This is a genomic window from Aeribacillus sp. FSL k6-2211 (assembly GCF_037966125.1).
Taxonomy (GTDB): domain Bacteria; phylum Bacillota; class Bacilli; order Bacillales; family Aeribacillaceae; genus Aeribacillus; species Aeribacillus composti.
Map to the genome: position 1 here is coordinate 3,245,001 of NZ_CP150190.1, position 57,671 is coordinate 3,302,671.

At 38.8% G+C, this 57,671-nt stretch carries 57 protein-coding genes, 3 pseudogenes and 1 other annotated feature (1 of these 61 only partly in view); of the genes and pseudogenes, 23 read left to right on the top strand and 37 right to left on the bottom strand.

Annotated features, from left to right (window positions below; all coding sequences use genetic code 11):
• The first annotated feature begins 302 nt into the window (after nucleotides 1-302).
• The gene (locus NSU19_RS15695; protein WP_339197272.1) at nucleotides 303-1,553 is read left to right on the top strand and encodes an IS4 family transposase; all 1,251 of its coding nucleotides are present in this window, start codon (nucleotides 303-305) and stop codon (nucleotides 1,551-1,553) included.
• Between the two features lie 468 nt (nucleotides 1,554-2,021).
• Nucleotides 2,022-2,384, top strand: coding sequence for a YgzB family protein (locus NSU19_RS15700; RefSeq protein WP_063386249.1), 363 nt, complete (start codon nucleotides 2,022-2,024; stop codon nucleotides 2,382-2,384).
• 24 nt (nucleotides 2,385-2,408) lie between these two features.
• Here the strand turns inward: NSU19_RS15700 and perR are convergent, their stop codons facing one another.
• The 6 genes from perR to NSU19_RS15730 all read right to left on the bottom strand — a co-directional run bounded on the left by perR (nucleotide 2,409) and on the right by NSU19_RS15730 (nucleotide 6,783).
• The gene (gene perR, locus NSU19_RS15705; RefSeq protein WP_186439264.1) at nucleotides 2,409-2,852 is read right to left on the bottom strand and encodes a peroxide-responsive transcriptional repressor PerR; all 444 of its coding nucleotides are present in this window, start codon (nucleotides 2,850-2,852) and stop codon (nucleotides 2,409-2,411) included.
• A gap of 245 nt (nucleotides 2,853-3,097) precedes the next feature.
• Nucleotides 3,098-3,568, bottom strand: a complete 471-nt coding sequence (gene bcp / locus NSU19_RS15710) for a thioredoxin-dependent thiol peroxidase (protein ID WP_339197275.1) — start codon at nucleotides 3,566-3,568, stop codon at nucleotides 3,098-3,100.
• 61 nt (nucleotides 3,569-3,629) lie between these two features.
• Nucleotides 3,630-4,034, bottom strand: coding sequence for an ion channel (locus tag NSU19_RS15715; protein ID WP_063386252.1), 405 nt, complete (start codon nucleotides 4,032-4,034; stop codon nucleotides 3,630-3,632).
• 140 nt (nucleotides 4,035-4,174) lie between these two features.
• On the bottom strand, nucleotides 4,175-4,960 hold the full coding sequence (locus tag NSU19_RS15720; RefSeq protein WP_063386253.1) for an ABC-2 family transporter protein: 786 nt from the start codon (nucleotides 4,958-4,960) through the stop codon (nucleotides 4,175-4,177).
• A gap of 4 nt (nucleotides 4,961-4,964) precedes the next feature.
• Entirely contained in the window at nucleotides 4,965-5,756 is a 792-nt protein-coding gene (locus NSU19_RS15725) for a daunorubicin ABC transporter permease (RefSeq protein WP_339197278.1), read from the bottom strand.
• The gene (locus tag NSU19_RS15730) at nucleotides 5,749-6,783 is read right to left on the bottom strand and encodes an ATP-binding cassette domain-containing protein (RefSeq protein ID WP_063386255.1); all 1,035 of its coding nucleotides are present in this window, start codon (nucleotides 6,781-6,783) and stop codon (nucleotides 5,749-5,751) included. The genes NSU19_RS15725 and NSU19_RS15730 overlap by 8 nt, the downstream gene beginning before the upstream one ends.
• A 162-nt stretch (nucleotides 6,784-6,945) precedes the next feature.
• Between NSU19_RS15730 and NSU19_RS15735 the strand changes: the two genes are divergently transcribed.
• Both NSU19_RS15735 and NSU19_RS15740 read left to right on the top strand, forming a co-directional pair.
• Nucleotides 6,946-8,247: a glutamate-1-semialdehyde 2,1-aminomutase gene (locus NSU19_RS15735; protein WP_130158649.1), complete on the top strand. Its 1,302-nt coding sequence runs from the start codon at nucleotides 6,946-6,948 to the stop codon at nucleotides 8,245-8,247.
• Between the two features lie 339 nt (nucleotides 8,248-8,586).
• Nucleotides 8,587-9,660 carry an aromatic acid exporter family protein gene (locus NSU19_RS15740; protein ID WP_066247279.1) on the top strand — a complete coding sequence of 358 codons (1,074 nt, stop codon included), beginning with the start codon at nucleotides 8,587-8,589 and terminating at the stop codon, nucleotides 9,658-9,660.
• 691 nt (nucleotides 9,661-10,351) lie between these two features.
• Here NSU19_RS15740 and NSU19_RS15745 read toward each other — a convergent pair.
• The 5 genes from NSU19_RS15745 to NSU19_RS15765 all read right to left on the bottom strand — a co-directional run bounded on the left by NSU19_RS15745 (nucleotide 10,352) and on the right by NSU19_RS15765 (nucleotide 18,448).
• Nucleotides 10,352-13,072, bottom strand: a complete 2,721-nt coding sequence (locus NSU19_RS15745; protein WP_339197281.1) for a GTP-binding protein — start codon at nucleotides 13,070-13,072, stop codon at nucleotides 10,352-10,354.
• 178 nt (nucleotides 13,073-13,250) lie between these two features.
• Nucleotides 13,251-14,999 (bottom strand): ABC transporter ATP-binding protein, encoded by a 1,749-nt coding sequence (locus NSU19_RS15750; protein WP_339197284.1) that lies wholly within the window; start codon nucleotides 14,997-14,999, stop codon nucleotides 13,251-13,253.
• A 705-nt stretch (nucleotides 15,000-15,704) separates the two neighbouring features.
• Nucleotides 15,705-16,232 carry a DUF402 domain-containing protein gene (locus NSU19_RS15755; RefSeq protein WP_063386259.1) on the bottom strand — a complete coding sequence of 176 codons (528 nt, stop codon included), beginning with the start codon at nucleotides 16,230-16,232 and terminating at the stop codon, nucleotides 15,705-15,707.
• A 104-nt stretch (nucleotides 16,233-16,336) separates the two neighbouring features.
• Nucleotides 16,337-16,609 carry a YgaB family protein gene (locus tag NSU19_RS15760; RefSeq protein WP_232515610.1) on the bottom strand — a complete coding sequence of 91 codons (273 nt, stop codon included), beginning with the start codon at nucleotides 16,607-16,609 and terminating at the stop codon, nucleotides 16,337-16,339.
• Between the two features lie 171 nt (nucleotides 16,610-16,780).
• Nucleotides 16,781-18,448 carry an IS1634 family transposase gene (locus tag NSU19_RS15765; protein WP_044899596.1) on the bottom strand — a complete coding sequence of 556 codons (1,668 nt, stop codon included), beginning with the start codon at nucleotides 18,446-18,448 and terminating at the stop codon, nucleotides 16,781-16,783.
• A gap of 308 nt (nucleotides 18,449-18,756) precedes the next feature.
• Between NSU19_RS15765 and NSU19_RS15770 the strand changes: the two genes are divergently transcribed.
• The gene (locus tag NSU19_RS15770) at nucleotides 18,757-19,572 is read left to right on the top strand and encodes an undecaprenyl-diphosphate phosphatase (protein ID WP_130157647.1); all 816 of its coding nucleotides are present in this window, start codon (nucleotides 18,757-18,759) and stop codon (nucleotides 19,570-19,572) included.
• A 75-nt stretch (nucleotides 19,573-19,647) separates the two neighbouring features.
• On the opposite strand, the pseudogene NSU19_RS15775 reads toward NSU19_RS15770, so the two are convergent.
• A pseudogene (locus NSU19_RS15775) lies at nucleotides 19,648-19,791 on the bottom strand (gamma-type small acid-soluble spore protein); the annotation flags it as partial.
• Nucleotides 19,792-19,875: 84 nt separating this feature from the next.
• Nucleotides 19,876-20,625 (bottom strand): enoyl-[acyl-carrier-protein] reductase FabL, encoded by a 750-nt coding sequence (gene fabL, locus NSU19_RS15780; protein WP_063386261.1) that lies wholly within the window; start codon nucleotides 20,623-20,625, stop codon nucleotides 19,876-19,878.
• Nucleotides 20,626-20,728: 103 nt separating this feature from the next.
• On the opposite strand from fabL, the gene NSU19_RS15785 reads away from it, so the two are divergent.
• Entirely contained in the window at nucleotides 20,729-20,896 is a 168-nt protein-coding gene (locus tag NSU19_RS15785) for a cytosolic protein (RefSeq protein ID WP_339195822.1), read from the top strand.
• Nucleotides 20,897-20,971: 75 nt separating this feature from the next.
• On the opposite strand, the gene mutY is transcribed toward NSU19_RS15785, so the two are convergent.
• Nucleotides 20,972-22,078 (bottom strand): A/G-specific adenine glycosylase, encoded by a 1,107-nt coding sequence (mutY, locus tag NSU19_RS15790; RefSeq protein ID WP_339197288.1) that lies wholly within the window; start codon nucleotides 22,076-22,078, stop codon nucleotides 20,972-20,974.
• Between the two features lie 179 nt (nucleotides 22,079-22,257).
• Between mutY and NSU19_RS15795 the strand changes: the two genes are divergently transcribed.
• From NSU19_RS15795 to NSU19_RS15805, 3 genes are all read left to right on the top strand, one after another.
• The gene (locus NSU19_RS15795; protein WP_327848068.1) at nucleotides 22,258-23,238 is read left to right on the top strand and encodes a metal-dependent hydrolase; all 981 of its coding nucleotides are present in this window, start codon (nucleotides 22,258-22,260) and stop codon (nucleotides 23,236-23,238) included.
• Between the two features lie 102 nt (nucleotides 23,239-23,340).
• Nucleotides 23,341-23,499: a small, acid-soluble spore protein K gene (locus NSU19_RS15800; RefSeq protein ID WP_063386264.1), complete on the top strand. Its 159-nt coding sequence runs from the start codon at nucleotides 23,341-23,343 to the stop codon at nucleotides 23,497-23,499.
• A gap of 28 nt (nucleotides 23,500-23,527) precedes the next feature.
• On the top strand, nucleotides 23,528-23,683 hold the full coding sequence (locus NSU19_RS15805; protein ID WP_082829369.1) for a YpzG family protein: 156 nt from the start codon (nucleotides 23,528-23,530) through the stop codon (nucleotides 23,681-23,683).
• A gap of 415 nt (nucleotides 23,684-24,098) precedes the next feature.
• Here NSU19_RS15805 and NSU19_RS15810 read toward each other — a convergent pair whose 3' ends face one another.
• Together NSU19_RS15810 and recX are read right to left on the bottom strand one after the other, a co-directional pair.
• Nucleotides 24,099-24,416: a YfhH family protein gene (locus NSU19_RS15810; RefSeq protein WP_327848069.1), complete on the bottom strand. Its 318-nt coding sequence runs from the start codon at nucleotides 24,414-24,416 to the stop codon at nucleotides 24,099-24,101.
• 3 nt (nucleotides 24,417-24,419) lie between these two features.
• Nucleotides 24,420-25,235 carry a recombination regulator RecX gene (gene recX, locus NSU19_RS15815; protein ID WP_339197290.1) on the bottom strand — a complete coding sequence of 272 codons (816 nt, stop codon included), beginning with the start codon at nucleotides 25,233-25,235 and terminating at the stop codon, nucleotides 24,420-24,422.
• Nucleotides 25,236-25,829: 594 nt separating this feature from the next.
• Here recX and NSU19_RS15820 point away from each other — a divergent pair.
• Complete coding sequence (locus tag NSU19_RS15820) at nucleotides 25,830-26,381, top strand: GNAT family N-acetyltransferase (protein WP_063386267.1); 552 nt, start codon at nucleotides 25,830-25,832, stop codon at nucleotides 26,379-26,381.
• A gap of 60 nt (nucleotides 26,382-26,441) precedes the next feature.
• Here the strand turns inward: NSU19_RS15820 and NSU19_RS15825 are convergent, their stop codons facing one another.
• From NSU19_RS15825 to NSU19_RS15845, 5 genes are all read right to left on the bottom strand, one after another.
• Nucleotides 26,442-27,689, bottom strand: coding sequence for a glutamate-5-semialdehyde dehydrogenase (locus NSU19_RS15825; RefSeq protein WP_063386268.1), 1,248 nt, complete (start codon nucleotides 27,687-27,689; stop codon nucleotides 26,442-26,444).
• On the bottom strand, nucleotides 27,686-28,813 hold the full coding sequence (gene proB, locus NSU19_RS15830) for a glutamate 5-kinase (protein WP_063386269.1): 1,128 nt from the start codon (nucleotides 28,811-28,813) through the stop codon (nucleotides 27,686-27,688). The genes NSU19_RS15825 and proB overlap by 4 nt, the downstream gene beginning before the upstream one ends.
• Before the next feature lie 57 nt (nucleotides 28,814-28,870).
• Nucleotides 28,871-29,086, bottom strand: a binding site (T-box leader).
• 58 nt (nucleotides 29,087-29,144) lie between these two features.
• Nucleotides 29,145-29,636 (bottom strand): DoxX family membrane protein, encoded by a 492-nt coding sequence (locus NSU19_RS15835; protein WP_066247308.1) that lies wholly within the window; start codon nucleotides 29,634-29,636, stop codon nucleotides 29,145-29,147.
• A 498-nt stretch (nucleotides 29,637-30,134) separates the two neighbouring features.
• Complete coding sequence (locus tag NSU19_RS15840) at nucleotides 30,135-30,848, bottom strand: TerC family protein (protein WP_235600384.1); 714 nt, start codon at nucleotides 30,846-30,848, stop codon at nucleotides 30,135-30,137.
• Nucleotides 30,849-30,951: 103 nt separating this feature from the next.
• Entirely contained in the window at nucleotides 30,952-31,818 is an 867-nt protein-coding gene (locus NSU19_RS15845) for a LysR family transcriptional regulator (RefSeq protein ID WP_063386271.1), read from the bottom strand.
• Nucleotides 31,819-31,964: 146 nt separating this feature from the next.
• Here NSU19_RS15845 and NSU19_RS15850 point away from each other — a divergent pair, with 146 nt between their 5' ends.
• Together NSU19_RS15850 and NSU19_RS15855 are read left to right on the top strand one after the other, a co-directional pair.
• Nucleotides 31,965-33,728, top strand: a complete 1,764-nt coding sequence (locus NSU19_RS15850) for a thiamine pyrophosphate-requiring protein (protein ID WP_063386272.1) — start codon at nucleotides 31,965-31,967, stop codon at nucleotides 33,726-33,728.
• A gap of 285 nt (nucleotides 33,729-34,013) precedes the next feature.
• Nucleotides 34,014-35,486, top strand: a complete 1,473-nt coding sequence (locus tag NSU19_RS15855) for an MFS transporter (RefSeq protein WP_339197296.1) — start codon at nucleotides 34,014-34,016, stop codon at nucleotides 35,484-35,486.
• Between the two features lie 188 nt (nucleotides 35,487-35,674).
• On the opposite strand, the gene NSU19_RS15860 is transcribed toward NSU19_RS15855, so the two are convergent.
• From NSU19_RS15860 to NSU19_RS15875, 4 genes are all read right to left on the bottom strand, one after another.
• Nucleotides 35,675-36,916 carry a trypsin-like peptidase domain-containing protein gene (locus tag NSU19_RS15860; RefSeq protein ID WP_082829371.1) on the bottom strand — a complete coding sequence of 414 codons (1,242 nt, stop codon included), beginning with the start codon at nucleotides 36,914-36,916 and terminating at the stop codon, nucleotides 35,675-35,677.
• Between the two features lie 357 nt (nucleotides 36,917-37,273).
• Nucleotides 37,274-37,678, bottom strand: a complete 405-nt coding sequence (locus tag NSU19_RS15865; protein ID WP_066247319.1) for a cytosolic protein — start codon at nucleotides 37,676-37,678, stop codon at nucleotides 37,274-37,276.
• A 21-nt stretch (nucleotides 37,679-37,699) separates the two neighbouring features.
• A complete protein-coding gene (gene glsA / locus NSU19_RS15870) occupies nucleotides 37,700-38,623 on the bottom strand; it encodes a glutaminase A (RefSeq protein WP_311066460.1) in 924 nt (307 codons plus the stop codon).
• Between the two features lie 105 nt (nucleotides 38,624-38,728).
• A complete protein-coding gene (locus NSU19_RS15875; protein ID WP_339197300.1) occupies nucleotides 38,729-39,901 on the bottom strand; it encodes an MFS transporter in 1,173 nt (390 codons plus the stop codon).
• A 142-nt stretch (nucleotides 39,902-40,043) separates the two neighbouring features.
• Between NSU19_RS15875 and NSU19_RS15880 the strand changes: the two genes are divergently transcribed.
• On the top strand, nucleotides 40,044-40,952 hold the full coding sequence (locus NSU19_RS15880; protein WP_144598212.1) for a LysR family transcriptional regulator: 909 nt from the start codon (nucleotides 40,044-40,046) through the stop codon (nucleotides 40,950-40,952).
• Nucleotides 40,953-41,251: 299 nt separating this feature from the next.
• Here NSU19_RS15880 and NSU19_RS15885 read toward each other — a convergent pair whose 3' ends face one another.
• The 6 genes and pseudogenes from NSU19_RS15885 to NSU19_RS15910 form a co-directional block, all read right to left on the bottom strand.
• Nucleotides 41,252-42,331 carry a Gfo/Idh/MocA family oxidoreductase gene (locus NSU19_RS15885; RefSeq protein ID WP_094244544.1) on the bottom strand — a complete coding sequence of 360 codons (1,080 nt, stop codon included), beginning with the start codon at nucleotides 42,329-42,331 and terminating at the stop codon, nucleotides 41,252-41,254.
• Between the two features lie 20 nt (nucleotides 42,332-42,351).
• Nucleotides 42,352-42,849 carry a GNAT family N-acetyltransferase gene (locus tag NSU19_RS15890; protein ID WP_094244543.1) on the bottom strand — a complete coding sequence of 166 codons (498 nt, stop codon included), beginning with the start codon at nucleotides 42,847-42,849 and terminating at the stop codon, nucleotides 42,352-42,354.
• A 98-nt stretch (nucleotides 42,850-42,947) separates the two neighbouring features.
• Nucleotides 42,948-44,177 carry a 5-aminolevulinate synthase gene (hemA, locus tag NSU19_RS15895; RefSeq protein ID WP_144598213.1) on the bottom strand — a complete coding sequence of 410 codons (1,230 nt, stop codon included), beginning with the start codon at nucleotides 44,175-44,177 and terminating at the stop codon, nucleotides 42,948-42,950.
• Nucleotides 44,178-44,280: 103 nt separating this feature from the next.
• A pseudogene (gene serA, locus NSU19_RS15900) lies at nucleotides 44,281-45,234 on the bottom strand (phosphoglycerate dehydrogenase); the annotation flags it as partial.
• A gap of 340 nt (nucleotides 45,235-45,574) precedes the next feature.
• The gene (locus NSU19_RS15905) at nucleotides 45,575-46,549 is read right to left on the bottom strand and encodes a bile acid:sodium symporter family protein (protein ID WP_311066461.1); all 975 of its coding nucleotides are present in this window, start codon (nucleotides 46,547-46,549) and stop codon (nucleotides 45,575-45,577) included.
• A gap of 215 nt (nucleotides 46,550-46,764) precedes the next feature.
• Nucleotides 46,765-47,088, bottom strand: coding sequence for an antibiotic biosynthesis monooxygenase (locus NSU19_RS15910; RefSeq protein ID WP_063386279.1), 324 nt, complete (start codon nucleotides 47,086-47,088; stop codon nucleotides 46,765-46,767).
• 147 nt (nucleotides 47,089-47,235) lie between these two features.
• Here NSU19_RS15910 and NSU19_RS15915 point away from each other — a divergent pair, with 147 nt between their 5' ends.
• The 7 genes and pseudogenes from NSU19_RS15915 to NSU19_RS15945 form a co-directional block, all read left to right on the top strand.
• On the top strand, nucleotides 47,236-48,441 hold the full coding sequence (locus NSU19_RS15915) for an aminotransferase class I/II-fold pyridoxal phosphate-dependent enzyme (protein ID WP_063386280.1): 1,206 nt from the start codon (nucleotides 47,236-47,238) through the stop codon (nucleotides 48,439-48,441).
• Nucleotides 48,442-49,157: 716 nt separating this feature from the next.
• Complete coding sequence (locus NSU19_RS15920) at nucleotides 49,158-49,373, top strand: hypothetical protein (protein WP_063386281.1); 216 nt, start codon at nucleotides 49,158-49,160, stop codon at nucleotides 49,371-49,373.
• Between the two features lie 5 nt (nucleotides 49,374-49,378).
• The gene (locus tag NSU19_RS15925; protein WP_063386282.1) at nucleotides 49,379-49,582 is read left to right on the top strand and encodes a hypothetical protein; all 204 of its coding nucleotides are present in this window, start codon (nucleotides 49,379-49,381) and stop codon (nucleotides 49,580-49,582) included.
• Between the two features lie 399 nt (nucleotides 49,583-49,981).
• Entirely contained in the window at nucleotides 49,982-50,617 is a 636-nt protein-coding gene (locus tag NSU19_RS15930; protein ID WP_311066462.1) for an FMN-dependent NADH-azoreductase, read from the top strand.
• Nucleotides 50,618-50,763: 146 nt separating this feature from the next.
• Nucleotides 50,764-50,958, top strand: coding sequence for a helix-turn-helix domain-containing protein (locus NSU19_RS15935; protein WP_339197304.1), 195 nt, complete (start codon nucleotides 50,764-50,766; stop codon nucleotides 50,956-50,958).
• Nucleotides 50,959-51,060: 102 nt separating this feature from the next.
• The gene (locus NSU19_RS15940; RefSeq protein ID WP_339197307.1) at nucleotides 51,061-51,381 is read left to right on the top strand and encodes a helix-turn-helix domain-containing protein; all 321 of its coding nucleotides are present in this window, start codon (nucleotides 51,061-51,063) and stop codon (nucleotides 51,379-51,381) included.
• A 532-nt stretch (nucleotides 51,382-51,913) separates the two neighbouring features.
• Nucleotides 51,914-52,072, top strand: a pseudogene (locus NSU19_RS15945) (IS3 family transposase); the annotation flags it as partial.
• 51 nt (nucleotides 52,073-52,123) lie between these two features.
• Here NSU19_RS15945 and NSU19_RS15950 read toward each other — a convergent pair.
• Nucleotides 52,124-52,882, bottom strand: coding sequence for a MerR family transcriptional regulator (locus NSU19_RS15950; RefSeq protein WP_339197310.1), 759 nt, complete (start codon nucleotides 52,880-52,882; stop codon nucleotides 52,124-52,126).
• A gap of 254 nt (nucleotides 52,883-53,136) precedes the next feature.
• Between NSU19_RS15950 and NSU19_RS15955 the strand changes: the two genes are divergently transcribed.
• The 3 genes from NSU19_RS15955 to NSU19_RS15965 all read left to right on the top strand — a co-directional run bounded on the left by NSU19_RS15955 (nucleotide 53,137) and on the right by NSU19_RS15965 (nucleotide 54,340).
• The gene (locus NSU19_RS15955; RefSeq protein ID WP_339197313.1) at nucleotides 53,137-53,574 is read left to right on the top strand and encodes a hypothetical protein; all 438 of its coding nucleotides are present in this window, start codon (nucleotides 53,137-53,139) and stop codon (nucleotides 53,572-53,574) included.
• A 40-nt stretch (nucleotides 53,575-53,614) separates the two neighbouring features.
• A complete protein-coding gene (locus NSU19_RS15960; protein ID WP_339197316.1) occupies nucleotides 53,615-53,764 on the top strand; it encodes a hypothetical protein in 150 nt (49 codons plus the stop codon).
• 87 nt (nucleotides 53,765-53,851) lie between these two features.
• Nucleotides 53,852-54,340, top strand: a complete 489-nt coding sequence (locus tag NSU19_RS15965; protein ID WP_339197319.1) for a DUF1648 domain-containing protein — start codon at nucleotides 53,852-53,854, stop codon at nucleotides 54,338-54,340.
• Nucleotides 54,341-54,371: 31 nt separating this feature from the next.
• Here the strand turns inward: NSU19_RS15965 and NSU19_RS15970 are convergent, their stop codons facing one another.
• The 5 genes from NSU19_RS15970 to NSU19_RS15990 form a co-directional block, all read right to left on the bottom strand.
• Nucleotides 54,372-54,464, bottom strand: coding sequence for a DinB family protein (locus NSU19_RS15970; protein ID WP_339195824.1), 93 nt, complete (start codon nucleotides 54,462-54,464; stop codon nucleotides 54,372-54,374).
• 12 nt (nucleotides 54,465-54,476) lie between these two features.
• Nucleotides 54,477-54,662 carry a hypothetical protein gene (locus tag NSU19_RS15975; protein WP_339193296.1) on the bottom strand — a complete coding sequence of 62 codons (186 nt, stop codon included), beginning with the start codon at nucleotides 54,660-54,662 and terminating at the stop codon, nucleotides 54,477-54,479.
• A gap of 38 nt (nucleotides 54,663-54,700) precedes the next feature.
• Nucleotides 54,701-55,156, bottom strand: a complete 456-nt coding sequence (locus NSU19_RS15980) for a DUF3237 domain-containing protein (protein ID WP_339193297.1) — start codon at nucleotides 55,154-55,156, stop codon at nucleotides 54,701-54,703.
• Between the two features lie 108 nt (nucleotides 55,157-55,264).
• Nucleotides 55,265-56,620 carry an aromatic acid/H+ symport family MFS transporter gene (locus NSU19_RS15985; protein WP_066247353.1) on the bottom strand — a complete coding sequence of 452 codons (1,356 nt, stop codon included), beginning with the start codon at nucleotides 56,618-56,620 and terminating at the stop codon, nucleotides 55,265-55,267.
• Between the two features lie 460 nt (nucleotides 56,621-57,080).
• Nucleotides 57,081-57,671, bottom strand: the final stretch of a protein-coding gene (locus NSU19_RS15990) for a M56 family metallopeptidase (RefSeq protein WP_339197322.1). The gene runs 1,125 nt beyond the window's last position; the window shows 591 of its 1,716 coding nt (coding positions 1,126-1,716); its start codon lies off the right edge, out of view; the stop codon is at nucleotides 57,081-57,083.

Sequence of the window (57,671 nt, forward strand, 5' to 3'; positions counted from 1 at the left end):
ATGGTAATGTATTTTAACGCTCGATTCAGATCGGAAAGATACTCGTTCCAGTCAAACAATATTTTTCCATTATTTAAACATCAGTCGATAATTCTCCGGCTACTGCCTAAAAAATTTGTTGCTATATTGAGTGCTGCCTTTTCATTAAGTAATCCATAATATTTTCAGTAGCATTGCATTAAGTTAATTTTAATTTGTCAAGCCCAATTTTATGTTAAATTTCATCTTTTTGGATATAAAAAAACTCCTTATAATTAGGATTGGCAGTCCTATCCAAATCCTAAGAATAAGGAGAAACCATTATGGATAAGAATACCACAGAATCCACAATAAATGAACTATTTAAAGAGATCGATCCAATAACTTTTTCAAAACTAATTAATGTGATTGACGTTGACAAATACATTAAAAAATTAACAGCGTATAAGTTTTTACAACTTTGTATCATCGCTCAGATAAATGAATTGGAAAGCTTAACAAAATTGGCCAAACATTTGAAAGACAAGGAAGAGTTGCAGACATATCTGGAATTTGATGCAATTAGTACTTCGCAACTTTCTCGCAAATTAGGCCAATTATCCCCTCAACTGTTTGAAAAAGTATTTAAATATCTGGTCTTAAAGATCCAAGGGCAAATGAAAAATGCCCCGATCATCCGAAACATTGGTCGTCTTCTGGTCATTGATTCTACCACGATGAGCATGAGTTTGAGCCAATATCCATGGGCAACTTTTCGTAAGACAAAGGCTGGTGTTCGACTCCATTTAAAGGTTGTTGTAACGAAGGATATCACTGTTCCGGATCAAGGGATTATCTTACCCGCGAAACATGCCGATCGCACACAGATGGACGAACTCATTGAAATCGATCCAAATGCGATTTACTTGTTTGATCGAGGGTATGTCGATTACAAACAGTTCGACCGCTTATGCCGAGAAGGGGTGCGATTCATTACCCGGCTTAAAAAGAACGCAGAGATTGAAGTTTTATCGGAACGGATTCCCAATCCAGAACGTTTGATTTATAGGGATCAGATTGTCATTTTAGGAAATGACCGTAATCATACCAAAATGACTCATCCTCTCCGATTGATCGAAACGGTCGACAGCGAAGGGAATCCCGTGATCATCATAACCAATTGCTTTGATCTTTCTGCGGAAGAGATTGCAGATTTATACCGATATCGCTGGAAGATAGAGACCTTCTTTAAATGGATGAAACAGCACCTTAAGATAAAAAGATTTTATGGAAAAAGTCAAAATGCCGTTTACAATCAAATTTGGATCGCCCTAATCACCTATTGCTTACAGGCCATGCTCCAATTAAAAGTGAATCACGATGGTCCTTTATTAGAGATCAAGCGAACTTTACAGAATCTGCTTTTTAAAGGTTTTGACTGTTTTGTTCGCTCCCTTTTTAAAAAGCCAATTCGAACGTCCAACGGTCGGAAAAAATACCATTGGGAAAAAGATTTTGAAACCATCGTGTACCAATTTGAAGAAGGGGAGGTGGAACACCTAGACGATTTAGTTTATGATCCAATGTTTCTGTAATATATTACCAAATTGTGGAAATGGACTGCCGATTAAGACGTCATTGTCCTTTTAAGCTTGCTTAGAAAGATTGTATGTCTGAATATTCAGTTACATGAAATAACTGGAATTTTTATTGAGCTTGACAAACATTAAATTTTTTTATGCAACGCTACTGTAATATTTTATAATCAAAGGTTTATCGGAGGTTTGTATAAACAACAGCAGCAAAGCAAAGGCCAAATAATCGGATTGCAGAGAAGCAGCATTCTTTTTCTATTAAATAATACAGCTAATGTATCTGGATGGCGAGTCCTTTCTTTAAGTGTATATAGATTCGCTGCAAATCATTTATTCATCCGCTGTCTGAATAAAACACATTAAACAAAAGCTTCTATAAATAAAAAAAGAAATACTGTTAGCAATTGGCCGTTCTGTGACGAAAAAAAAGTGAAAATATGCTATAGTAGTGTTCAGGAGGTTTGTACAATGGCTAAAAAATATACAAGCAAAATAAATAAAATCCGCACTTTTGCCTTAAGTTTAGTATTTGTTGGTTTTATCATTATGTACATAGGCATCTTTTTCAGAGAACATGTATGGGTCATGACCATTTTCATGCTGCTTGGTTTATTATCCATCATCGGAAGTACTGTCGTCTATTTCTGGATCGGGATGCTATCGACGAGAGCTGTTCAAGTTGTATGTCCTTCATGCGGGAAAGTGACAAAAATGCTCGGTCGTGTGGATATGTGCATGTATTGCAGAGAGCCTTTGACTCTTGATAAAGAGCTTGAAGGCAAAGAATTCGACGAAAAGTACAATCGTAAATCAAGGAAAAGAGAAAGCTGATAGTTTGTTTTCCTACCAGCTTTCTCAGTGCATATTTTTTTCTTTTTGCTGACATGCAGGGCATTTCCCGTATATTTCCATTCGGTGGTGGCTAACTTTAAAGTTCGTTACATGCTCTGCAAGATCCTCCACCTCGTCTAAACCTGGATAATGGAAATCAACGATTTTTCCGCATTCCTCGCAAATGACATGATAATGCTCCGTTGTCACAAAATCGAATCGACTAGATGCATCGCCATACGTTAATTCTTTTACCAGTCCAACTTCACGAAATACCCGAAGGTTGTTATAAACAGTTGCAACACTCATGTTTGGAAACTTACCTTCTAACGCTTTATATATATCATCAGCAGTTGGATGATTCATTGAATTAACTAAATACTCCAAAATCGCATGACGCTGCGGAGTGATGCGGACTCCCGTTTGTTTTAAAATTTCAAGAGCTTCCTTTAACGTATTGTCTGACATCGCCATGCACCTCATTTCTTGAAAACATTCTTATTTTGTATCATTATTACTTTATAATATTTATAATTAGTGTACATTGATTATAAGACTTTTGTCAATGGGAGCGTTTAATTTAGTAGAACATTTTATCTATCCATTGAAAAAATGCACCAATTTAAGAAAAAGATTTTCGCTTTTGCACGGGAAAAAGCGGGCACAAATGCCCGCCTTGACAACATAGGGTGAACAGAGCAAATCATTTGCTGTCATTCTTCTCTATTTTGAATAAATGTGAGGGCTTCTTCAACATGTCCTTTCACTTTTACTTTTCGCCATTCTTTCACTAATATTCCTTGTTTGTCTATAATAAAAGTAGATCGTTCGATTCCCATGTATTCTTTTCCAAAGTTTTTCTTTAATTTCCATACTCCGTATTGTTCCGCAACTTTATGATCTTCATCAACGAGAAGCAAAAAAGGGAGCCCGTGCTTCTCTTTAAATTTTTGATGTCGTTCCTGCGGATCAGGGCTTACTCCTAAAATGACGGCATCAAGCTCTTGAAAGCTTTCATATTTATTGCGAAAATCGCACGCTTCCGTTGTGCATCCCGGAGTCATATCTTTCGGGTAAAAATACAGCACTACATATTTTCCTTTAAAATCAGAAAGTTTTACTTTTTCTCCAGTGTCAGCAGTCAGCTCAAAATCTGGTGCAGGCTTTCCCACTTCAGCTGCCATATCTAATCCCTCCAGTTGTTCATTTTATCTTCAGCGTACCGAATTTCGCTTCATGTTACAACTATTGTTTCTTCTCAATATCAATCATTGTTTTGGCAACAACAACCGTAGGCAATATGTAGCCAATCATCGCCTGTACAATTGCAATCCACCTTCCAATGCCGAAAGGAGTGATATCCCCATAGCCTACAGAAAACAGCGTAACTGCACTAAAGTATAAGCAGGTGGTTAAATTTTCTAAATACGTCCCATAAAGAGGCCGCCCAGATTCAGCTAAAATCGGAAAGCCGTATTGAGTTAAAATTAAATAAATCACACCAAATCCTAACAAAAAAGAGGCATATACTAAAGCAATTAAATATACAGTTTCAAACGTAAGGAACGTACCTCTTTTCACAGCAGAAAACATCGTTCGAATGCTCATAACCAAACAGAACATTATCCCTGTTCCTACGACAATCGCCATAATTTCCCCCGAAAATTATTGTTTGTACATGTTATTCAGCCTTATTGAATTTTATCACTAGCTAAAGGAAACTTGTTCGTCAACCAAACTGATGTCAACAGCCTCTTTGAATTTTATCGCTTAACGAAAGGAAACTATGATCAGCTTCCTGCCCCTCGATATCGCTTCACTCCAATATTCCAAATAATAACCGACAAAATAAAAAACAGAAGGCCTATCACAGGAGTTAAAAAAGCGTAAATATACCAATCCGTTTTTCGTAAAAAATAGGAAGCCGGATAAACTCCCACAAAGGCAAACGGCAAAATCCACGTTAAAATAAAACGTATCACATCGTTGTAAATATTTACTGGATAGCGGCCGTAGTTTCCAATGTTATACATCATTGGCATAATCGATGTTTTTGCATCCGACCAAAACCCAATCGATGCAAGCGCAACAAAAATACTGCCGCAGACAAGGGTGCCGCCAAATACAAATAGAATAAAAATAAAAATGTCATACCAATGAAAAGTAAGATTCAGCCGGGCTGCTGCATACCCCATGACAACAAGCCCTGTAATAACGCCAAAAAGCGATTCAAGCTCCATTCTCTCCAATATCACCTGAAACAAACTGTGGATCGGTCTCGTTAAAATGCGATCCATTTCACCGTTTACAATATATCGTTCATTAAAATCCCAAATGTTAAAAAAGGTGCTGAATAAAGCATAAGGAACTAAGAAAAAGCCATAAATGAAAATAATTTCATCTCTTTGCCAGCCGCCAAGCGATTCTGTATGTCCAAATACGACGAGAATGAAAACTAAATTTACTGCCTGAAACAATAGATCAGACAATATCTCTACAATCATATCCGCTCTGTATTCCATCCTTGTTTTTAAATATTGAGCGATATATTGAAAAAACATTGACACATAAAACATTTTTTCACCCCCCTTGAATAATCATTTTTCTTTTCGCAACCGCCCACATAGTACAAATTGGAATGATCAATAAAATGGACCAAAACAATTGAAAAAGAATAGCGTCTGTAATTTCAGCCTCTTGGAATCCTTTTGTAAAGATCATGCTTGGAATGTAACTGATTGCTTGAAAAGGCAAATATTCCATTATTTCTTGAGCCCAAACTGGGTAGAAGCTAATGGGGAGCAGCAGTCCGGAAAACAAGTCAATGATGACGCGTTTTGCTCTCATTAGTCCATCGTTGTTAAATAAGAAAAAAGCTGAGATTCCTGTCAATAAATTAATTTCTGTATTAATAACAAAACTAAAAAATATGGAAATGGCAAAAAAACACCACGCCTGCAAATCAAGCGGCAATTCGAGCGGAAAAATAAAGCTTACAATCACCATTCCAGGCATGGAAAAAAAGAAAAGGCGAAAAACGCCTTCTCCAAACGCCTGCATCGTTTTCATGCCAAGATAATTGTAGGGACGAATCAGCTCCACTGCCACTTTTCCTTCTCTAATTTCCATTGCGATTTCCCTGTCGATGTTGTTAAAATAAAATGCCCTTGCCATCCATGAAATTGCCACGTATGTCACCATTTGCGCTGCATCTAAACCTTGAATGCTTTCTTTTCCCCCATAAATGGCTGTCCATAAAAAGTAGTAAGCACCGATATTAATGCTGTATATGAGAATTCCAGAATAATAGTTTGTCCTGTAAGCGAGCATCATTAAAAAACGGATGCGGATCATTTCCAAATATTTAGACATTCATGATCACCTTTTCTAAGTTACTGTTCGCATCACCTTTTTCATAAATGTTGCGTATAATCTCCTCCGTTGATATTTCTTTAATGCTTAGATCCACGATAGTTTGAGCCTTCATGACGCGGCTAATGATTTCCGGCATTTCCTCATGATTCGCAATTTGCGCGATCCAAACATTGCTTTTATCTCCCTTCATCCATTGCACGTGAAAACCACTCGTTAATTGCAATAAAAGGGATTCATCAACAGAAGAGGCAAATTGAAATTCAATTTGCTTCCCTTTTCCCCAATTCCCGCGCAAATGGTCCAAAGAGCCGTCATATATAATTTTTCCTTCATCAAGCATTATGACGCGTTCACACAATGCTTCTATATCCGCAATATCATGTGTCGTCAGCAAAATCGTTGTTTTGTATTTTGCATTTATCTCTTTCAAAAATTCACGAATTTTCAGCTTGACTAAAACGTCCAAGCCGATCGTCGGCTCATCCAAAAATAAAAGAGGAGGATTATGAATTAATGCTGCGGCAAGCTCGCATCTCATCCGCTGCCCTAATGACAGCTTTCGCACCGGCTTATCTAACAAAGGGCCGATATCCAGCGTTTTAATGACATGATCCATATGTTCGTTATAATCTTGATCGGACACTTTATATACCTTTTTTAAAAGCCTGAATGACTCTTGAACAGCAATATCCCACCAAAGCTGTGAACGCTGTCCGAATACAACACCGATTGTCCGGACAAACTTTTCCCGTTCCTTATGAGGATTCATATTGTTCACCAGGACCTTCCCTGATGTCGGTGTTAAAATCCCTGTTAGCATTTTGATCGTTGTCGATTTTCCTGCGCCGTTTTCACCTATATAACCCACCATTTCTCCCTGTTTCACTGTAAAGGAAATATCATTAACAGCTCTGTTGATTTTATAGTTTCTAGTGAATAAATCGCGAAAAGCCCCCTTTAATCCAGAGCGGCTTGAATAGCTCTTAAATTCTTTGCGCAAATTCTCTACTTCAATGACATTCATAGCTGTAACCTCCATCGATCAATCACAAACATTAGTTTACTCGAATTATTTGAAATTAACAATTTGCATGCACCTTTTTTCTTTTTTATGAAAAGTGCTAGAATAAACGAGGATGCTTGAATATTTTTGGCTGTACAGTTAAGTAAAAAAGAAGGTGAAACAATGAATTTTACAAAATCAGAACAGCTGCATAAAGAAGCGCTCGAACATATTGTAGGAGGGGTAAATAGCCCGTCCCGTTCTTATAAAGCTGTCGGCGGAGGAGCACCTGTTGTAATGGAGCGGGCGCAGGGTGCCTATTTTTGGGATGTTGATGGCAACAAATATATCGATTACTTAGCAGCATATGGCCCGATCATCACCGGCCATGCACACCCTCATATTACAAAAGCAATCAAGCACGCTGCCGAGACAGGCGTCCTATATGGAACACCGACGCCTCATGAAATCAAATTTGCAAAAATGTTAAAAGAAGCTATCCCTTCTCTAGAAAAGGTCCGCTTCGTCAATTCTGGAACAGAAGCAGTAATGACAACAATTCGAGTTGCCCGTGCATACACAGGAAGGGATAAAATCATTAAATTTGCCGGGTGCTACCATGGACATTCCGATTTGGTGCTTGTCGCAGCAGGATCAGGTCCATCGACCCTTGGAACGCCTGATTCCGCAGGGGTACCAAAAAGCATTGCTCAAGAAGTTATCACTGTACCTTTTAATGATGTGGAGGCGTTTGAACAAGCTATTCATAGATGGGGAAATGAAGTTGCAGCCGTTTTAGTTGAACCAATTGTCGGAAACTTTGGTATTGTGGAACCTAAGGAAGGATTTTTAGAAACAGTCAAACAGCTTACTCACAAAGCAGGCGCGCTGCTTATTTTTGACGAAGTTATTACAGCGTTTCGATTTATGTACGGCGGTGCCCAAAATCTGCTTCATGTAGAGCCTGATTTAACCGCACTTGGAAAAATTATCGGCGGAGGCCTTCCGATCGGAGCTTACGGCGGCCGTAAAGAAATTATGGAGCAGGTGGCGCCATTAGGACCGGCTTATCAGGCAGGGACGATGGCAGGAAACCCTGCATCGATCTTAGCAGGAATTGCTTGTTTGGAAGTGCTGAGCGAAGAAGGAGTTTATGACTATCTTGATAAGCTCGGCAGGATGCTTGAAGAAGGCATTTTAAACGCTGGAAGATCATATAATATACCGATCACCATCAACCGTTTAAAAGGTGCATTAACAGTATATTTTACACGCGAAAAGGTGACGAATTATGAGCAAGCCGAAAAAACAGACGGAGAAATGTTTGCTAAATTTTTTAAACTGATGCTTCATCAAGGCATTAATTTGGCGCCGTCTAAATATGAGGCCTGGTTTATTACAATCGCTCATACAGAAGAGGACATTAAAAAAACCATTTCGGCAGTCGAACAATCGTTTAAACAGCTTTCACATGACAAAAAATGAGTCTTACTAAAGCGCCTACTGCACAAGCAGGCAAAATGAAAAAGTAAATCTTTAAGCAGCCTGAGCCCGATATTTATGGACTCAGGTTGTTTATTTCTTTTGGAAACGATGGAGGTGATGTAAAACTGCCGCCTCTTCAGTTGTACGAAAAAAGTGCAAAAGTTCGCTCGATCACAACGTAACTATTTGGTCTGTCTATATTAAAGGATCATATCATATTACAAGAGTGTTAATTTTTTCCTTTCTCTTAAAATAACCTTGAATATTCGTGTTAAACAATGTATAGTCTGAATAGCTTACAACCTTTTTGATGAAAGGAAGGAAAAATTTTTATTCAACATGAAACTTGGAGCCCGTATCTTAAAAACAGGTATTGCAATTACACTGGCATTAATGCTGGCAGAGATGCTTCATTTTCCATCTCCAGCATTTGCAGGGATTGCAGCTATCTTTGCGATACAGCCGTCAATATATAGATCATATTTAACCGTCATTGAACAAGTTCAGGCAAATATAATCGGCGCTGTTGTCGCAGTTTTATTCGGGATTTCTTTCGGAACAAACCCGTTTATTATTGGTCTTACAGCAGTGATTACCATTGCTATTTGTTTAAAATTAAAGATTGAAAACACAATCGCAATTGCTTTAGTAACGGTTATTGCGATACTTGAAACAACAGGTGACGATTTTGTACAGTTTGCTACCATACGGTTTTTAACGATTTTACTTGGGGTTTTATCAGCTTTTTTTGTTAATTTGATATTTATGCCGCCAAAATACGAAACAAAGCTTTACCATAAAATCACCGAAATTTCCCATGAGATTATGAAATGGATTCGGATCAATATTCGAAATAAATCTGAGTTTGCCCCTCTTAAAGAGGAAATAGACAAAATCAAAGATCAGCTGATAAAACTTGATCATTTATTTTTGCTTTACAAAGAAGAGCGAACTTATTCTAAAGCGAAGGTATTGCCAAAATCAAGAAAACTTGTCCTGTATAGACAGATGATTATCACAACGAACAGGGCATTTTACACATTGCGCCAAATTCATTGCTTGGAAAACGAACTTCGGCAAATACCTAGAAAGCTCCATGAAATGCTTATATCAGAGCTTGACTTTTTATTAATTTTGCATGAGCAGGCGCTGTTAAAAATAACGAAAAAAATTAAAAACAATCACGATGAAGACCTGCTTCCTTATGACAAATTTAACCGAAAAGAATTCATTCAAGCGTTTTTGAAATTTGAAAAAGAAGCGGAAGATTCCGATTCGTTTTACCAAATACTATCTTTAGTCTCCGCCATCGTTGATTATCACGATCAATTGGAGCATTTAGATACATTGATTAACAGCTTTCAACATTTCCATAAAAAAGAAAATAAAATTCATGTGGAGGATGAAGAGTAAACAAGTTCATCTCCGTATATTACAGCCTTCAGAAGGCGATGAAAAAAGCAAAAAATTGTAAAAGACTACAGAATTTCATTCATGAATTCAGTAGTCTTTCATCTTTTTTAAGACAATCATTTCATTTATTTGAGAAGCTGAATGACCTCTCTTCTCTCAGAAAAGTATCGGGAGCTTTTCTGCCTTGAAAATAAATCTTATTTCATTTTTATCCGCTGCAAATAATGACAGGAATTTCATGGACGCAGCTTTGCGGATAAAGGCTGCGTTTTAATTTGTCTTCAAGATCATCCAACTGCTCCCCGCCGAAATGCTGTTTCCAAACCGCTTCATCTTGTTAAATTGAAATCGTCTTATATCATCCAAGCGCAGGCAAGTTTTATATCATTTGGAACAGCTGTATTTTCTCAGCTTTCCAACTCAAAGCTTTGTTGGATGTTATCACAAGGAGGCTCCTTTAGAATCACGGTCAGCTTTTTGAGCTCAAAGCTCTCAGACAGTCTCGACCTGCGTTTCACTTCTACTAATAAAATAAATAGGAGCTGTCTAATAAGTCGTTTTTTCGGCTTATTGACGCCCCCTTTAATGTTTTAGAAACGTTGATATATCGATGTTTATGATTTTTTTTGTTTTTCAATGGGGATTTGACTTTATGGACAGCCCCTAATCTAAAAATGTGCTAAGCATTGCTTTAATCTCCGCTAGAAAACTTATTTATATTCGTTTCGACCGCTTTATTGTTTAAGGAATGGTATTCATTCAATATTTCACATTGTCTTAAGTTTAATTCAAAAACTGTCAGCGGATCATAATAAATCTCTGGGTTTGTTTTCAAGCTGTCCAATTGTTGTTGATCTGTCCGAATTTGCTGCTCTCCTTCTTGCACAATTTGTTCAAGATTGTGAACAGGTTCACGGAAAAACATTTTCACATCTCGTTCAATTCCTTTTTCAAATAAGTCGAATTGAGCAAAAAATTTTCGGATCATCGATTGAATCGCATCATCGAATGTTTCAGTTTCAATGTATTTTTTGTATTGCTGTGCGATAAACAGCTTGTTTTTCCCAATGGACGAAAACAGCTTTCCTGCTCCTTTTAATATAACTTGTGCAGGCTTAAAGCGGTTCATAATATTTTCTTCTTCGATGTTCACCACTGTTGTCAGACGATCAATATCCCGCCGCCAATCATCCACTACTTTGAAATCAGACATAAGCTTCACGCGGTCATGACCGTACAATGAATTAAACGATTCACACATTTCATCTAAATAAACTTGGCATTGTTTTAGCTCGCTTTCCGCAAATGAAACCCATTCTCCCATTTTTTGCGACATTTTTGGAAGCAGCGTTTCAGCAAAATGCGCCTTCACCTGATCGTTCATTTTTTTGTTCAATTCTATGTGTAAATGGCTGAAATCGCTGTTTTCCGTTATGAATTTCGATGCAGATCGCAAAATAGTCCTTAACTCATCATGAAGATCCTTTTTTATTTCTTCCAATGTGGAACGGAGTGACTGCCTCAATTCCTTAGCTTTTTCATTTTCCATATCGCCAAGGCTGTGTATTAATCCTTTTAATCGAGACACGATTTCTTTATTTTTATCGATGTTTTCTTCTAAATGCTGCTCTAATTCCATCCGTTTGCTATAAGCATATTTAATAGCTTTTTTCAAGAAAAACAACAGCTTCTCCGTTTTGTTATCTTGATGAAACGGAAAACGTGAATGAATAAATTCAGCGAAGGACTGTTTCCGCTTCTCTCCTTCATTTCTTGAAGGGAATGGGAAAAATTCAGCTTCCGGGAAAAAGTCAAGTATTTGTTCTTTAAAATGATTATGAAGCATGCCGCTATCTTCAAGCAAAAAGTAAATTGGAAGCTCCTTTTTTAAAGCAATCGATGCCAGGCTTTCTACCATTTTCTCAACTGAAGCAGGTTGATGCTCTGGATGGACATATACCAACCCATCAGCCAGTTGTATATATTCCTTTAGCTCCTCTTGATCAACATGCTCTATGTCAGGTACTTCTATTAAACTTAGCTTATGATCGTTTAACAAATCATTAGGCGCACATACCGCAACAATTGTTCCATCTTCACGAACTGCCGCATCTTCTTCAGCGAATACATCTGTTATGCTTTCATTATTTATTTGCTTTATGTCTGTCCGGTCTTCATGGCAGTAAATAGTAATTTTTGATGAAGGAATGCTTGGAAGAGAATGGCCAAGCAGCGATCGGGCAAAACCGCTTTCTCCAACAATGAGCAAATAATGTTCGTTCTGTTCAAAAATCTTTTTTAATATCCAATGATATTTCTGCCCAAGATTTACTTGATTTATTTCCGCCCAATCGGCCAGCTTCGCAAATAGCCGTTTTTTGGCTTCATGACCATCAGCACGATCATGACTACCTGATGCCAAAACGTGCTCCGCTTCTTCAATCACTTTCTCATCTAAGCTTGAACGGTAAATTTCACTCCATGCAACGACAGCTGCTGCAGCGGTCGATAGTTGTTTTCCTGTCGATAGTTTCAGCCAATTGGCTAAAATGTCCGGCATAATATCTTGAAGCTCTTTTAGTAAATATGATCCGCCAAGAAGCTTATTATAGGATTCTTCATAAAAGCGCGATATTTCATCCCAATGCTGAAATTCGTCCACTTTCACATTGAAAATTAGATTGTTTATCGTTTTTAACCATGGAATAAAATATTTTTGATCGTGTTTATAGCATCGCCACAGCGAAACAGCAAGCTTCTCGAATTGCTCTACGTCGGTTCTGTATAAAACCGTTAATGCTTTAAAGAAATAATCCGGCTCTTTTTCTTTGACAAAACCTTGTTCAACATAATTGATCAAACGCTGAAACCATTCCGCTTTTTCAGTCCGAATTAATTCTTCAACCGTAAGATGGACAGCTTTGTCCCAATCTTCCTGTTCTTCATAAAATTGAATAGCGATGGTGGATGCTTGACCATGGTCAGGGTTGATCGATACCGCATCACGAATCGCCTCATACGCCTTTTCTTTTTCTCCTTGAAGGCGGTAAAGCGAAAACAGCTTTAGCGATGCTTCTGCTTTAAGAACTTTTGAATCCGTTTCAATGGAACGGTACATTTCTTCCGCAGATGAAAATAATCCTAATTCAAAATATGCATCTCCGATATTTTTTCTCGCCCATGGCGCCAGCTCATTCTCTATATTTTCCCATTTAAAAATTGCCGCTTCATAATCTTTGTGGTGGAAATACACTTCTCCTTGAGCATAGCGTACATAAGACAGATCATATGCGACCTTTTTTTGTTCTTCTTGAAAAAGCTCCCCAAGCAGTTGGATCGGATGTTTCGTTTCATTTTCTTTTAATAATGTTTGATAAAAGTTTTTTTCAATTAACTGCTTTTCCGCCGCCATGACAACCTCCGTTCTTATACGAATTTAGTCTTTTCTTTTATTCTACCAAAATCGTTTTTTCAAAAGGGATTGAATCAAAAATTTATGAAAAACTTGACTGGCAAAAGTCTTGCTAAAATTAAAGTATATTATGGATTTCAAAGCAAATGACTAATTACCCATTTTGCCGCGGTATTTTTTACCATTCACCCAATTGCTGAATTTGAAATAGTTTATAGTAATGTCCGCGCTTTTTCATTAGTTCTTCATGAGTTCCGGTTTCAACAATTTTCCCGTTTTCAATTAGTACAATTTTATCTGCATGAGTAATTGTAGACAGACGATGGGCAACAATTAAGGTCGTACGGTTTTTTGCCAGTTTATCAAGGGCTTCTTGGATAAATTGTTCACTTTCTAGATCCAAAGCAGACGTAGCTTCATCCAAAATGAAAATCGGCGGATTTTTTAAAAATACTCGGGCAATTGCAATTCGCTGTTTTTGACCGCCGGATAACTTCACGCCTCTTTCGCCCACTTTCGTATTATAGCCATCAGGCAAACTCATAATAAACTCGTGAGCGTTAGCTGCTTTGGCCGCTTTTATGACCTCTTCATCCGTTGCATTTGGTTTGCCAATTAAAATATTCGTTTTTATCGATTCACTGAATAAAAAAGGATCCTGCAAAACTATGCCGATCTGGTCCCTGACGCTTTGCACTTTATAATCTCTAACGTCAATGCCGTCCAACAAAATTTTTCCTTCCGTTACATCCCAAAACCTCGGAACAAGACTCACAAGGGTGGATTTTCCCCCTCCGCTCATCCCGACAAAAGCGACCGTCTCCCCTTTTTGAATCGTTAAATGAATATCCTTTAGTACAAATTCTTCGTTGTCATGATAACGAAAGGATACTTTGTCAAAAATAATTTCCCCCGAAAGTTTGTCTGCTGTTATTGCATCCTGTTTATCAACAATATCGTAAGGTTCGTCCAGAAACTCAAATACTCTGTCCATTGAAGCGAAAGCCTGTGTTAAAGTAGTTGATGAATTGATCAAACGGCGAAGAGGATTGTACAACCGATCAATATAGGCTGTAAAGGCAACCATCGTCCCGATCGTTAAATTCCCTTGTATCACTTCATAAGCCCCGTAAAAAATGACGAAAAGAGGCGCTAGGTCAGTAACGGTATTAACAACAGCAAACGTTTTTGCGTTCCATTTTGTATGATCAATCGCCCTGTCAAGAAAATTGCGATTTTCACGATCAAATTCTTTTTGTTCATGCTCTTCATTCGCAAAGCTTTGAATGACAGCCATTCCGTTGACCCTCTCATGCAAATGCCCCTGCACCTCTGCCAGCGCCTGCGACCTAACTCTTGTCAAATGACGAAGCCTGCCGTAAAAATATTTAACTGACAATCCGTATATAGGAAGCAACATAATCGATACAATGGTCAACGTGACATCCATCGTAAACATAATCCCAATGGCAAATATAATAGTAAAAAGGTCAAGCCATAGATTCATAAGGCCCGTAATAACAAACGTCTTTGTTTGTTCAACATCATTAATCACCCGCGAAATAATTTCTCCCGCACGATTGTTTGAATAATATCTTAAGCTCAGCCGCTGAAGATGAGTAAACAATTGATCGCGAATATCATATAAAATTTTGCTTCCCGTCCATTGCGCAAAATATTGCCGATAATACTCGATCGGCGGCCGTATGACGAGGAATATAAACAACATGATGCCCATTAAAAAAAGAAGCATCTCTATCTTTACGTCATTTGATAATGATCCGTTTAAAATATTGTCGACGATATATTTCAATACGAGCGGAATTAACAAAGGAATGCCAAACTTTATAATCCCGATGAAAATCGTTAAAAAAATTTGTTTTTTATATGGTTTTACAAATTGAAAATAGCGTTTAATCGAACCCAACCATTTCTCTCCTTTCAGATCAATGCAATCGAGTAGGAGGGAGCGATTAACTCCCGTCCTCTCACACCACCGTACGTACGGTTCCGTATACGGCGGTTCAATTAAGATAATTGACGCAAGTCTTTATAACTTCCGTGAATAGCTGTTCTCTTTATGCCAGTGGTCACTCCACCCTCCAAGAGATCTCCCACGGGATTCACCGCTTCCTCCCTCAAGTGAGGTACTACGTTTTCTGTGTTCATCATGACTCACTGAATGCCAAGGGCTATTCTCTCTTAATTGTTCGGTCCTTCTTAGTTGTTCTAGACCAACTAATACTATGACCTCTGCTGACTTCTGACTGTTCAGCTATCTATCACTAGATAGGTTACCAAGGTTACTTGGCGTGCCAGCCAGACCTCCCCGGGTAAGAGTGTAATCTTTCCTTCCATCCATCTGCTTCATTTACTCTGTATCACCTTCGGCAGAAAGGGCTTTGTTTTGTCTTGCAAACTCACCCAGTGATACCTAGCCTCATATGAAGTTCGTGTTCCTCAGACCGGAAGTTTGCCGCTCGCTTCCTTCAGATTCCGCGTCACCACGGACACCCTTGCGTTAAGCTAACTGCTACTTCTGCCTTCGCAGCTCGGGACTTTCACCCTATAGATTACACCCATGCCGGGCGCACAAGCGAAAAGTCTGTTGATATTCCAACAGACTTTTCCATCATAAATATGTTAAATATCTTTCATACCACTGATCGATAAATTCAGGGGAAAACGGACCTTTTCTACCGCGTATCCAATAAATTAATTTGTTCACATTATTCTTTAAGATACGGTCAATGACTTGCGGATATTTCATTGATTTCTTATGCCGTTCATATTCATCTTCATCTAACAGTGTATAGGTCATATCCGGGAACACTTTAATATCCAAATCATAATCAATATACTTTAATGCCTCATTATCCCAAACAAAAGGAGAACTGATGTTGCAATAATAATAAATGCCGTCACCACGAATCATTCCAATTACATTAAACCAATGACGTGCATGAAAATAACAAATCGCCGGCTCCCTTGTAATCCAAGTTCTGCCGTCAGCTTCGGTAACCGTTGTTCGATCGTTGCCGCCAATAATACAGTTTTGCGATCCTTTTAAAACGGTCGTTTCCTCCCAAACACGATGAATGCATCCATTATGTTTATAACTGTGTATTTGAATGATATCTCCTTCCTTTGGCAGCGCCATTTTGTTCCCTACTTTCTAATGAACAGTTCACATCAAATCCGAAAAAATCATTTTTCTTTATTATAACGTTTGATATTCAAAAAGAAAATAAAAGAGCCATGCCGCTAAAATGGCTGACTCGAGTCATACATTTCGATTTGGTACATTTTAATAACTTCTTCCGTTTGCTTTTCAAACGTTTTTTGAATGTCTATCAACTCATTTTTCATTTTTTCAATTTCTTTTTGCACAGAACGCAATTTCTTATCATCATTTTGTCTCAAAAATTCCAATTCCATTTGTTGATAATGCTCTATTTTAGATTGAAGCGATACAAGCTTATCCATCGTTTCAAGCTGTTCGCCAACTAGCAGATCAAAGCGGTTATATGTATTCAAATGAATCCCTCCCTAATAAAATGTTTATGGATACATATTCTAACTATTTCACTTGATTCCTTTGACAAGTTATGTAGACCCCGAGTTCGACAGTCACTAGGCAAACAAAATGCCTCTCATCCCTTGATACCAAAGGGACGAGAGGCATTTGGGCATACGTTGGGCGTGTATCTAGGTGCGAGGATGAATGCCTAGAATCTTCGGAGGAGGCTCCAGCCCTAGAGCCGCAAAGAATTGAGCCTGTTTGGCCGTCAGTTCGGTTCGTTGATAAAGGTCACCGTTTTTTGAAGAAAAATGTCCAAGCATGAGACGTTCGCATTCGTCCCTTACGTTCGGCCACGATTCATAGGTTCGAATCTCCACGATCCGAACTAACAAGAGAGCAAGCCAACTGAGCAGCACATGCGCCCGAATGCGGTCTTCCAAGCGATGATACATAGGCCGCAATTCCAATGTAGACTTCAATGTTCGGAAGGCCTGCTCAATATCCACCAGCTGCTTATACCCGATGGCGACATCTTCGGCAGACAAGGTGTCATCGGATGTCCGGATGAGATATTTGCCGTCGTACTTTTCCGCGTCACGAACCGCTTGCTTGTCGATGCGAAGGGTTCCGTCCTTCAACTGGCGCAAGTATTTTCCGTAGGACGAATGGGAACGCAACCGGCAGGTCGCCTTATGATGGGCTTCGTTTGGGAGTTGGCGAAGCCCTTCTAACTCCTCTTTCAGCGATTCAAGCAGCTTTTCTCGCTCCTTGCGTTGGCGTTCGGCTTCGCTGGGATTGTACACGAGAACATAGCGCTGACGCGCTTCTCCGTCGCCGACGATGATTTCTTTGATGTGCAAATTCTCGTCCACTTCATGATAACGTCCGCGACGACTTAAGGCCTCTTCGACGGCGGCTTTGCCGGATCGCATTTTTTCGCCGACAATGTAGTGTCCGCCGGCCTGTTGCAAGATTCGCAAATTCTCTTCAGAGGAAAAGCCGCGGTCCATGACGCTGATCACACGTCCAAGCTTCCAGCCAATCAAGTCTTGTTTCACCTGTTTGATGACCGTCATGTCCATCGTATTGCCAGGCCATACCCAAGCGCGAATCGGGATTCCTTCCCGGGTGACAGCCAGCCCAATGACGATTTGAACCAAGTCTGGGCGTTTGTCTTTCGAGAATCCTTGTTTTCGAAGCGATTCTCCTTCCGGTGTTTCAGAGGGATCCACTTCGAAGTACGACGAAGTCGTATCGAAGTAAATCAAGTCGACTTCCAAATTCAATAAATCGGCCACAGCATGGAACACTTGACGTTCCAATTCCGGCTGCACGGCCAACAGTTCATCCATCGCCCGGTACAACTGGTGGCTGGCGGCTTGAGAAAGGTGAGGGATATACACGTCTTTCTCCACCCACTCCTCCATCGCCAACTTGCTTGACGGATGAAGGGCGCGATTCGCCACCATGGCAAAAATCAGCCGTTCCAGCGAAATCTGGTGATGTCGGGAGGTAAACAAGGAGTGGAGAATCTCTCCCAACCCCAGTTGTCTCCAGAGCTGATCCAAGAGCCAGACGCCGCCGAGGTGTTTGCATGACTGGAATTGAAAGTCATCGGAAGCTTCTCCTGTCAACGTTTCGACTTCCCAAGCCTGCTCAGGAGAAAGGAATCGCGAAATGCTTTTGGCCAGACGTTCCAAGACGGCGCGATCCACTTCATCTTCGCGCCCGAATGAATAAATCACCTTCGCTTTCGCATATTTGGCCTTTGGATCCCATTCATTGTGAGCAAGCTGGAGATAAGCAACGGTTGTTCCATCCTTGTTTTTGCGTGTGACTCGTCGTATGTACATGCCTATATTATAACGTATAAAATTTATTTTTAAAAGGAAAAATTAATAAATCGTGTGCCTATGAAATTCGGCGTTTTTTCCTAGGATCCGCATTACGAAACCCTTGATATAACAGCATTTTGGTCATTTCCATTTGCCTAAAATGACCTCAAAACTGTCGAACTCGGGTAGACAATTAAGAAGTTTTGTCGTATGAACGCTTAGGTCAAAATTATTATTGACTCTCCATTCATTCATTATGTACAATCTGACAAGATTGAATCATTACAAACTTTGATTTTTTTAGAGAGAAAGGAAGTAACTATATCGTGTGGGAAATCATCACAGCAGTCATTTTAGGCATTGTTGAAGGGTTAACGGAATTTGCCCCTGTTTCTTCTACTGGACATATGATTCTTGTTGATGACATTCTTCTAAAATCTAAAGAATTATATTCAGAGCCTGTCGCCAACTCTTTTAAAGTCGTCATTCAGCTTGGATCAATATTAGCAGCGGTGATCGTATTTAAAGATCGCTTTTTCGATTTATTACAGATTAAGAAAATGCAGCATCAAAACGGTCAAAGATTAACGCTTGGCCTTGTCATCACAGGACTTCTTCCTGCTGCCGTCTTAGGTTTTTTATTTGAAGACTATATTGATACGTACTTGTTTTCCGCTCATAGAGTATTAGTCGGCCTTGTGTTAGGGGCATTATTAATGATTGCAGCAGACCTATTTGGTCCAAGAAAACCGAAAGCAGAAACGGTTGATCAAATTACATACAAACAAGCGCTAACCATCGGCCTCATCCAATGCATTTCCCTTTGGCCTGGTTTTTCGCGTTCCGGTTCAACGATTTCCGGCGGGGTTTTAGCCGGTTTAAGCCATCGTGCAGCTTCCGATTTTACGTTTATTATGGCTGTGCCGATAATGGCGGGGGCGAGCGGTCTTTCTCTTATTAAAAACTGGGAGCATTTCACAATCGACGTCCTGCCGTTTTTTATCGCCGGATTCATCAGTGCGTTTATTTTCGCGCTTTTGGCCATAAGATTCTTTTTGCAGCTGATCAACCGCATTAAACTTACACCATTTGCTATTTATCGGATCATTTTGGCGATCATCATCTATGTTTTTTTCCTTTAATAAAAGAAAGCGGAGAGCTGAAACGTTCTCCGCTTTTTGCCTGGCTCTTTTAAAAGAAACATTCAAAATTAATAGTTAAGAATTTTGTTGTTTATTTTGTTCAGATTGTTGATTTTGTTGTCTTACTTGTTGTGCATCTGTTTCAGCAGCAAATTCTGTTCCAAATCCTTGAGCTGATTGTTGGTTTTGCTTTCTCACTTGTTGAGCATTTGTTTTGTTTTGCTGTTGTTTTGCCATCATTTTTCACCTCCACGTCATATATCATGTCCAGGAGGGAAAAAACTTATCCAAAAAAATTTGCAGTTACAGCAATAAGGAAATGCCTCCATCTACGATCAAAGTTTGTCCTCTTATCATGAAAGCTTTTTCAGAGAGCAAAAATTCAACTGCATTTACGATATCCTCTTTTTCAATCATTCTTCCAGCCGGAGTCTTTTCTTTTGCTTCGTTTAAAATTTCCTCCCTGTTCGGAAAATGTGTCAATGCATCCGTATCGACAGCTGCGCCGGAAACCGCATTTACTACAATATTTTTCGGTGCTAATTCAACTGCTAAATATCTAGTTAAAGCTTCAAGAGCTGCTTTAGAAACCCCTACTGTCGTGTAATTTTTTAAATAGCGAATAGACCCTAAAGAGCTGATGCTCACGATGTGTCCGCCGCCGTGTTTTTCCATCAATTTTGCTGCTTCCTGCGCACAAAAAAGAAGTGCTTTTGCATTAATATCCATCGTCCAATCCCAATGGGATTCTTCAATTTCCATTAGAGGGCGTAAAACTCCAGATGCTGCATTGTTTACTAAAATATCAAGCCGTCCAAACGTTTTGTCAATTTCTGCAAACATTTCCTTTATTTTTTCAGGTTTTCCGACGTTTGCCTTCACCACAAGCGTTTTCACACCAAGACGTTCAATTTCTTCCGCGGTTTCGATCGCCTTCGATTTGCTGCGAGCATAATTAATGACGATGTGATACCCTTTTTCAGCAAGCCTCAAGGCAATAGCTTTGCCGATTCCTCTTGAAGATCCTGTGACAAGCGCTACTTTTTCATTCATATTTTACATCTCCTTATGTATTGAATAGTTATTTCTATCGTAACAAAGAATAGATATAGAAAAACATATAAAAAGGAGTTTTTGTAAATTGCCTATACGTGATATGACAGAGCTCTCCATGATCTCGAAGCAAGCTTGGAGCAGTGAAGAGCTTCAGTATTATCACCGCGCCTTTCAACAAATTATGCCTTACCTGAATATAGAAGGTCATACTATTCACCGTGAAATTATAGAAGAAATTGAAGCGCGCGGCGGTATTAACAAAGACTGATTAAACCAATTTTTAGAGGCATAATGGATGCAATCGGTACATGCCGATTGCATTTTCATTCACTTCCCGATGGAATTACGGCTCCACTTGTATGCCAGCTTTTTCCTTATAAAGAGCAAATATTTTTTGATGAGGTACAGGAAAAGCATATCGATCAATATCCTTGATGAAAACTTTTTCAAGCTCTTTCATTGATTCATCGCTACAAACTTTGCCGAAATAAACATTAATATTCCATGTCAAATGGGAAAAAACATGCTGAATCGTTCCTTTTAGCTCGCTTAATTCCGCTTCAACACCGTATTCTTCCCGCAAAAAATTTTCTAGATATATCCTTTTAGGAATTCTGTTTGTGCGAACTTCGCAATTTGGAAATTCCCACAAATTCGCAAGCAGTCCTGTGTCAGGTCTTTTATGAATATATAAATCGTTGTTTTGCACTAAAACCGCGCAAGCAATCGAAACTTGCTTTGTTGATTTGCTTCGTGTTTTTACTGGCAGCTTTTCCTGTAATCCTTCTGAAAAGGCAAGACAATGCTCCTGTACAGGACAAAGCAAACAGGACGGAGAAGTCGGCGTACAAACCATTGCTCCCAATTCCATTAATGCTTGATTAAAATCGGAAGGACGTTTTTTTGAAATAAGATTTGCAGCCGCTTCTTCAAATATTCTTCTTGTTTTTGGCTTTGCTATATCTTCTTCAATCAGTAAAATTCTTGACAGCACTCTCATCACATTGCCGTCAACAGCAGGCTCAGGCTTGTTATAAGCAATGCTTAATATTGCTCCTTTCGTATAAGGCCCAATTCCTTTTAATTTTCCAAGCTGCTTCGGGTCATCCGGAAGTTTTCCTCCGTATTTTGCTGCTACCTCTTTCACTGCACTGTGCAAATTTCGGGCGCGCGAATAATAGCCTAGGCCTTCCCATGCCTTTAAAACCTCTTCTTCATCCGCATTTGCCAGCGCCTCAACATTCGGGAATTTTTTAATAAAATTGTTAAAGTACGGTATAACCGTTTCCACCCGTGTTTGCTGAAGCATTATTTCAGATACCCATACTTTGTATGGATCTTGGTCCTTTCTCCAAGGCAAATCTCTTTTTTCCCGTATATACCAGCCGATCAGGTCCTCCTGAAATGTTTTAATATCGAAATTCTCAATTTTTTGCAGTGATTGACCCATTTTTCAATATTTCCTCCATTATGCACTTCAAAATATGTTACACTAAAAAGAACTTATGAATTTATCGTACATTATTTTTTTTTTGCATGAAAGAAAAAATGAATTTATGTTTTTTGCGTTCAATGGAAAAAATTCAAATATCATCATAACGATTGTTTTTTCAGCTAAGGAGGATGGCTTTGGATACAGGTACACATTTCGTCATGGGAATCGCATTGGGAGGTTTAGCAACTTTGGATCCGGCTGTCGGCGGTTCCTTTCTGACAAGCGAGGCAGTTCTTGTTGGCACGATTATCGGTTCACAAGCACCAGATCTTGATACGGTTCTTAAATTTAAAAATAATGCAGCTTATTTAAAAAATCATCGCGGAATAACTCATTCAATTCCCGCAGTTTTATTATGGTCGCTGTTAATCACTGGAGCAATTCATTTTCTAATGCCAAGCAGCAGCCTCATCCATGTATGGATTTGGACGTTATTAGCTGTTGTTCTTCATGTTGTTGTCGACATTTTCAACGGCTACGGCACTCAAGCTCTCAGACCTTTTTCTGAAAAGTGGATTGCGCTGGGCACAATTAATACGTTTGATTCGTTTATCTTCATCGCTCATATTGTCGGCATTGGCATTTGGCTTTCCGGCGCCCATGGGGGCTATACCTTTTTAATTATTTATTGCATAATCGCTTTATATTATGTCGTTAGACTTCTAATGCAAAGATCGATTAAGAAAAAAATCTTAAACAGATGGAAAAATGTTGAAAACGTCATATTTAACCCAACAATGAAATTCCGCAAGTGGCAGCTCGTCATTGTGACAAAAGAACATTATTACGTTGCATATTCAAATTTTACCGAAATTCAAATCGTCGACCAGTTTGAGCGCAAAGAGCTGCCGAATCACCCTGCAATGGAAGCCGCAAAAAAAGACCGGAATATTTCAGCATTTTTGCATTTTTCCCCTGTTTTCCATTGGCAAATAAAAGAGCAGCTTGATTATACCGAAATCCGTTTGATTGACTTGCGTTATTTCAGCAAAGGTCATTATCCCTTTGTAGCAGTTGCACAGCTCGATAAAGACCTCAACATTGTTCGTTCGTACACAGGTTGGATTTTCAGTAAAAAAAGAATGAAGAAAAAACTTAAACCGCTAATTGATTGATTATGACATTTCCTTAATTTTCTTTTATATTGGCTTCTAATAAGCAAATACTATTTATGCGCGTCCAATAGCGCAAATTTTTTTCTCCTTGGAGGATCTGCGATGCGCAATAAAGCAAAAGGATTTCCGAAGCATGAAAAATTTGACGGTGAGCCACGTGCTAAAGCGGAATTCGCGTCACGTCGTGCGAACGGAACCATTAACACACACCCTCAAGAGAGGATGAAAGCTTCAGGAGAACGGGATAAAAATTTTTCATAACCATTGACCTTTCAAGAGGTGTTTACTAATGGACACTAACCGATCATCCTTATCAAAAAAGCAGAAAAACGAATTTTTAGGAGCTTGGGGAAAACCGAAACATTCATTCCGTCAAGTAAACGGGGAAACCCAGCAAACCCAAAGCTTAATCATTTTGGAAAACGAAATGCGAAAACGTTCATAAATAAATAATACGAGATCATGCCATTATTTGGCATGATCTTGTTTATACAGACCTTTTTTAATTTTTAAAAATAATCGCCTAGATTCAAAACTCAACTATGATTTCCTCGATTAAATTTAATAAAGAAAATATTTAGCTTCAACGTTGCTTGAGTAAACAAATTTCCATTATTCGCCTTATTAAATATATGGTTTTTTTTGATACTATTTGTTAACAAAAGATTTCAAGCTAAAAACGAAATCCGTATCCTTTCAAGGTCAATTGAGAGAGTATTCAGTTTGATAACCATAATGTAAAGTTAGGCGCGATGAAGCATAGCCACGAACAGGAAGAAAAAAACGATTGAAAGAAATCAACGGCCACTCTTTTCCCCAACTTCCTTCATTTTTCGTTCTCAACTTATTTCTCATTTATATTACTTTTTTTTAATCAACATCGATATCGGCAGTGCTTCCTCCTTTAAAGGAGATGATAACCGATACCCCCAAGCGAAGACTCCTTTTAAATATTCAACTTTGAAATATTCACCAGGAGCTCCATCGATTTCATACGTCTCACCTGGCGGAAAATCGTCAGGATTCAGCATATATGCTTTTGCCATAGCAATTTTCCTTTCCAGGACAGCATATTCGTTGATCATTCCGTGCTGTTCCGCTTTGCGCGCTTTTTCTTTTAATCGGGCAATTTCATTTTTTAGCTCGTATTCCGTCATTTCACTGTACCGTTTTTCCATTTCCTATTCCTCGCTTTTCTCTAAGTGTTTTTGCAAATATTGCTGAATAAGTTCTTGCGAAAAACCTTTTCGATATAAAAATTGCGCAAGCTTTTGACGATATGTGTACATATCTAGATGGGAATACTTTTTTTTCCCTTTTTCGCCTTGTATTAATAATGCTTCCCATTCTTGGTCATGACGTTCATGTAAAGGCAGCATCTCTAAAACAGCTTGAATCACTTCGGATGAAAAACCTTTCCTAAACATTGCCTGCTCTATTTTTTGCTTTAGCTGCGACATAGATATGTTCGCTTTTTTTCCCAATTGCTTTTCAGCTAATTTATACGCTGCTTCTATTTGTCTTTCTTTCGTGAAAAGATCAAGAGCTGCTTCTATCAAATCGCTCTCAATCCCTTTTTGTCCCAGTTCTGCTTTTATTATGCCGGGCCCTTTCAAAGTGGTTTTCATTTGCGTTCTTACAAAGGCTTCCGCAAACTCCTTGTCATTTACATAATTTTTTAATTGAAGCTCAACCATTACACGTTCAATAACCCTCTCATCTATACCTTGACTTACAAGATAGTCACGGACCTCTTTTTCCGATCTCATTCGATAGCCAAGAAAAGTTAAAGCTTTGTTGAATGCTGCTTTTATTTGATCCTCGTGCAAAATCGCATCTATATCCAGCTCATCAAGCTCCATCCCTTTTCTTAGCCCGTGCTTAATTAAAACATCTTCCCCGACGCTAAAAGCAAATATTTCACCGTTTCCTCTATCGACGTAAATATTAAAACGATTTTTCTTTTTAGGTTGAACTTCTATTTTTACAATAAACATGTACAGACACCTCATATTTATAGTACCATAGAAAAAATAAATAAATGGAAGTTTTAAGCATGAAAGTGTATGAATACTGTAACAATAGATTTTTCAGCTTGTAAGGAACATTTTGCTGACTTTTCTAGCCGTTGATGCTATAAAACTATGAAGTAAAATTCAACCGTTCTTATTATGATTTCTAAATATTTTGCTGGCAGCAGGCAAATCTGCTTCAGTCAGGAAATGCGGTCCTCACTGTTATTGCATCAAAGCAATAGGAAAAAAATATCGTCAAAGAAAATAATGTAATTTTGCCCTATTCACTGCTTATAGAAACTCTTAAAGTAGTAAGAAAAAAGTAAAATTTTCTTAATAATCTTTTTACAAAATTTTTGTTTTCTTTTCCATAGAAATCAAGTATGATACTAGAAGAAATGCTGACAATTAAATTTACTTGTTTTTAAGGGAAGGCAAATGGTGCGCCACCGGTCTTTGACCGGTTCTAGTGGGTTCGATTCCCACCCCGAAATTTTTACTTGATAAATAAAAATTTCGAGGGTGGGATCCGTTAGATTTCGTGGTAACCGCCCTCGTTGATAGAGGAGGATGAGCATGTTAAAAAAACGTGATCTAGCGGATTGTCAAGAGTTGTTCGAACTTATGGTTCATCCAGAGGTCTTCCCTTATGTTCGTCATAAAGCAACGTCGATTGAAGAATACATGTTTATAACAAAACAGTTGATTGAAGCAGAGGAACGAGGGGAATTAATTTCCCGCACCATTTTGGATGAATGGGGCTCTCCTATTGGAACAATCAGCTTGTATGATATTTTTGACCAAACGGGATTTCTCGGAACTTGGCTCGGCAAGCCGTACCATGGTAAAGGATATAATCAGCTTGCTAAGGACGCTTTTTTTCAAGAGATTTTTTATGAATTTGGAATTCAAACGATCTTTATGAAAATACGGAAAGACAATGAACGTTCCATGAAAGCCGCGCAGAAGCTTCCATATGTCTCCCTTGCCGATGAATCTCGTCAGCTTCCCCATATTGAAAACAAAAACTTATACAACATCTTTGAAATTTCAAAGGATATGTACACACTGTATACAAAACGAAACGGTTTCATGACAGACGAAGAAAGCAGATTGAAGGAAGCATAAAAAATTGGAAGAAGACATCCGAACGAATCAAGATGTCTGCTTCCATTTTTTTATCATTTCTTATTCTCTAATCTGTCCGCTTCCTTTAATAATATATTTTGTAGAAGTCAGTGCAGGGAGTCCCATCGGTCCTCTGGCATGGAGCTTTTGCGTGCTGATCCCGATTTCTGCGCCAAACCCAAATTCAAATCCGTCTGTAAAGCGCGTCGATGCGTTGTGGTAAAGAGCTGCGGAATCAACTAATTTGAAAAACTTTTCTACATTTGCGGCATTTTCTGTGATAATTGCCTCAGAATGGTTTGTTCCGTAACGATTAATATGCTCGATTGCTTCATCTACATTCGAAACAAGTTTCACTGCCATTGTATAATCTAAATATTCCGTTTCCCAATCTTCTTCTGTCGCTAATTTCAAATGCGGGAATTCATTGTACAATGCTTGATCGACTCGCAACTCCACATTTTTCTCCTCGAGCTTTTCAATGAGCTCGCGAATATACTCCTTATTCCAATTTTCATGGATGAGAAGAGTTTCGGCTGCATTGCAGACGGAAGGTCTTTGTGTTTTTGCGTTTACAGTTATATCAATCGCCATCTTTTTGTCTGCTGATTCATCAATAAACACATGACAATTGCCTGCGCCCGTTTCTAACACAGGGACAGATGAATTTTCAACAACTGTTTTAATCAGATTTTTCCCTCCGCGAGGAATTAGCACATCTAAATAATCATTTAATTTGAACATTTCCGCTGCCGTTTCCCTGCTGGTATCTTCCAGAAGCTGTACACTGTCGGCAGGAAAATTCGCTTTTTCTAACGCCTCTCGTATCACCTTTACGATCGCCATATTTGAATGCAATGCGGATGAGCTGCCGCGAAGAAGAACAGCGTTCCCTGTTTTTAAGCAAAGGCTTGAGGCATCAATTGTCACATTTGGTCTGGCTTCGTAAATCATCCCAACAACTCCGAGCGGCACCCGAACTTTTTCGATTTGTAAACCGTTCGGACGAGTCCAGCTTTCCAGCACTTCCCCAACTGGATCTTGCAAATAAATCAATTGTCTTAACGATTCAATCATTCCGTTAATTCGTTCTTCGTTTAAAAGAAGACGGTCAATTAGAGCGTCGGATAAACCATTCGCTTTCCCGTTTTCAATGTCTTTTTCATTTTCTTTTAAAATATAAGGCGTTTCTTTTTGCAATTGTTCAGCGATGATTGATAATGCGTTGTTTTTTTCTTCAGTAGTCTTTGCAACCAGTTTGGCAGCAGCTTCTTTTGCCAGCTTCCCTTTTGTCAACACTTCACTCATATCATCATCTCCTTACTCGTTATCGCTACAAATTGATCACGGTGAACCACTTCAGGATGTATGCGCTTTGTCATTTCCATCGCTTTTTGACTCGGCATGCCCATAATTTCTTTTAATTCTTCAGATGAATAATTGACTATGCCTTTTCCGATCAGCTTTTGTTCCTTGTTTAAAATTTGCACCACGTCTCCGGATTGAAAGTTGCCGCTGACACGCTTAACGCCAGCAGGAAGGAGCGATTTCCCTTCCTTCAAAATAGCCGCTACTGCTCCATCATCGACTTCCACATCACCAGATATGATCGAATGAAGAGCAATCCATGCTTTTGAATTACGAACAGCACTTAAATCGTTTTTGCCAATATATGTTCCGTCACCGTTCCCATTTAAAATTTCTATTAATTTCTCTTTTCCTTGACCTTTCCCGATAAATACGGATACACCGAGGGCAAGTGCCGTTTTTGCCGCCATGAGCTTTGATTTCATGCCACCTGTTCCAACTTTCGAACCGGATGTTGCCTCTGTTTGTTCAATTAATTCATCTGTTACTTCCGGCAAAAAATCAAATCGTTTCGCATTCGGATTTTTGGTAGGATCTTCTTCATATAAACCGTTAATATCCGTCAAAATAATAAGAAAATCGGCATGCAATAATCCGCTCACAAGAGCTGACAGCATATCGTTGTCTCCAAACGTCAATTCCTCAATCGAAACCGAATCATTTTCATTGATGATCGGGAGCACTTGCCGCTTTAGAAGCTCCGATAAGGTGGCGTATGCGTTTTGATATTGCTCTTTATGCTGAAAATTGCTCCTTGTCATCAAAAGCTGGGCACATACAATGCCGTATTTTTTAAATGCTTCTGTATAAGCCTGGATAAGCAGCCCTTGGCCCACTGCCGCAGCCGCCTGTTTTCCTCTAATTGTCACAGGCCTGGAAGGATATCCAAGATCTCCATACCCTGCTGATACCGCTCCTGACGAAATTAAAATTACTTCATACCCTGCTTCCTTCAATTTAGCAATCGCTTCAACATGCTCGTGCAGCTTTTCTTTACTGAGTCCCCCGTTGTCATCTGTTAAAGAACTGCTTCCTATTTTTACGACCACTCGCTTTTTCCTCACTAAAAAACACCTCTTCATTGCTTGACAGTCATAAAAAAGACTCATATCATCCTTTCGAAAAAGGACGAATATGAGTCTATATCCGCGGTACCACCTTTTTTAGCACTAGTTTAGTGCTCCCTTTAGCCTGTAACGAAGGATACGGTCAGGTTATGAGCCTGACAGCTCCAGGGGTAGGTTCAATAGCTTATCAGCGATGAAACCTTTCAGCCATAGGGTTTCACTCTCTTTTTCGCCTAAAGTCTATTTACTGGCCCCTTTCAACGCCGAAAATATACTTTTTTTAAAATTATGTTTCAAAAATTTTTAAAAGTCAAGATGATTGCTGCATTTAAACATTTGCTTGTTGATTGAATTTTTTGTTTGTAAATTTATCTCTCAAATACGGCAGGATAAACCGATCAGCTCCCCAATAATACGCAGCTGCGCCTACTGCCATTAAAATGATTGCTTCAGTGTACATAATCGGATTCGTGCTTGTTGTTCCAGCTAACATAAAATTCAAGTTCATAAACGCACCAGCAATTAATGCAGGAGTTGTAAACAATCCCAAAATCAGTCCGATGCCAACTAACACTTCTCCAATTGGAATAATAAAATTAAAAAGTTCTACATTCGGAAGAGCAAAGTTTTCAAGGAACGCTGCATACCATCCTTGAACGGCCGGATGTTCTCCGGTTGCTTTAGCAATCGCCCCTTTTAAAAATCCTGTCGCATCAAATCCACCCAGCTTTTCGACTCCCGCGACAAACCATTGATAACCGAGCCAAATTCTAAGAGCCGCCCAGACAACCGCCATTTTTGGACCTTTCAGCCATTCCATCTTCAACCATCTCCTTTGTTTGTTTTTTCACTTTTATTTTTCGAAGAAGTTTGTGAAATATTTCACTAACTTCTTCAATTTCAATATATAATTTTCTGAATTTAATTTCAATATATTTGTGAAATATTTCACAAATTGTTAACAATTACTATAGTTATCCACATTCATAGTAGGATTTTATGGAAAAAATCCAGCTTCTTAAGCTCCAACAGTTACATAATATCCACAAAAACAGTATGGATAATGTGTATAAGTTGTGAATTGTTTGAAATATCTGTGGATAAAATAAAAAAGCACTCACCTTCTCTGGACGATGAATGCTTATACACAAGAACGATCTCTCGAATTTACATTCAAATTAGAGCTGTTGCAAAAGAAACCGTCATTTTACAGAAGTGTGCATATTTGCCGATAACAAAAATTTTAGACATAACTAAATCTATTAAAACGTGGAATTTCTTTTCATAAAAAAACAAGCGCCGTTTCAACAGCCGCCTGCTAAGCACTATGCTGCAATTTATTTTCTTTCTCTGCACGCTTATTTTTCTCATAACCGATCGCTAACACAATCAATGTCATAATTCCGATAAGTAAATATTCGATCCACAAGTTTTGGATGTGAAACCATTGTTCAATATGTTTATCCTTAAAGATCATCTCACCGGCGGTCCAAGCTAAAATTCCAGATCCAACATATACAATCCATTGAAATTTGTTCATTAATTTTACGATCGCTTTTGATCCAAAAATCATAATTGGAATACTGATCAAAACTCCAACCGCAATCATGCCGATATGGCCGTGTGCCGCACCTGCTACTGCAACCACATTATCCAAACTCATGACGGCATCTGCAAGAATGATCGTTTGAATAGCTTTAAGCAGACTGCTTTGAGATTGGACATGCGCAGCTTCTCCGTCATCTACCAAAACTTTATAAGCAATCCAAAGCAGCAAAAATCCGCCGACAATGTTGACAAATGGGATTTTCAACAGGACAACAATAACGGATGCAAACAAAATCCGTAATGCGACCGCACCTCCAGTCCCCCAGAATATAGCTCTGTTTTGCTGTTCTTTCGGCAGATTTCTCGTTGCCATTGCAATTACAACTGCGTTATCGCCGGATAAAATAATATCGATTGCAATAATTTTTAATAAGGCAATGATGGCGTCAGATGAAATAGATATACCAACTGAAAATAAATCCAATTGTTATTCGCTCCTCTATTAAAAAATGTATACGTATAGATTCTATCCCTACCTTCCTTTGAAAGCAAATCCAATATTTTACCTATTTAAAAATTAAAATGAGTCATCTCCTTGTCAGCTGCTGGATAAATGTTCGAATGGCAGTGGAAGAAAGAAGACCTTTTCGATAAATAATTGCAACCTCTTTACGCGGAAGTTCGTCTGCAATTTTCAAAAGCTTGACAGAAAACTCCGGGCTGTTTTCAACATAAAGCTTTGGCAGGATCGTAATTCCGTTATGTAAAAGCGTCATCTTTAACAACGAATACGTATCCGACAATTCCACAATTGGGTTTAACTTAATGCCTTCTTTATTACAAAATGAATCGATCGTCTGTCTAAGAACATATTGCTCGGGCAATAAAAAGATCGGGTACGATTGAAGCTCTTCCAAATATATTAAATTTTTTTCAGCTAAAGGATGATCAAGGGATACAATGGCAAAAAACTCTAATGAAAACCATTTAATAACCTCTACTTGCGGATGATGAACTGGTAAATAGACAATCCCTATATCGAGCTCAGACTTGACTATTTTTTCTAACGTTTCTTCCGTTTTTAGATCGTAAACAGAGAGTTTTATATTTGGAAACTGTGAGTGAAACGTAAGCAAGGAAGAATAAAGAAGATGATTGCCAACACATCCGATTTTTAAATGGCCGCGATTCAATCCTTTTAATTCATGTATTTTAATTTTTGCTTGATCAATTTCAGAAAAAATTTTTTTCACATGTTCAAGTAAAATCTCTCCGCTTTCCGTTAATTCAATTTTTTTCCCCATTCTTCGAAAAAGAACTGTATCAAGACTGTTTTCAAGAAGGCGAATTTGCTGGCTTAATGTTGGTTGCGTAATCCCCAGCTTTTCTGCAGCTTTCGTAAAATGCAGCTCTTGACTCAATATTGCAAAATATTGCAAAAGACGGAACTCCATTTTATAGCTCCTTTCTATAGATATTTTCTATTATTATGATAGTTATTATAGTATTGTACTATCTTTTCTTTTCAAGTACAATTCTGATTACGGAATTATCTGACTAGTATTAATTATCTAAATTATGTTGAAAGGGTGTGTGTTGTTTGACCAGCCGATATACGACAAGCAAGGCACTTTTAGAAGCGTTACAAGAAGCTGATGTTTCCTTTATTTTTTCAAATCTAGGAAGCGATCACCCTGCCATTATTGAAGCCCTTGCCGAAGCTGAAAAAGAGGGTATTGATTTTCCGAAAATCATTACTTGTCCACATGAAATGGTTGCCTTAAGCGCTGCACATGGATATGCTCAAGTAAGCGGGAAACCTCAAGCTGTTTTAGTGCATGTTGAATGCGGCACGCAAAACCTTGGCGCTGCCATTCACAATGCTTGGAAAGGTCGGGTGCCTGTCCTCATTTTTGCCGGAACTTCTCCATATACTCAAGAAGGGGAGCTTCGGGGAAGCAGGAACGAATTTATTCACTGGATTCAGGATGTTCCCGATCAGCCCGGAATTGTAAGGGGTTACATGAAGTATACTCATGAGATTCGCACCGGGAAAAATGTAAAACAAATTGTCCATCGTGCCCTGCAAATTGCTCAAAGCAGCCCGAAAGGACCCGTATATTTGACGAGCGCTAGAGAAGTTTTGGAGGAGGAAGTAGAAAAAGTAGAAATTCATCCTGAGCAATGGAGACCAATTGCAGCGCGTGCACTGGCACCACAAGAAATAGATCCTTTAGTGAAAGATTTACTGGCAGCAAATAATCCGCTCATTGTCACGTCATATATTGGCAAAAACAAACAAGCGGTGAAAGAACTCGTTCAATTTTGTGAAAAACTTGCGATACCTGTTTTAGAGTCAGTGCCAAACTATATGAACTTTCCATCTGATCACCCGCTTCATTGCGGATATCAGTGGAATACTTCAACACAAAACGATTTAATCGAAAAAGCAGATTTTATAATGGTCATTGACAGTGATGTTCCTTGGATTCCAGTGAATAATAAACCATCGCCAAATTGTACGATTTACTATATTGATGAAGATCCGCTGAAGGAAGGGATGACATTATGGTATATCCCATCAAAACGTTTTTTCGCAGCTGATGCCGAAACGGCCTTGCGGCAGTTGAACGAAGTGATTAAAAACGCTGACATTGACAGCTTGCAAGTAAATGAAAGGAGAAAACAAATAGAAAAATATCATAAAGCTCAGCGTGAAGAATGGAAAAAAGCTGAACAATTTTTTGACGACATTATCACGCCTGAGTATTTAACTGCCTGCATACGGGAAGTGTGCGATGAAAACACGATTATTGTCAATGAAGGCATTTCAAATTTCCAAACATTATATACCCATTTGCAAATGACCAAACCAGGTTCTATTTTTGGCAGCGGCGGAGGCGGACTTGGATGGAACGGCGGAGCAGCGATAGGAGCAAAACTGGCAGACCCGTCTAAAACAGTGATCAGCCTTACTGGAGATGGATCTTATCTGTTTAGCGTCCCTTCGAGCGTTCATTGGATATCGCAAAAATATGACGCGCCATTTTTAACCGTAATTTATAATAATCGCGGTTGGAAATCTCCGAAACTGTCAACCTTAGCTGTTCATCCGAATGGTATCGCAAATGAAACGAATCAATTTTTCGTAGATTTCACTCCTCATGCTGATCTTTCGAAAATTGCAGAAGCTGCAGGTGGCGCCTATGCAAGAAAAGTAGAAAACCCTCATGAGCTGAAAGAGGCTCTGAATGAAGCAATAAAAACTGTCAAGTCTGGCCGTTCCGCTGTTTTAGATGTATATTTGCCCGCTATTAGTCAAGAAAACCAAATGAGAGAGGAAAAAAACCATTCCACAGTTTAAAAAGCGGGAGCAAAAAGCATTTAAAATTTGAATTCATTTGGAATAGTTGAAAGTACAAAAATTTTAAAGCTGCGGAGAAAGTTCAAAAACAAGATGGAATCATCAAGAATGTAGGCTAAAAAAGTTTTATATTCCTTTCATCGCACATCGTCCGAAATATAGAAAACCAGCAGCCAATGATCTTATATTCAACCAGCAGCATTTTCTATTTCTTTTTGCCCTTTTATGTAAGCGCTATCTAAAGGTTATGTTAAATTTTAAATCTAGATAGGAGTGAAAATGATAATGAAAAAATGGGAAAGGTACCATACAATATGGGGAATGCTGTTCCTAGGATGGGTTGTTTCTTATATCGACAGAACTGCGACAGGCCCAATTGTTACTTGGATGATAGAACATAAAATATCATTTTTTTCAGATGTCCCGAATCCTCATGAATTTGGGGGCTTAATAGGCAGTTTGTTTTTTGCCGGATTTATGTTAAACCAATTTCCTGGAGGAAACTTGGGAGATAAATTTGGATACCGCCCTATTATTATATTAAGTATTTTGTGGGCAGCCGTCGCCACTTTTTTCACAGGCTTATCAGGCGGACTCGTCATGTTTGTTTTATTCCGTGTATTACTTGGATTAGGTGAAGGAATCCTTTATTCAAATGACAGATCCTATATTGCTTTCAACACTCCTCCGGAAAAAATGGGCTTAGGAATGGGAGTTGTTATTACTGGCCTGTCTATCGGCTTAACGTTGGCAACAATCGGTACACCTCTTCTTCTGGAAGCTTTTGTTCCTCTAATGGGAAATGAGGCTTGGAGAGTTCCTTTTCTATTCATGGGATTCATTACTTTAATCGTTGCTGTTCTTATGTTTAAATTTATGAAGCCTGATAAAAAATTGATACAATCAGCAGATCCAAATTCACCTGGTGTGAAGGAATTTTACGGAAAATCGTTATATCACTTAAGTATTTATTCACTTGTGTTTTTGGTTATCATCATGGCGATATACTTCACATCAACAAAATTAGGGCTCTCATCGATTGTCATAGCTTTTATTTTGGCTAGTTTAGCCCCCATATTGATCATATATCTTTATGTAACAAAAAAATCAGAAGTGCACCCTTTGATTATGAATAAAAACCTGTTTTTCCTTTATCTATCTTTCCTGCCGATTTTATGGCATTTATGGTTGTATGGATTCTGGTCTACGGCAATTGTCCAAGAATTTGGCGGCGGAGCACTAGTTGCCGCAGCAGCAGTAGCTTCATTTAACGCAGTAGCAGGGGTTATCGGGTTCCCGCTTGGCGGAAAAATTTCTGACCTGTTAGCTGATAGACCGAACGGCCGCAGAAATGTATTAGCGCTTTTAACTTTTCTTTTAGCTGTTTCAATATTTGTTTTTGCTTGGTATATTCAAACGGAAAATAGCAGCCCGATTATTACATCAATCATTTTATTTATATCAGGATTATTCTTTTTTGCATTGCAGCCGGTTTCACATGCATTAAATGCAGAATTGGCGCCGGAAGGCAAACAAGGCGGGGCATTTGGCATGCTGAATCTGATAGCAGAAATTGGCGCCGTATTGTCGCCAGTCGTATCAGGATATTTAAGAGACAGCACAGGCAGCTGGAGAGCTCCGCTAATATTGGACGGAGTTTTAATTAGTATTAGTTGTTTATTTGTTTTAGCAATCTCAAGCAAAGCTGTACAATCTGCTCAACCAAAAAATATCTCGTCTAGCGAAGCAAATATGTAAACAAGTTATGTATAGCGATGAAATTTTTCTAAGCAAATGATGCTGTTGTTAATTGGCGAGTATCATTCATTTATCAGAGATAGATCATTTTCACATTGATGAAAAAGATTTCCATTGAAAAAAGGGCTTTGCAAAAAGTTAATTGAACTGACTTTTTGCGGGCCCTTTCTTTTTAATACTATTCCCGATCAGGTTTGCGATAAGTCTTGACTTGAAAGGGTAACTGTGACGGTCTTTTCTTTTCCGTCCCGATATAATTTGACTTTGACTGAGTCTCCTGATTTCTTTTCACTGTACAAATATTTTCTTAACTCACTCGTGTTGTGAATACTTTGCCCATCCAATGCGACGATCACATCCTTTTCCTGCAATCCGGCCTGATCGGCGGGAGAATTTGCCTGAACTCTTCCAACTACCGCACCTTCTTTAACGTCAGATGGCAAATTGAGTGTGTCTCTAAGGAAATACTCAGGAAGCTCGCTTACATTTAATAATGCAACTCCAAGAAACGGACGGTCAATTTTTCCTTTTTCCATTAATTGATTGATCGCCTTCACAACATCATTGCTTGGAATAGCAAATCCGAGCCCTTCCACACCTTCCTGGCTGATTTTCATACTGCTGACGCCGATGACTTTCCCATCCATGTTAATTAAAGGGCCTCCGCTGTTTCCTGGATTGATCGCTGCATCAGTTTGAATGACATCAAGCGCCCAGTCTCCTTCAGAAGTTGTAATCGTCACTGTGCGATTGACTCCGCTGATAATCCCTTCTGTTACAGTTCTAGAAAGATCGCTGCCAAGCGGATTCCCGATTGCAATGACCTGATCGCCGACTCGTATATTATCGGAATCACCAAACTCAGCTACTGTGTTAACACTATTGTTATTAATTTTTATGACGGCCAAGTCTGTCAATGAGTCAGCACCGACTACCTCTGCTTTTTCCTTATCGCCATTGGAAAGCGTTACCTCCAATGAAGAAGCCCCTTCAATAACATGGTTATTTGTAACAATAAAAACATCATTGCCGGACTTTTTAAAGATAATTCCTGTTCCGCTTCCGCTTTCCACTTCTTCGCTGGAAGAATCTTGGCGCGATCCAAACCAATCTGTCCTTTGCTGCTGCAAATTAGAAATGCCGACAATCGCTGGTGAAAGTTTTTCAGCTATTTCTGCAATATCGCCTTGATTGGAAATCTTCGCAACATTAACAGATGCTTCCTGATCGTTTGTATTTTGACTGACCGCTGCATGCTCTGTTTCATTTGAAGCTTTGTTATGATCTTGGAATGGCAAGTAGGTCAACGCTCCGTATACAACAGCTCCGCCCAAAACACCGCTGATTAAAGAAGAAAGAACCGGCTTCAACAAACTGTTCTTTTTTCTTTCCACACGATTGTTTTGATCTATTTCATCATAATATCCCATAGCAAAAGCCCTCCTCTTCTTCATCGTTTGTCTTATTGACATACTAGGCAAAAAATATGACGAAACGATGAACAAAAGGTAAAAAAACATTGAAATATAAAAAAGATCGGACGCCACTCGATATTATGCGCCTCTTACCTTTTCACCAAATCCATAGTTCAAAAGCACTTTTCAAAAATCGGTTCTCCTGCCAAGCCCTAACGAAACGGTGAACATCAATCCGGATCGCCCGCGGTACTTTCATTTATTACAAAAAATGCAATTCTGAAACACATAGATGTTGTTGATTGAAAATAAGCCCTTCTGAAAAATTGGCATTTGAATTCGTATGCATGCCCCGGATTTCATTCAACGTATTCAAACTTCAACTGTTTTCCCTTCTTCAGCAACATGGAAAAGAAGATGAGCAAGATGCTGAATGGGGCCGTATATTTCCTCTTCCTCCTGCTCCGCCATCACTTCATCACCGAATTCTAAGTCATTTAGATAAAGAGCTATAAATTCATAAAAGTCTTTTAGTTCAAACCGGTAGCATTCGCTCGGATCTTCCTCGTCCTCCTCGTAGCGAAGGGAAAGATAAGACATATTGCCATCGCTGTCCTCAGCGTCAAAAAAGACGAAAAAACCAATGTTTGTATCGAGATCAAACAAATGTCTTGTCCCTCCTTCTGTCACCCTTTCAAAATCATCCGGGCTCAGCTTTTGCACTTTCATTTCTTCCATATCATCTTCAAGGTGAAATTTAACAGTGAATTCACGCATCGTATGTCTCCTCCTCAAATATTAGAAAATACTTAATGAATATGTTTTAGATAAAAATTCAAGCAGTTTGATGCCGGTCAGACTATTGCCTTTGTCATCCAATGCTGGACCGAATATGCCGATGCCGCATCTTTTTGGAACAGATGCGAGTATGCCTCCTGAGACGCCGCTTTTTGCCGGAATCCCGATTTTAATCGCAAATTCTCCCGAAGCATTATACATGCCGCAGGTGACCATAAACGTTTTGCAAATACGCGCTACATCAAGCGGCATGATTTCCTCTTCTGTAAACGGATCGCGCCCATCCATCGCAAAAACGAGGCCGATGCGCGCCAAATCGATGCATGTCATTTCAATGGCGCATTGCTTCGTGTAAAGCTCCATCAGATCTTCGACATCTTCGTTTATAATATTATGCTGTCGAAGAAAATAACATAAGGAGCGGTTTAAAAACGCGGTTTCAAATTCGGATTGAGCGACTTCTTGCGAATAAGAAATGGTTGGATTTCCTGTTAGCTTGCGGACAAAACGAATGAGTCTCTGCAGCCGTTCTTTCACCGTTCTTCCCGAAATCATATGCGTTACGGCAAGTGCACCGGCATTGATCATCGGATTCAGCGGCTTTGTAGGCTGTGTTTCCTCAAGCTTAGCAATGGAATGAAACGGATCGCCCGTCGGCTCCATCCCGACTTTTTGGAATACCTCCTTTTCACCGTGATCCATAATGACAAGAGCTAAAGCGATAATTTTTGAAATGCTTTGAAGCGTCACTTTTACCGTTACATCCCCCGCGTCAATGATTCTCCCATCAGGCATATATATAGCAATAGATAAATCATTTGGATTTGCTTTGCCAAGAGCCGGTATGTAACTGGCAACTTTCCCCTGATGCCCATACTTTTTCGCTTCTTGGACAAAGCGGATCAATTCTTCTTTTTCGTACATTCAGCCATCACCATTATTTAGTATGGCTCGCTGTATAAAATTTTATAAACAACCCCTTTGATATTTGACAAATGAGTATGATATGTTTATTCAATCTGGAGATAGTCATTGTTGCATAGATTGTTTTCTCTCACTTCCATGCTTTCTTTTGCTTGATAAAATCCCCCATTGTCCCAGTAATGTCACTAATGCAAGGCCGCCGGCGGCAAACGGAAGTTGGGAAGGAGCCAATCCAGCCAGCATCACTATCCCTCCAAGAAGAGAACCTATTGCACTGCCCAAATAATTTGCGGAACTGTTCAAAGCAACGGCCGCTGCACCTTGATTAGGCTGTATGCGAAGCAATTCATGCTGCTGCGGGGCTTGCGATGCCCAGCCCATCGCCCCCCATAGAATGAAAGGCAGAAATGACAGGATCGGAAATGAAAGGGCGAATGGCACACTGAACATGGACAAAGCCATTATGGCCAAAATTACTGCCATGAGCAAACCCGGTTTGCCTGTCCGGTCAATCAAAGCGCCGATGGAAAAACTGCCAACTACGCCGCCAATTCCCCATGCCCAAAGATATGGCGTGTTGTTGGAAATGTCCGCCAAGTTATTCAAAATAACAGCAATATATGTGTAAAGACCCAAGCTGGCAACACTGGTCATAAAAGTGATGCCAACAATTGCTGCAACCCGTCTATTTGTCATCATTGCGACGCGCTGGCGGAGTGAAGGTGGAGCTGAAGCTGCAAAATGTGGAAACCAGATGGCAATTCCCATCATGGCAATTAAGCCTAGTGCAGTGATCACCCAAAGAGTTCCATTCCACTTCAGATGTTCCGCAATCACCAGTCCAAGAGGGACTCCTATGACTGTTCCAGTGCTCATGCCGCCAAGAGTCATGCCAAGTGCTCTGCCGCGTTTCTGTTCGGGCACTAGTGATGCTGCAGCTGCTGATGCTAGCGGAGAGTAAAGTCCGGCGCCGATGCCTGCAATTGCTCGTGCAATCAGCAACATGGAAAAATTTGAAGCTAGTGCACTTATCCCGTTGCCTATCGAGAATACTGCGAGCGCCAACAATAAAATATTGCGCATCGGTTTTCCAGCAAGCAGTGTTGCAAATACCGGAGCGGCCAGTGCATAACAAAGCGTAAAGACGCTCACGGCTTGCCCTGTTTGTGAAGGGGTTATATGAAAAGTTGCACCGATATCCGGAAGCAAACCAGCTATCACATAAGCATCAAACCCAAGAGCGAACATACCGATCGTCAAGAGAAAAACTTTTTGCATGATAACTTAGCCTCCATTTTTACGGAATTATCTTTACGGAAGATTTATCTATTTTTCACTTTACAAGACGGAATGTAATATGTCTAATATATATTTATAAAACTACTAATATCTTATAAATATTAATAAAGGAGGAGATTAATTGGAACTGCGCCACTTGAAATATTTCTTAACAGTTGCTGAAGATTTGCATTTTGGGAAAGCTGCAGCCCGTTTAAATATGGCACAGCCGCCTTTAAGCCTTCAAATCCGACAATTAGAAGAAGAAATAGGCGTGCCTCTTTTCCATCGAACGAAAAGAAAAGTAGAACTGACGAAAGAAGGCCAATTGTTTTTGGAAAAAGTTAATCAAATTTTCAAAGATCTGGAGGAAGCTGTCGAATCAGTAAAAAGGGTGAACCGTGGAGAGGTCGGAGAAATAGCGATAGGATTCATTTCCTCATCAGCCTATGATATTCTTCCAACAATTATAGAGCACTATCGTAAAGCATATCCTAATATTCATATAGATTTGCAACAATTGACAACTAGAGAGCAATTAAAAGCTTTGCATGAGGGCGCAATTGATATAGGAATCCTTTGCCAACCCGCCAACATAAAAAATGACGGAATTCATTTCGAGGTTATTCGGCAAGAACGAATGATGATTGCTCTGCCAGAGGATCATCGGCTAGCTTCCGGCACTTCCCCGATTCATCTTGAAGAATTGGCGGGCGATTCATTTATTTTGACGGGAAGGAAGGCAAATCAAAGCCACTATGATACTGTGATAAACAGTTGCTATCAAGCGGGATTCCATCCTAAAGTAGTTCAAGAAACACAAGAATTGCCTACAGTCCTATCCCTTGTTTCATCAGGAATGGGCGTAGCGATTGTACCATCCTCTATCCAGCATGTATTAAAAAATAAAGTTGTCTATCGCGACATTTACAACAACCCAATTACTACTTCAACTGCCTTTGCGTGGAAAAGTGGAAATTTGTCTCCAACTGTTCATGCATTTCTTAACTTAATGAGAAAATCTGTCATTCCGTTTTTTCACCAAGTTTAATAGAAATAATCTCATGAAATGATACTGGCAATTAAAATTCTCTATCAAATCCTTAATTAAACAAGGAGAATAATTGAAATAACCGCAATAAAAAAAGAAGCAGGAGTACAATGAAAATAATCATTTCCCTCTCTGCCAAAGTAAATTTCAATGCATTTTAGCAGCCGATTTGATGATTGGGGAAAGAACTCTTGTATCTGTCTCCTCTTTTTTTGTCTTTAACATCATTTTGCCGTTAAAAAATTGGTTCAAAAAACCGATAAATTTACAATTATTATCAATTGAAATTTTGCATTCATTTAGCCTAGACGCTCCCAATCATTTTCATCGTTGTAAATTTCCCGTTGTGAACCAACAACATAATTTATCGGTCCAATTGTCTGAGCATCACGTTCTATTGTATTTAATAATTTTTGGAGCTTCAAAGCTGTTTGAAGGCTAGCAAACGGTTGTGAAGGAGCTGCTCCGTTTACTACATACCCGCCAACATCATTAACCAATCTTACCAATTTGCGTATTGTTTTTAGTTCAGGCTTCGAGTCATCAATATTCGTTTTCATGTCCATTATGACCTGTTCTCCGAAAGGAGTTCTTTCCCATATACGAAGATGGTCAACATCCCATACAGGTGTATCAAACACCATATTGGCAAAGATTAGACGGTTTTGTGGAGAAGCGAATACAAGATCGACTTCTCTCTTTCGGACAATATTTACGAAGCTGCTATACCCGGTTATTGCCGCTTTTCCTAAACATGCAGTTACGGCTGCACTGTCAAGTACGTCAGAACCTGATACGGAGAAGTCTGATCGAGTGCCTTGAATAGACTTTAACTCCAGATCAGTATTGGATGCACAAATCCATTGGATAAGATCTAGCGGATGGATTATTTCGCTGATCACACCTACAGTTGGCCTATAATCATTCATTCTGTTCTTTCCCCAGTAAAAATTGGCCCGAATAAGCTGCAAATTATGCTCTTCAACAAACTTTTTCAAGACGATGGTTGCATCAGAGTAACGTTCTATAAGGTTAAGACAGAATCCAGATACACTTTTAAGTTTCGCTTCCAGCAGCTCTAAATCATCGTTCGTATTCGCCAAGGGCTTCTCGCAAATAACAAAGCCTTTGTATCCTTCCAACTTTTTAATTATATCCATGTGGAACTCATCATTTACACTAATTACAATAATGTGAGGCTCAAATTGTTCAATAGCAGCATCCACCTCTTTAAAGTATTGAATATCCCTGCGTTTAGGATTTCTATTAACATATGCAAAATTGATTTTTCTAGCTCCAACAATATCTTTATTCATATTGGAAAAAGCTTTAAGAAATCTTGTCCCTGCATATCCCAAACCACAAATTAAGACGTTCATCAGTTGCCCCCCTTTAACATTTAAATTTCTTTTATTAAAAGCTCTTCGCCTGAATCAATAAATCCGAGCTTTTTATATAAATTTTTTGCAATCGGTGTTGTTTGTAAGATAACTTTTTCAACATTATTGGCCTGAAACCAGTCCAAAATATAGTTCATTAAACATTCTGCAAACCCTCTACGGCGCCGTTCAGGGTGAACAACAACCGATTGCACCCACCCAACAAGTCCGTTTAAACATCCTTTCATCGGCGCACGTTCATCAATGATTCCTATAGCACAGGCCGATATTTCGGTTTCGCCATCATAGTGGGCTACAGCAATTACCATTTTTTCATTTGCAGGTATATTGTGAATAAGCCATTTCCGATAGCTTTTCTGCCATGCCATTTGTTCTTCGGGTGATTTCGAAACATAGTGGCCTGCCCCTTCATTGAGCAACAGCTTCCTTAAATCAATCAGCATGTCAACATCATTGATGGTTGCCTTTCTAGCAACAATTTTTAAATTATGATCCATGAATAAATATCCTCTCCTATTCTGTTGTATACGTTAAGGGTGGCAAAAAACTATGGACTACTCTTATCTCAGAATTGTAATAGGTTATCTCTAACCAATTATGCGAACACATCGGCCGATTGTGCAAATGGAATATTAAAGTGGCAAAAAACTTCATTTAATGCATCGGTTAGCTGCAACATCTGCTCTTCAGTGTGGTTCGGTGTAACATTGACTCGAAACCGTTCTGTACCAACAGGAACTGTCGGCGGGTTAATAGGCTGCAGATAGATTTTATGTTTTTCAAGCATTCTTTGAGCAGCTGCCTTACATTTTTTTGCATCCCTAATCATTACAGGAAGAATGTGTGTTACACTCGATGGCATTACCGGTATACCTGCCTGAACGAGCATCTTTCTTAGCTGATTAGTCTTTCTATGCAGTTCATTTCTCTCTTTATCAGAAGATTTCAAATACCCGATGCTTGTATAGCATGCAGCAACAATTGCCGGCGGCAGGGAGGTAGTAAAAATAAAGCCGGATGCAAAGGAGCGGACAGCATCAATCAGCAATTCCGATGCAGTAATATACCCGCCTATCACTCCTATCGCCTTCGCCATTGTTCCTTGTATAATGTCAATGAGATTGGCAACTCCAAGCTCTGCAGCTATTCCTGCTCCTCGAGGACCGTACATACCGATAGCATGAACTTCATCGAGAAATGTTAGTGCGTTATATTTTTTAGCAAGATTCACAATTTCCTTAATCGGTGCGATATCGCCGTCCATCGAATATATTGACTCGAATACGATGATTTTGGCTCGATTATGCGGCTGGGAAGCTAGTAATTCCTCCAAATGTTCGACATCATTATGCCTAAATATGGCGCGGTCAGCTTTTGCACTTCGTATCCCATTGATAATGGAGGCATGATTAAGCTCGTCGGAAAACACTATGCAATTAGGGAACAGACGCAATAAGCATTGTAATGTTGCATCATTTGAACTGTATCCGGTCGGAAAAACGAGTGCTGCCTCTTTACCGTGCCAGTCAGCCAATGATGATTCAAGCAAAGTGTATTGGTAGTGTGTGCCGCCTATGTTCCGCGATCCGCCTGAACCGGCTCCATTTAACCGGATTGCTTCTTGCATCGCTTCAATTACTAAAGGATGCTGGGACATTCCCAGATAATCATTGCTGCACCAAACAACAACAGGCTGCTCATCTTCCTTGCCATTCAACTTCGCCAAAGGATACTGGCCGCATATGCGGTTAATCGTAATAAATTCACGGTATTGCCCTCTTTCCTTCAACGAATTTAGCTTGTCGCTGAGAATTTCTGTATACATAACTCTATCATCCTCCAATAAATATAAATTCCATTCAAGAAGGAATTGTAATTTTTGTTTTTCAGCCGCACTCTTAATGTAAAATCAATTGTTTGTTAATATTCTCCTCCTGTGCAACGGGCGGAAAATTGACAGAAAACCTAACAGGCATGCCTTTTATAAATCGCAAAACTTCCTCGGCAATTTGTGCAGCGACCTTAAACTGCGCTTCTTTTGTCGAGGCTCCTATATGCGGCGTCGCAATTACTGACGGATGATCAGCCAATTTTGAATGAATAGGCGGTTCGACTTCAAAAACATCAAGCGCTGCACCTGCGACATGGCCATTTTCTAGAGCTTCTAAAAGAGCTTCTTCTTCAATAATTCCGCCTCTTGCACAATTGATAATCCTTACCCCTTTTCTTGTTTTTGCCAATGTATCTTTATTTAACAATCCTCTCGTTTTTTCGTTCAGGGGTGCATGAACTGTAATTATGTCCGCACTTGAAAGAACTTCATCAAAAGAAAGCATTTCGACACCGAAATTATTTGCTCTCTCTGGAGTTAGGATTGGATCAAATACATGCACTTTCATTCCAAAGGCTTTAGCCCGCTTGGCAACTTCAATACCAATGCGCCCAAAACCGATAATGCCTAAGATCTTCCCGTAAAGTTCAGATCCAACAAATGCTGACCGATTCCACTCTTTTGCTTTAACTGAAATATTCGCTTGCGGAATGTGCCTCATCAAAGAAGAAATCATCGCAAGTGTATGCTCGGCTACCGAAATGGTATTTCCATTGGGAGCATTAATGACAATTACTCCTTGCTTTGTTGCCTCATCAATATCAATGTTATCTACACCGACTCCGACTCTTCCGATAATTTTTAAAGAGGTCATCTTTCCTAAAAGCTCTTTCGTTACTTTTGTGCTGCTCCTCACCAAAAGAGCATCAAAAAGATTTAGTTCATCTTCTGCTTCCGATACACTTTTTTGGACAACTTCAACCGCTTCTGATTCTATCAACGGTTTCAGTCCTTCATTGTTCACTTTGTCAGAGACTAGTAGCCGAAACATTGTTTAAATACCTCCTGTAATTTATTTTTAGGATCTATTAGCGCACGCTTACAAAGCAATTCTATATTTGCTTTTATTTTCCTTGTAAAAAAAAGTTAATTTTTTTGTTAATTTATAGTTAAAATTGTGAATATTACTAAAATACTATTAAAAAATGCTGATTCATGTAACGTCATTATTGATGCTCCTTACCAGTTCTGCGTCCAATTGGCGAATAAAATAATTAACACATCAATGCCTGAAATTGCCCTTAAAAAACCCCTTCAATATAGGCAGAAATGCCTTAATTGAAGGGGATGCTCACATAACGTTTTATTAATGCTTTTTTGCATAAAAGCGTTCATTTTGCATTTGCCGCATACTTTTTTTCAGTAAGCGCATGGTGATAAACTTTTTCAAGCATGCGTCCATAAAAAGAAGCTAAAACCTGCTGAAAAAGCATGCCTAAGACAACCGGTACCGCCACTTGCGGCGGAAAATAAGTGATCGCAAGCACTGCACCGGCGCTAATATTCCTCATTCCGCCCGTAAACGTTAAAGTGATGATATCATCCTGTTGAAATTTTAATAGACGCCCGGCCATCCATGAAAAAAAGTAGCCGCTTGTAGCAATCAAAAAAACGAAAAAACCAATCAAAATTAATTTTTTATTCGGGTTCGCCAAATAAGGAGCTACTATCGCACTGTTGATGATCACTACTAGCGATAAGGCTATTTTCGAAAACGGACTTAAAACGGCTGCAATACGCTGTTTCAATTCTTTTTTCGTCCACTCATTTACAAGCATTCCTAAAATGGAAGGCAGGATAATCATGAAAAATAAGCCAGACATCATATTCCATACGTCGATTTCTACCGTTCTCTCCACCAATACTAATAAACTGGCAGGAACGACAAAAGGAGAAATAAACGTATCTATTAATATAACAGCAAGAGCTAAAGCCAAATTTCCTTTATGGATTGATACCCAAATAAAGCTTGTAACACCAGTTGGAATGATCACGGCCAAAACTAAACCAATGATTGTGAAGCTGTCTTCTTGAAAAGCAAGATGGCCGACAGCAAACGCCCAAAGCGGGATGAAAAGATGAAGCAGCAAAAGAACGACGAAAATCGGCAGCGGATGCAAAAGAGCCTGCTTAAACGCATGAAAACTAAGATTTAAACTGCCCGCAAACGTAATAAAAGCAAAAATCCACGGAACAAGCTGAGAAAAATCGTCAAATATAGTTGAAAATACAATCCCGATCACAACACTTGACGGGGTTAAAAAAGGAAGCATCTTTTCCATTATGCTGTTTATGTTTTTTAACATTTTTCTCTCTCTCCAGTGTTAAGCTAAAATGAAAAGTTGCGCAATCCTAATGTTCACAAATAGTGAACAATCTTTACTTCATTATATAATATGCAATTTTTTCTCACCAATCCAGCGCTATGTCAAAACATTTTGCGAAGTTACTATGAACCTAGTCTCATGCTTTTCCCTTGGTTTTTTAGGGAAGCGGCCATTCTTCTGGGCTATAGTATCTATCAAATATGGAAAACCCTTTCCTCTTCTACTTTGCAAATTCTGATTGTATAACGTTTATACCATTCCTTCCTGCCTTTATCCTGCGCCGCTTTATGCAAAGCATTTTCTTTCCAGCGTTTGATATCATCCAATGATTCCCAATATGAAACTGTAATTCCGTACCCATTCTCATTTCTTGCACTCTCTGCTCCTAAAAAACCGGGCTGTTTGGACACCAATTGATCCATTTCCTTTGCCATTTCCTCATAACCATTGTCCCCTTCTGTTCTTTCCGATGTGAAAATCACGGCGTAATACTCGTTTAAACGTTTTGTATAATTCATTTTTCAAGCACCCTTTCTTATCAAAACGAAAAGTTTCATACTGTTTTATCATATAATGAACAAAAATGAATTCTCAAACTAGTTTTATTTTTTTTAATAATAGATATATAATATCTATAAAATTACTTTGATTTAAGGGAGAAATAAATAATGAAAAGAAATGAACAAGAACAACGGAATCCTCAAGCACTCAGAGATGAAACAATTGTCATCCATGGCGACGATTCTATAACGGACGAAAAAGGAGTCAATCCTGCTATTTACTATTCCGCAACATTCCAGGCACATAGTGCAAGCGAATTTTCTGAAATTGCTGGAACACCTCGTCATCCGCGATATTACACACGTTACGGAAACCCAGTGCATGAACGGGTTCAAAAAATTGTAGCAGATCTTGAAGGAACTGAAACAGCCTTAGTAACCGGCTCTGGTATGGGAGCGATAGCGACAACTATTTTATCGCTTGTAGCAGCAGGCGATCATGTGATTGCCCAAAAAAATCATTATATGAGCACAACGAAAATTATGGATGAGCTGCTGCCGAAATTTGGTGTTGACGTGACGTTCGTTGACCAATCCGACACTTCTGCGTTTGAAAAGGCAATTCGTCCGAATACAAAACTTATTATGGTTGAGACGCCTGCCAATCCTACATTGGTATTGACAGATTTAGCTGCAGTGTGTGATCTTGCCCGCCAACATGGAATTATCGTTGTCGCAGATAATACGTTTGCTTCCCCTATCAATCAGCGTCCACATGACTTTGGGGTTGATGTTGTTGTCCATAGTGCAACAAAATACATGGGCGGCCATCATGATTTGACAGCTGGCGTAATTTGCACAAACGAGGAATTAGCTGAACGTATTTGGAATACGCATATTTCCATCGGTTCAGTGCTTTCGCCAATGGATGGTTGGCTATTGCTGAGAGGCTTGCGCACGCTTCCTATGCGGATCGAACGGATTAACGCGAACGCTTTGGCGTTAGCCGAATTTCTTGAGAATCAGCCTCAAGTTGAACGGGTATATTATCCGGGGCTGCCAAGCCATCCGCAGCACGAGCTTGCTAAGCGGCAAATGAAAGGCTTTGGTGCCGTTATTGCCTTTTCCATTAAGGGCGGTTATGCTGAAACACAGCGCTTTGTTTCCGCATTAAAGCTTCCTCCTAACGCTGTAAGCCTTGGCGGAGTCGAGTCTCTCGTTGTACATACAGCAGCGATGTGGGAAGGAACAATGAACGAAGAACAAATGCAGCTCGCAGGAATCCCGGCAAACTTCGTGCGCTTCTCTGTCGGCATAGAACATATCGAAGATTTAAAAGAAGATGTCAGACAAGCTCTGCAAAAAATTTAATGAAGGAATGTGCGGACAATGGCGGGGGCTGTCTAATAAGCCGTTTTATCGGCTTATTGACGCCCCCTTTCATCTTTTTGAAAGTTTATGATTTTTTGTTTTCAATGGAGATTTGACTTTCTGTACAGCCTCAATTAAAAATGCATTTCATTTTAGGAGCTAGTGCTTGCAGAAAAATCTTGATTTTATTAAACATACATCTTGCAATTTGAAACACTCGAAATCTATCATTTCTAAATATCACTATTGAACACACTACCTGAACAAGCTTTGGCAGCTTATGATAAAAAATAACTGCTTCATCAGTTCTATTTAATGGGATGTAAATTTTGCCGTATTAATAGTAAATAAGATTAGTTTCTCCCCATCCTTGGAGCAGATGAGTTATGTCAACACAGCACTCCGCCTCGCTTCTTAAAGTTAAGCTGATTTGTTTTACATACGCACTCCAAGACAGCATGTGTTGTCAATAAATCATCGATATAGAGGCCCGCTTGACAGCTATTTTTTATTTAAAATGATTTTAACTTCCCCACTTGCACGCTTCTCGAAAAAAACAGCATTCCCTTCTCCATGTGATTTCAATCTCTGCCATTCCATTCTAAAGAAAGATGCCCAAAAAAATGAATCGTTCCAAAATTTTCTTCTTCATATCAGAACATATATTCGCATATAATAAAAATAGAACAAACGTTCTTTTTTGTGAGGTGAAAATCATGAACGGTTTGCTGCTGAATGCCAAAAAGTACGGTTTTGCTTTAAAGATGATCTACATGACCGATCAAGGGGTAATAACAGAAAGATTGATTACAGTAAAAGACTTTAACGATAAATACATTCGCGCTTACTGCCACTTTCGAAAAACTTTCCGAACGTTTAAACGATCCAACATTCTTTCAATTGGTCCCATAAAAAAACGAAAAATAGGGTGAAACGAATGGGTAGATATCACATTATGCTAACATATTTTAAAGGTCGGCAAAGAGTTGTACAGGTCATGGATTTCAGCGGTGCGCAAATGATTACTTTTACAATGGATGAGCTGGAAAATGACGAGATGCCCGTTGAACTAAAGAAATATATTAAAACAATCGAAAAAGAAATAAATGAAGGACGATGGGATTATTGGAAAAGAATTTAAGAAACGGGCATTTACTCTGCCTTTCCGTAAAGAAAATGCTGCCTTATCATTTGAGGAGAAGATGGCAATAGCTAAGCTTCACATTACAGGGAATAATAAATTATATTCCAAACAAATGGATGAAAAACGGTTTTCACGGCGAAAGCGTTCAAAATCAAAAATAACTGATCAAGGCTCATTCGTAGATCAGCCATGTTTATTGACCGATAAGACGTGAAAAACAAATTAGACAGCTGAAAACAAATTATTTGACTAAATTTGGATAAATTTTTTTGCAAACAAATCATTTGAAATCTAAAACAAATTCCTATAAAATTATCTCGAAATAAATATTTTCAAAATAAAAATTTATAAATTTTATTTTTTCACTAAAATTGCACCAAGAGAGGAAGGTTTACGTTGACAAAAGTATTGTACATTACAGCACATCCACTTGATGACACCCAATCTTACAGTTTGGCAGCAGGAAAGGCTTTTATCGAAACCTATAAAGAAGCGAATCCTGACCATGAAGTAATTCACCTTGATTTATATAAAGAACATATTCCCCAAATCGATGCTGATGTATTAAATGGCTGGGGGAAACTGAGATCCGGAAAAAGCTTAGATGAGCTTACTTCCGAGGAAAAAGCGAAAGTTGGACGTCTTTCAGAGCTTTGTGAACAATTTATTGAAGCGGATAAATACGTTTTTGTTACACCTTTATGGAATTTTTCATTTCCGCCCGTCTTGAAAGCATATATTGATGCAGTTGCAGTTGCAGGCAAAACGTTTAAATACACTGAACAAGGATCTGTTGGGTTATTGACTGATAAAAAAGCCCTGCATATTCAAGCGCGTGGAGGCATTTATTCAGAAGGTCCAGCAGCTCAAATGGAAATGGGTCACCGCTATTTGGCTGTTGTGATGCAATTTTTCGGTGTTCCTTCATTTGAAGGCTTGTTTGTAGAAGGACATGCTGCTCAACCTGAAAAAGCAGAGGAAATTAAACAAAACGCAATTGCGAGAGCAAAAGATTTAGCGCATACGTTTTAAGTAAAAAATAAAGAGGCTGATCTTTCATGATATGCTCCCCTTAAGGTAGACAGATTAAAATATAAAACATCTGTTTTACCTTAGGGGGAGTTTTTCTATGTATAAGCAATATACTACAGAGTTCAAACTTGAAGTTTTACTTGCATATGAAAACCGAGAATGTACTATATCAAGAGCTTTGTAAAAGGCATCAAATTACTAAATATTCTTTAAGGCAATGGATAAATGAATTTGAGGAATTTGGAATAGAGGGTCTAGAACGTTCAAATTCTTGGAAAGGTTTTAAGGAAGCAGCTGAAGCAGCTGTAAAAGATTATTTATCTGGTGAGTTCTCACAGTAAGAGATTGTCAGGACATATGGTATTAGTAGATCGGTACTTCAACGATGGATGAAGAAGTATAATAGCCATAGAGATTTAACGTCGAAAGGAAAGACAAGCTCTATGACTAAAGGAAGAAAAACGACTTGCAATGAACGGATACAAATTGTGCTTGATTGTTTAGGAAACGGAAAAGATTATAAAAAAACAGCAGAGACTTATGAAGTTTCTTATCAACAAGTATATCAATGGGTGAAGAAGTATGAAAATGGTAAAGAAGAAGCGCTGAAAGACAAACGAGGAAGAAAAAAAGAAGAAGCAAAGTTATCTCCAGAAGAAAAAATGAAACTGGAGATGAAAAAGTTAGAAAGAGAAAATGAACGCTTACGTGCGGAGAATCTATTTTTAAAAAAGTTAGAGGAAATCGAAAGGAGGCGAAAGTAAACCAAATCCGTTTTGAAGACAAGTATATCGCAATCCGGGAACTTCATGAGAAAGAAAACCTAAGCATAATCTTATTATGTGAAATCGCCGGTATTTCACGAGCTGCTTACTATAAGCGGTTAAAACGTTCGCCTTCCTCCCGAGAACTTCAGAATGAAGAAATCGTAAAAGAAATGAAAGCTCTCCAGGAGAAAGTTAACTGTTTTCTGCAAGAAAAAAATACAGAGTGTTGCAGTATATCTTTATCAAAATTTTGAATAAATATACATATATGTGATCTATCCATCAAGGGCTTGACATGGATCCTCTATACCCATGATTCTTTAGCCAAGCGCCAGCTTCAACAGTTTTGGCAAAACCAAAAAGGTTATCATGGCTCCTCCTCCATGTAAAGCCCCATTGCAAATCACTGCATAAGGATTTTGCAATTCTCTGCACTTTTATTTTGCAAAAAACAAGTTGACGGCATCTATGGTTACCGTCGGATGACGTTGAATATAAATCGAAAGCTTGGTCAGAACTTCAATCATAAAGACTGATGAAAGTTGCCGGTATACAATCTGTTATTCGAAAAAAGAAGAAATCTTATAAGCGATCTACTCCTCAACATGTTGCAGAAAATATATTGAATCGTGAATTCACAGCGGAAAAGCCAAATGAAAAATGGGTAGCTGATGTCACAGAATTAAAATATGGTTCATCAAAGAAAGCATTCCAAAGACCGAATTGTAAAAAATTCTTTTCAATTCATGGTATAAATTCGAACTGCATCTCTTAAAAATTCCGCTGCTCCAAGATGTTTTTTATCATAATACGCTTTAAATCTTTCATCTGCTACATACATCTCTGTTACTCCTCTATGAGCTTCCTTCGTATAATGATCCCAAAAATAGCAGAGCCATTGACGATGCAAATCAGCTGCCTTCTGTGCCAGCTCGCTCGCTGGATCTCCAGTTACAAATGCTTTATTCAGTGTATTCAAGACCTCTTCCTCAAGCTGTTTCAGCTGTTCGAACTGCTCTTTTGTCATGTTTTTCAGTTTTTGATTAGATCGATCGACGACTTCGCCTCCATATTTTTCTCTAACTTCATGCCCATATTTTCTTTCATTTTCTTCAATTAATTTTTGTTTAAAAGCTTCAAATTTCTCTTTATCGCTCATCGTGATCCTTCCTTCCTTTGCCGCTATTGTTTTCTCCACATTTGCGATTAATGAATTTAGCTGCCTGCGTTTTGCAAGAAGCTTTTCGCGGTGTTCCTTTAAAGCTTTCATGCTGTCGAAGGATGGTGAATTGATGATTTTTTTAATTGTATCTAAATCAACTCCAAGCTCTCGATAAAAAAGAATTTGCTGCAGTTTATCAACCTCTTTTTCCCCATATATGCGATATCCGGATGAATTGATTTTCGCTGGCATAAGAAGCCCAATTTCATTGTAATATCGCAATGTCCTTGTTGTAACTCCGGTCAATTCTGCTAATTGTTTTACCGTATATTCCATCCTTTCACCTCCTGACAAGATCATCATAAACCTTTACGCAACGTCAATGTACAGAGAAAAATTAATGTTATAATAAACATAATATTGAGAAAATAAAATAAGGCTGTGATCACTTAGTGTTTTTACAAAAAAATATCCTCAATGCTATTTCTTATGTTAAACCCAAATTCACCGGCGCCGGATTCTCGCTGTTTATTTTTTTTACTGTTTTTTTCATTGCAGCTGATTTTGACTTGTATGGAGTTTCAAAAGATTTGAATAACCCTTATCTTTGGAGCATTTTTTACGGATACGGAATAATTTGTTCTATTTTTATTGACCTGCTGGCTGTGAAAATTCCTAAAATCACTGGAACCATTAAAATTGCCTTTTACGTTTTGGCAGGATATCTCATTTTTTTGCCTTTCGGATGGATGATGGTGATTGTTGGCGGAACAGTCGGAGCTCTTTGTTCATTAGTTTTTTATTTTGGAACATACATGGCGCGAAAAAACGCATTTTTTAAATATATTTTTGCAATCTGTGCTCCGTTTATTTTGTGTATTATTTTAAACACGGATTTTACTGTAAAAAAAGATTGGCGCGAATGGAAAAGGAATTCAAGCTATATCGCACTTTTCGACTATTTCCACGGAGAACACGCCATTCCGATTTATGCGGAAAAAGGTCAAACGATTACGTTTTTCCGTTAAAATTCAAAACAATAACGGAGGCGGACATGGTTTTCATGTATTGAACAAAGACGGCGACGTTGTCGCCATGAAAGAAGTCGACGAAAGCACATATCAAATCAAAGCGGCAGAAAAAAGCATCTACCATATCATCGTCACAGGCGACAAGCTGAAAGGAAGCTTTACAGTTACTTGGGATGTAAATGAATAATAGAATCCTGCAGCTGCGATTAAATGAAACAAAACAAACGGTGAATACGTATGAAAACATCGATAATGGAAAACGGAGGTTTTCTCTGTGGAGAAAAAAAAGAAAATTGAAAATGTTCTTTTGACACTTTCAATTATTGGGCTTTCAGCAATGTTCATTTACGTCATTTTCATTTGGGAGCATTTGCCGGATACTATACCACGGCATTTCAATTTCAAAGGCGAACCGGATGGATTCGGCGGAAAAGGCTTCATTCTTGTTCTGCCTTTTACAGGACTAGGAATATTTGTCTTGACAACATTATTGTCCCGCATTCCCGACGCATTTTATTATCAGTACAATGCTACAAAAGAACAAAAAAAGCTTCTTTATAATCAAGGAAGGATTTTCATCCGTTTATTGCAAGCAGAAATAGTTTATTTCTTTTTATTCGGGGTCTGGCGAACCGCTCAAGTCGCACTCGGAAAAGCAGATGGACTTGGAGTCTACCCGCTTTATATTTTCTTAATTGTCATACTAGGGACATCGATTTATTTTGCCTTCCGCACAAACAAAGTTCTGAAAGAAACCAGATGACATCAGTTCGATGATCATCTGGTTCATTTCATCAACCGCGCATCACATAACGTAGAAGGGCCGTATTCCCCATTTCCCGCACATAGACGAACAGCTGTCCTTTATGGTGGATTTCATGATCCATCGCAGTTTGCAATCATTGCGATCCAGACATTTTCGCTCCAAAAATTTTGGAAAGATCGACTTGGCGATCTAGATCCTCATTCGTCACGGATTCTAGCAGGCTTTTTGTTCTTTCAGTATACATTTCTGCTAGTTTTTTTAAGTCTTTTTCCATCTCTTTCAATTTTTCGCCAAATACATCCAGATTTCCGGTTTTCACTGTTTTTGCAAATCGATAAAAGGCCGATAACATATGAATTAAAGAATTTGATAAAATGCTACTTGTACTTCGGACGGTTTTCTAATTCCTTCTCCTACAAATATCATCTTGTTAAGGAAATCATACTTTTTATTACCTACTTCAAAAACGGGAGATGTTTTAAAATAATACGAGTCTTGTGGAACTTCCTCGCCGCAAATCAACTTATTCATAATTTCTTTCGGTCCGTGCCTATATCCTTTATTAACTACATAAATAGGCACTCCGTCGTCTGTTTCAATTGTATAATGGGCTAACAGTTCCGTCAGCCCATCTTTTCGTATTAATTGGTAATCGGCTCCTCCGGAAAGTACTCTTCCCTTTATGTTAGGGCCTTCAAATCTTCCACCAATAATCGGAATAACCCTCCTTATCCCTAATCCAACATCACCAATAATAATCGGCTCTTCTACCTTTATGCTGGCAGTTAACAGATGCTCTATTTTTATTGGCATTTTTCTTTCCCCTTCCAAAGTTGAGCGACTTTATTTTTTACAAATCGCTTTACCGCTAAGAATAATTTCAAATCCCGAAGAAAATATCTCCTCGGGACTTTACAAAAATTATTTTTCAACGGCTACATCTTCATTGATTATCTCAGATTGTTTTTTCTCTTTGTAATAGACTGAATGCTGCTCTTGAATGAACAATACTGCTAAACCGCCAAGCACTGCTGCACTGGCAATAGCTGCAAAATTATATTGCGGCTGTAAATTTAATGAAAGTAAAATCCCGACAAATGTAGGGGCAACTATTCCGCCTAAACGGCCAAATGCCATTGTACTTCCTACAGCTGTTGAACGCATATTAGTAGGATAATATTGAGAAACGAATGCGTTCGCCATATTTTGAACCCCGACGGATGCTGCACCAATAACAGAAATCAGGGCAAAAGCGATGAATGTACTGTTGGCAAAACCGATTAAAGATAGTGCAATGGCTCCACAGAAAAACAATGGAACAAGCACTTTTTTAAAGCCTAGCCGGTCAACTATAGGGCCGAAAACAACTGTTCCGACAATCGCTCCAATTTGCATGACAGCAGTAAATGCAAGGCTTGAGCTTAAATCATAGCCAACTTCCATCATAAGGCGCGGCAGCCATGTATTCATGGAATAAATTAATACAAATGCGCTAAAGCAGGAAATCCAGAACATAACGGTGCTGAATGCACGTTTTTCCTCAAACAAACTGACAATAGGCGATCCCGCTTCTTTCACTTTTTCCTTTTTTTCAAATTCCCCATCGCTGCTAATTCCCGGCTCAATTTTGGCAAGAATTTTTTTAGCTTCTTCTTCCTTTCCTTTTTCCAAAAGAAAGTCGATGGATTCTGGAACACTTTTCAACAAGAAAGGAATGAACAATAAGGGAATTCCGCCTACCCAATATACTGACTCCCATCCAACTGTAGGAAGGAGCTGCCTGCTTGTAAGCGCTGCCAGAATAGCTCCTGCAGAATAACCGCAAAAAATGAATGAAACAATTGCTGTGCGAACCCGTCGCGGTGAATATTCAGTTGCTATTGCAACGACATTAGGCATAACTCCGCCCAGACCAACACCTGCAATGACACGAAAGATCGTAAATAAGACAGGATTTGCTGCAAAACCTGCGAGCAGCGTGAAAAAGCTAAACAAGAACGTAGTCAACAAAATAATATTTTTTCGCCCTATTTTATCCGATAACAATCCAAACAAAACAGCACCGATTGCTGTTCCGACAACTGTATAGCTGCCAATAGCCCCGGCAGTGACATCCGAAATTCCCCATTCCTTAATAAGCAGCGGGACAGAAGCACCGTAAATGACAACATCAAATCCGTCAAACATAATAACGATAAATAACCAGAAAATCAGCCAAATATGGAATGAATGAATGCGGCTGTTGTCAATTACGTTCATTGGGTTAATCCGTTTCATATTATTATAGACCTCCTCATCAAAAATTTTTTGTATTTTACATTTTAAGTAAGCGTTTGCAATTTATCTGAAACACCTCTCTTTTACTTAATATTTTGAATTATCTTTAAGTTGATTGTAGCATCTCATTATCATAATTGTTATCTACTTATTGTAGAAAAAAACACATTCATTTTCCTAAATTATGTGGTCAAATCTGCAGAAAAGAAGATTGACAAATACTCTTCTATTTTTCACTCTGACTGCTAGCGGGCCAAATTGGTTTTCGTCTTCCATTACGATTTTCCCGGCATTGGGAAAAGGTAAAGACAAAAAGATTATGATCAACGGATACCCATAAAATACAAAAAGCCGGCACTCAAAATGCCGACTCAATATGAAAATTCGTCACATTTTCTCGTATGGGGGTTATGTTTCTATCGTTTAATTTTTAATAAGCATTTCAAACGATAAAAATGATTCACATGCTTTCCATTTTATTCTTTTTATCAGGAAGCGATTCGTAAAAACGCTCTTTCCACCACTTTCGTATTTTTTTCATGTTCCATTCCGTTCCAGTTTCCTTTAAAGATTGAATACGCCAATACATTGGCGGGTGGATCATAAATTGAAATTCTAGAAATCTGAAAAACCATGAATCCCGCTCAATCGATGAATTTTGTTCTTCATTACTTAAATTGTAGCGTTCTGCTTTGTATGTCAACTCATCTTGTTTTACAGCTAAAGCAGTTAAACCGTCTGCCATTTGATCATTTCCGTTGTCAAGCCATATAGCCCCTAAATGATCTGCCCGCACTTCCATCCATTGCAAAAGAAGAGACTGGATAAGAGGAAAGAATAAAATAAGAACAAAAACAATGTAAAAAAGAAGAGACTCATTTCTTAGTATAAGAGAATGGTATAACCAATAAATAAATAAAACAATTACTAAAAGCGCAAGTATACGTATAATTTGACCGATCATGACATCCCGTTTTTTTACATGCACAGCTTCATGAGCAAAAACCGCTTCGATTGCTTCCAACGGAAGCTTTAACGTTTCCGACGTTAA

Excerpts from the sequence above, each read along its gene's own strand:
- NSU19_RS15905 (WP_311066461.1), bottom strand. The coding sequence starts at position 46,549 with ATGTTAAAAAACATAAACAGCATAATGGAAAAGATGCTTCCTTTTTTA.
- NSU19_RS15695 (WP_339197272.1), top strand. The coding sequence starts at position 303 with ATGGATAAGAATACCACAGAATCCACAATAAATGAACTATTTAAAGAG.
- glsA (WP_311066460.1), bottom strand. The coding sequence starts at position 38,623 with ATGTACGAAAAAGAAGAATTGATCCGCTTTGTCCAAGAAGCGAAAAAG.
- NSU19_RS15950 (WP_339197310.1), bottom strand. The coding sequence starts at position 52,882 with ATGGAATATACGGTAAAACAATTAGCAGAATTGACCGGAGTTACAACA.
- NSU19_RS15890 (WP_094244543.1), bottom strand. The coding sequence starts at position 42,849 with ATGGATCATAATTTAAAAATTGTTGCTAGAAAGGCAACCATCAATGAT.
- NSU19_RS15980 (WP_339193297.1), bottom strand. The coding sequence starts at position 55,156 with ATGCCAATAAAAATAGAGCATCTGTTAACTGCCAGCATAAAGGTAGAA.
- NSU19_RS15935 (WP_339197304.1), top strand. The coding sequence starts at position 50,764 with ATGAAAACCGAGAATGTACTATATCAAGAGCTTTGTAAAAGGCATCAA.
- NSU19_RS15715 (WP_063386252.1), bottom strand. The coding sequence starts at position 4,034 with ATGGCGATTGTCGTAGGAACAGGGATAATGTTCTGTTTGGTTATGAGC.
- fabL (WP_063386261.1), bottom strand. The coding sequence starts at position 20,625 with ATGAATGAAAAAGTAGCGCTTGTCACAGGATCTTCAAGAGGAATCGGC.
- NSU19_RS15730 (WP_063386255.1), bottom strand. The coding sequence starts at position 6,783 with ATGAATGTCATTGAAGTAGAGAATTTGCGCAAAGAATTTAAGAGCTAT.
- NSU19_RS15925 (WP_063386282.1), top strand. The coding sequence starts at position 49,379 with ATGGGTAGATATCACATTATGCTAACATATTTTAAAGGTCGGCAAAGA.
- NSU19_RS15820 (WP_063386267.1), top strand. The coding sequence starts at position 25,830 with ATGTTAAAAAAACGTGATCTAGCGGATTGTCAAGAGTTGTTCGAACTT.
- NSU19_RS15855 (WP_339197296.1), top strand. The coding sequence starts at position 34,014 with ATGAAAAAATGGGAAAGGTACCATACAATATGGGGAATGCTGTTCCTA.
- NSU19_RS15725 (WP_339197278.1), bottom strand. The coding sequence starts at position 5,756 with ATGTCTAAATATTTGGAAATGATCCGCATCCGTTTTTTAATGATGCTC.
- hemA (WP_144598213.1), bottom strand. The coding sequence starts at position 44,177 with ATGTATACAGAAATTCTCAGCGACAAGCTAAATTCGTTGAAGGAAAGA.
- NSU19_RS15745 (WP_339197281.1), bottom strand. The coding sequence starts at position 13,072 with ATGGCGGCGGAAAAGCAGTTAATTGAAAAAAACTTTTATCAAACATTA.
- NSU19_RS15860 (WP_082829371.1), bottom strand. The coding sequence starts at position 36,916 with ATGGGATATTATGATGAAATAGATCAAAACAATCGTGTGGAAAGAAAA.
- NSU19_RS15970 (WP_339195824.1), bottom strand. The coding sequence starts at position 54,464 with ATGGATCATGAAATCCACCATAAAGGACAGCTGTTCGTCTATGTGCGG.
- NSU19_RS15835 (WP_066247308.1), bottom strand. The coding sequence starts at position 29,636 with ATGGAATGGCTGAAAGGTCCAAAAATGGCGGTTGTCTGGGCGGCTCTT.
- NSU19_RS15740 (WP_066247279.1), top strand. The coding sequence starts at position 8,587 with ATGAAACTTGGAGCCCGTATCTTAAAAACAGGTATTGCAATTACACTG.
- perR (WP_186439264.1), bottom strand. The coding sequence starts at position 2,852 with ATGTCAGACAATACGTTAAAGGAAGCTCTTGAAATTTTAAAACAAACG.
- NSU19_RS15985 (WP_066247353.1), bottom strand. The coding sequence starts at position 56,620 with ATGAAACGGATTAACCCAATGAACGTAATTGACAACAGCCGCATTCAT.
- bcp (WP_339197275.1), bottom strand. The coding sequence starts at position 3,568 with ATGGCAGCTGAAGTGGGAAAGCCTGCACCAGATTTTGAGCTGACTGCT.
- NSU19_RS15885 (WP_094244544.1), bottom strand. The coding sequence starts at position 42,331 with ATGAACGTCTTAATTTGTGGTTTGGGATATGCAGGGACAAGATTTCTT.
- NSU19_RS15765 (WP_044899596.1), bottom strand. The coding sequence starts at position 18,448 with ATGTACATACGACGAGTCACACGCAAAAACAAGGATGGAACAACCGTT.
- NSU19_RS15810 (WP_327848069.1), bottom strand. The coding sequence starts at position 24,416 with ATGGAAAAACGGTACAGTGAAATGACGGAATACGAGCTAAAAAATGAA.
- NSU19_RS15805 (WP_082829369.1), top strand. The coding sequence starts at position 23,528 with ATGGACACTAACCGATCATCCTTATCAAAAAAGCAGAAAAACGAATTT.
- NSU19_RS15875 (WP_339197300.1), bottom strand. The coding sequence starts at position 39,901 with ATGCAAAAAGTTTTTCTCTTGACGATCGGTATGTTCGCTCTTGGGTTT.
- NSU19_RS15785 (WP_339195822.1), top strand. The coding sequence starts at position 20,729 with ATGACAGAGCTCTCCATGATCTCGAAGCAAGCTTGGAGCAGTGAAGAG.
- NSU19_RS15735 (WP_130158649.1), top strand. The coding sequence starts at position 6,946 with ATGAATTTTACAAAATCAGAACAGCTGCATAAAGAAGCGCTCGAACAT.
- mutY (WP_339197288.1), bottom strand. The coding sequence starts at position 22,078 with ATGGGTCAATCACTGCAAAAAATTGAGAATTTCGATATTAAAACATTT.
- NSU19_RS15865 (WP_066247319.1), bottom strand. The coding sequence starts at position 37,678 with ATGCGTGAATTCACTGTTAAATTTCACCTTGAAGATGATATGGAAGAA.
- recX (WP_339197290.1), bottom strand. The coding sequence starts at position 25,235 with ATGTTTATTGTAAAAATAGAAGTTCAACCTAAAAAGAAAAATCGTTTT.
- NSU19_RS15910 (WP_063386279.1), bottom strand. The coding sequence starts at position 47,088 with ATGAATTATACAAAACGTTTAAACGAGTATTACGCCGTGATTTTCACA.
- NSU19_RS15700 (WP_063386249.1), top strand. The coding sequence starts at position 2,022 with ATGGCTAAAAAATATACAAGCAAAATAAATAAAATCCGCACTTTTGCC.
- NSU19_RS15825 (WP_063386268.1), bottom strand. The coding sequence starts at position 27,689 with ATGAGTGAAGTGTTGACAAAAGGGAAGCTGGCAAAAGAAGCTGCTGCC.
- NSU19_RS15940 (WP_339197307.1), top strand. The coding sequence starts at position 51,061 with ATGACTAAAGGAAGAAAAACGACTTGCAATGAACGGATACAAATTGTG.
- NSU19_RS15845 (WP_063386271.1), bottom strand. The coding sequence starts at position 31,818 with ATGGAGTTCCGTCTTTTGCAATATTTTGCAATATTGAGTCAAGAGCTG.
- NSU19_RS15800 (WP_063386264.1), top strand. The coding sequence starts at position 23,341 with ATGCGCAATAAAGCAAAAGGATTTCCGAAGCATGAAAAATTTGACGGT.
- NSU19_RS15920 (WP_063386281.1), top strand. The coding sequence starts at position 49,158 with ATGAACGGTTTGCTGCTGAATGCCAAAAAGTACGGTTTTGCTTTAAAG.
- NSU19_RS15755 (WP_063386259.1), bottom strand. The coding sequence starts at position 16,232 with ATGGCGCTGCCAAAGGAAGGAGATATCATTCAAATACACAGTTATAAA.
- NSU19_RS15720 (WP_063386253.1), bottom strand. The coding sequence starts at position 4,960 with ATGTTTTATGTGTCAATGTTTTTTCAATATATCGCTCAATATTTAAAA.